At 61.2% G+C, this 55,409-nt stretch carries 51 protein-coding genes (1 of these 51 only partly in view); 23 read left to right on the forward strand and 28 right to left on the reverse strand.

Annotation, left to right across the window (positions count from 1 at the left end; translation table 11 throughout):
• Positions 1–42 precede the first annotated feature (42 nt).
• Positions 43–345, forward strand: coding sequence for a hypothetical protein (locus PspCFBP13508_RS25435; RefSeq protein ID WP_137216109.1), 303 nt, complete (start codon positions 43–45; stop codon positions 343–345).
• A 105-nt stretch (positions 346–450) separates the two neighbouring features.
• Here PspCFBP13508_RS25435 and PspCFBP13508_RS25440 read toward each other — a convergent pair whose 3' ends face one another.
• From PspCFBP13508_RS25440 to PspCFBP13508_RS25475, 8 genes are all read right to left on the reverse strand, one after another.
• On the reverse strand, positions 451–1,320 hold the full coding sequence (locus PspCFBP13508_RS25440; protein WP_024012471.1) for an oxaloacetate decarboxylase: 870 nt from the start codon (positions 1,318–1,320) through the stop codon (positions 451–453).
• Between the two features lie 154 nt (positions 1,321–1,474).
• Positions 1,475–2,509, reverse strand: coding sequence for an arginine N-succinyltransferase (gene astA / locus PspCFBP13508_RS25445; RefSeq protein ID WP_137216110.1), 1,035 nt, complete (start codon positions 2,507–2,509; stop codon positions 1,475–1,477).
• Positions 2,510–2,558: 49 nt separating this feature from the next.
• Entirely contained in the window at positions 2,559–3,575 is a 1,017-nt protein-coding gene (locus PspCFBP13508_RS25450) for an arginine N-succinyltransferase (protein ID WP_137216111.1), read from the reverse strand.
• 118 nt (positions 3,576–3,693) lie between these two features.
• The gene (locus tag PspCFBP13508_RS25455; protein WP_137216112.1) at positions 3,694–5,043 is read right to left on the reverse strand and encodes an APC family permease; all 1,350 of its coding nucleotides are present in this window, start codon (positions 5,041–5,043) and stop codon (positions 3,694–3,696) included.
• A 54-nt stretch (positions 5,044–5,097) separates the two neighbouring features.
• The gene (locus PspCFBP13508_RS25460) at positions 5,098–5,850 is read right to left on the reverse strand and encodes an N-formylglutamate amidohydrolase (RefSeq protein WP_130911638.1); all 753 of its coding nucleotides are present in this window, start codon (positions 5,848–5,850) and stop codon (positions 5,098–5,100) included.
• On the reverse strand, positions 5,834–7,165 hold the full coding sequence (locus tag PspCFBP13508_RS25465; RefSeq protein WP_137216113.1) for a glutamine synthetase: 1,332 nt from the start codon (positions 7,163–7,165) through the stop codon (positions 5,834–5,836). Before PspCFBP13508_RS25465 ends, PspCFBP13508_RS25460 begins: the two co-directional genes overlap by 17 nt.
• On the reverse strand, positions 7,162–7,806 hold the full coding sequence (locus tag PspCFBP13508_RS25470) for an isochorismatase family cysteine hydrolase (protein WP_137216114.1): 645 nt from the start codon (positions 7,804–7,806) through the stop codon (positions 7,162–7,164). The genes PspCFBP13508_RS25465 and PspCFBP13508_RS25470 overlap by 4 nt, the downstream gene beginning before the upstream one ends.
• 2 nt (positions 7,807–7,808) lie before the next feature.
• Complete coding sequence (locus PspCFBP13508_RS25475; RefSeq protein ID WP_130911635.1) at positions 7,809–8,663, reverse strand: MurR/RpiR family transcriptional regulator; 855 nt, start codon at positions 8,661–8,663, stop codon at positions 7,809–7,811.
• Positions 8,664–8,980: 317 nt separating this feature from the next.
• Here PspCFBP13508_RS25475 and PspCFBP13508_RS25480 point away from each other — a divergent pair, with 317 nt between their 5' ends.
• Together PspCFBP13508_RS25480 and cobF are read left to right on the forward strand one after the other, a co-directional pair.
• Complete coding sequence (locus PspCFBP13508_RS25480) at positions 8,981–9,550, forward strand: histidine phosphatase family protein (RefSeq protein WP_137216115.1); 570 nt, start codon at positions 8,981–8,983, stop codon at positions 9,548–9,550.
• Positions 9,550–10,305, forward strand: coding sequence for a precorrin-6A synthase (deacetylating) (gene cobF, locus PspCFBP13508_RS25485; RefSeq protein WP_137216116.1), 756 nt, complete (start codon positions 9,550–9,552; stop codon positions 10,303–10,305). The genes PspCFBP13508_RS25480 and cobF overlap by 1 nt, the downstream gene beginning before the upstream one ends.
• Positions 10,306–10,671: 366 nt before the next feature.
• On the opposite strand, the gene PspCFBP13508_RS25490 is transcribed toward cobF, so the two are convergent.
• The 3 genes from PspCFBP13508_RS25490 to PspCFBP13508_RS25500 are packed head-to-tail and all read right to left on the reverse strand — an operon-like array spanning position 10,672 to position 13,253.
• Positions 10,672–11,853 (reverse strand): acetyl-CoA C-acetyltransferase, encoded by a 1,182-nt coding sequence (locus PspCFBP13508_RS25490; protein WP_137216117.1) that lies wholly within the window; start codon positions 11,851–11,853, stop codon positions 10,672–10,674.
• Positions 11,854–11,864: 11 nt separating this feature from the next.
• Positions 11,865–12,530 carry a CoA transferase subunit B gene (locus PspCFBP13508_RS25495; protein WP_016774134.1) on the reverse strand — a complete coding sequence of 222 codons (666 nt, stop codon included), beginning with the start codon at positions 12,528–12,530 and terminating at the stop codon, positions 11,865–11,867.
• 24 nt (positions 12,531–12,554) lie between these two features.
• On the reverse strand, positions 12,555–13,253 hold the full coding sequence (locus tag PspCFBP13508_RS25500; protein ID WP_016774135.1) for a CoA transferase subunit A: 699 nt from the start codon (positions 13,251–13,253) through the stop codon (positions 12,555–12,557).
• Positions 13,254–13,531: 278 nt separating this feature from the next.
• Between PspCFBP13508_RS25500 and PspCFBP13508_RS25510 the strand changes: the two genes are divergently transcribed.
• Positions 13,532–14,482, forward strand: a complete 951-nt coding sequence (locus tag PspCFBP13508_RS25510) for a LysR family transcriptional regulator (protein ID WP_137216118.1) — start codon at positions 13,532–13,534, stop codon at positions 14,480–14,482.
• Between the two features lie 76 nt (positions 14,483–14,558).
• On the opposite strand, the gene PspCFBP13508_RS25515 is transcribed toward PspCFBP13508_RS25510, so the two are convergent.
• On the reverse strand, positions 14,559–15,176 hold the full coding sequence (locus PspCFBP13508_RS25515; RefSeq protein WP_137216119.1) for a DNA-3-methyladenine glycosylase: 618 nt from the start codon (positions 15,174–15,176) through the stop codon (positions 14,559–14,561).
• A gap of 58 nt (positions 15,177–15,234) precedes the next feature.
• Positions 15,235–16,317 (reverse strand): trifunctional transcriptional activator/DNA repair protein Ada/methylated-DNA--[protein]-cysteine S-methyltransferase, encoded by a 1,083-nt coding sequence (locus PspCFBP13508_RS25520; RefSeq protein ID WP_137216120.1) that lies wholly within the window; start codon positions 16,315–16,317, stop codon positions 15,235–15,237.
• 109 nt (positions 16,318–16,426) lie between these two features.
• Here PspCFBP13508_RS25520 and PspCFBP13508_RS25525 point away from each other — a divergent pair, with 109 nt between their 5' ends.
• Positions 16,427–16,858, forward strand: coding sequence for a VOC family protein (locus PspCFBP13508_RS25525; RefSeq protein WP_016774139.1), 432 nt, complete (start codon positions 16,427–16,429; stop codon positions 16,856–16,858).
• Here PspCFBP13508_RS25525 and PspCFBP13508_RS25530 read toward each other — a convergent pair.
• Positions 16,840–17,958, reverse strand: coding sequence for a carboxylate-amine ligase (locus PspCFBP13508_RS25530; RefSeq protein ID WP_137216140.1), 1,119 nt, complete (start codon positions 17,956–17,958; stop codon positions 16,840–16,842). The genes PspCFBP13508_RS25525 and PspCFBP13508_RS25530 overlap by 19 nt on opposite strands.
• Positions 17,959–18,116: 158 nt before the next feature.
• Here PspCFBP13508_RS25530 and PspCFBP13508_RS25535 point away from each other — a divergent pair, with 158 nt between their 5' ends.
• From PspCFBP13508_RS25535 to PspCFBP13508_RS25555, 5 genes are all read left to right on the forward strand, one after another.
• Positions 18,117–18,392 carry a hypothetical protein gene (locus tag PspCFBP13508_RS25535; RefSeq protein WP_130911145.1) on the forward strand — a complete coding sequence of 92 codons (276 nt, stop codon included), beginning with the start codon at positions 18,117–18,119 and terminating at the stop codon, positions 18,390–18,392.
• Positions 18,393–18,428: 36 nt separating this feature from the next.
• Positions 18,429–20,078, forward strand: coding sequence for a malate dehydrogenase (quinone) (gene mqo / locus PspCFBP13508_RS25540; RefSeq protein ID WP_137216121.1), 1,650 nt, complete (start codon positions 18,429–18,431; stop codon positions 20,076–20,078).
• A gap of 183 nt (positions 20,079–20,261) precedes the next feature.
• Positions 20,262–20,867 carry a biliverdin-producing heme oxygenase gene (locus PspCFBP13508_RS25545; protein ID WP_039763256.1) on the forward strand — a complete coding sequence of 202 codons (606 nt, stop codon included), beginning with the start codon at positions 20,262–20,264 and terminating at the stop codon, positions 20,865–20,867.
• Entirely contained in the window at positions 20,864–23,101 is a 2,238-nt protein-coding gene (locus PspCFBP13508_RS25550) for an ATP-binding protein (protein ID WP_137216122.1), read from the forward strand. Before PspCFBP13508_RS25545 ends, PspCFBP13508_RS25550 begins: the two co-directional genes overlap by 4 nt.
• Before the next feature lie 318 nt (positions 23,102–23,419).
• A complete protein-coding gene (locus PspCFBP13508_RS25555; protein ID WP_137216123.1) occupies positions 23,420–24,007 on the forward strand; it encodes a LysE family translocator in 588 nt (195 codons plus the stop codon).
• Between the two features lie 150 nt (positions 24,008–24,157).
• On the opposite strand, the gene PspCFBP13508_RS25560 is transcribed toward PspCFBP13508_RS25555, so the two are convergent.
• Positions 24,158–24,991: an AraC family transcriptional regulator gene (locus PspCFBP13508_RS25560; protein WP_137216124.1), complete on the reverse strand. Its 834-nt coding sequence runs from the start codon at positions 24,989–24,991 to the stop codon at positions 24,158–24,160.
• Positions 24,992–25,159: 168 nt separating this feature from the next.
• On the opposite strand from PspCFBP13508_RS25560, the gene PspCFBP13508_RS25565 reads away from it, so the two are divergent.
• The gene (locus PspCFBP13508_RS25565; RefSeq protein WP_130909518.1) at positions 25,160–25,552 is read left to right on the forward strand and encodes a GFA family protein; all 393 of its coding nucleotides are present in this window, start codon (positions 25,160–25,162) and stop codon (positions 25,550–25,552) included.
• A 741-nt stretch (positions 25,553–26,293) separates the two neighbouring features.
• Here PspCFBP13508_RS25565 and PspCFBP13508_RS25570 read toward each other — a convergent pair.
• Positions 26,294–27,124 carry an alpha/beta hydrolase gene (locus PspCFBP13508_RS25570; RefSeq protein WP_130909519.1) on the reverse strand — a complete coding sequence of 277 codons (831 nt, stop codon included), beginning with the start codon at positions 27,122–27,124 and terminating at the stop codon, positions 26,294–26,296.
• Positions 27,125–27,374: 250 nt separating this feature from the next.
• Here PspCFBP13508_RS25570 and PspCFBP13508_RS25575 point away from each other — a divergent pair, with 250 nt between their 5' ends.
• Genes PspCFBP13508_RS25575 through PspCFBP13508_RS25590 form a run of 4 tightly spaced genes read left to right on the forward strand, consistent with a single transcriptional unit; the run spans position 27,375 to position 31,612 of the window.
• Positions 27,375–27,830, forward strand: coding sequence for a (2Fe-2S)-binding protein (locus PspCFBP13508_RS25575; protein ID WP_137216125.1), 456 nt, complete (start codon positions 27,375–27,377; stop codon positions 27,828–27,830).
• Positions 27,831–27,852: 22 nt separating this feature from the next.
• A complete protein-coding gene (locus tag PspCFBP13508_RS25580; protein WP_137216126.1) occupies positions 27,853–30,015 on the forward strand; it encodes a xanthine dehydrogenase family protein molybdopterin-binding subunit in 2,163 nt (720 codons plus the stop codon).
• A 1-nt stretch (position 30,016) separates the two neighbouring features.
• Positions 30,017–30,595 (forward strand): hypothetical protein, encoded by a 579-nt coding sequence (locus PspCFBP13508_RS25585; RefSeq protein ID WP_137216127.1) that lies wholly within the window; start codon positions 30,017–30,019, stop codon positions 30,593–30,595.
• A 54-nt stretch (positions 30,596–30,649) separates the two neighbouring features.
• A complete protein-coding gene (locus tag PspCFBP13508_RS25590) occupies positions 30,650–31,612 on the forward strand; it encodes a sensor domain-containing diguanylate cyclase (protein ID WP_137216128.1) in 963 nt (320 codons plus the stop codon).
• 142 nt (positions 31,613–31,754) lie between these two features.
• Here PspCFBP13508_RS25590 and PspCFBP13508_RS25595 read toward each other — a convergent pair whose 3' ends face one another.
• The 9 genes from PspCFBP13508_RS25595 to gloB all read right to left on the reverse strand — a co-directional run bounded on the left by PspCFBP13508_RS25595 (position 31,755) and on the right by gloB (position 45,859).
• Positions 31,755–34,877 carry a hypothetical protein gene (locus PspCFBP13508_RS25595; protein WP_137216129.1) on the reverse strand — a complete coding sequence of 1,041 codons (3,123 nt, stop codon included), beginning with the start codon at positions 34,875–34,877 and terminating at the stop codon, positions 31,755–31,757.
• A 149-nt stretch (positions 34,878–35,026) separates the two neighbouring features.
• A complete protein-coding gene (gene fabI, locus PspCFBP13508_RS25600; RefSeq protein WP_003202751.1) occupies positions 35,027–35,821 on the reverse strand; it encodes an enoyl-ACP reductase FabI in 795 nt (264 codons plus the stop codon).
• Between the two features lie 19 nt (positions 35,822–35,840).
• Positions 35,841–37,451 carry an ABC transporter ATP-binding protein gene (locus tag PspCFBP13508_RS25605; RefSeq protein WP_137216130.1) on the reverse strand — a complete coding sequence of 537 codons (1,611 nt, stop codon included), beginning with the start codon at positions 37,449–37,451 and terminating at the stop codon, positions 35,841–35,843.
• A 1-nt stretch (position 37,452) separates the two neighbouring features.
• Positions 37,453–38,472: an ABC transporter permease gene (locus PspCFBP13508_RS25610; RefSeq protein ID WP_016774153.1), complete on the reverse strand. Its 1,020-nt coding sequence runs from the start codon at positions 38,470–38,472 to the stop codon at positions 37,453–37,455.
• A gap of 1 nt (position 38,473) precedes the next feature.
• Entirely contained in the window at positions 38,474–39,547 is a 1,074-nt protein-coding gene (locus tag PspCFBP13508_RS25615; RefSeq protein WP_016774154.1) for a microcin C ABC transporter permease YejB, read from the reverse strand.
• Between the two features lie 4 nt (positions 39,548–39,551).
• Positions 39,552–41,393 (reverse strand): extracellular solute-binding protein, encoded by a 1,842-nt coding sequence (locus PspCFBP13508_RS25620; RefSeq protein ID WP_137216131.1) that lies wholly within the window; start codon positions 41,391–41,393, stop codon positions 39,552–39,554.
• A complete protein-coding gene (locus PspCFBP13508_RS25625) occupies positions 41,390–43,222 on the reverse strand; it encodes an extracellular solute-binding protein (protein WP_137216132.1) in 1,833 nt (610 codons plus the stop codon). Before PspCFBP13508_RS25625 ends, PspCFBP13508_RS25620 begins: the two co-directional genes overlap by 4 nt.
• Positions 43,223–43,528: 306 nt before the next feature.
• On the reverse strand, positions 43,529–44,992 hold the full coding sequence (locus tag PspCFBP13508_RS25630) for a transglycosylase SLT domain-containing protein (RefSeq protein ID WP_130909528.1): 1,464 nt from the start codon (positions 44,990–44,992) through the stop codon (positions 43,529–43,531).
• A gap of 99 nt (positions 44,993–45,091) precedes the next feature.
• Entirely contained in the window at positions 45,092–45,859 is a 768-nt protein-coding gene (gloB, locus tag PspCFBP13508_RS25635) for a hydroxyacylglutathione hydrolase (RefSeq protein ID WP_137216133.1), read from the reverse strand.
• Positions 45,860–45,925: 66 nt separating this feature from the next.
• Between gloB and PspCFBP13508_RS25640 the strand changes: the two genes are divergently transcribed.
• The 4 genes from PspCFBP13508_RS25640 (at position 45,926) to PspCFBP13508_RS25655 (ending at position 49,112) form a co-directional block, all read left to right on the forward strand.
• Positions 45,926–46,684 (forward strand): methyltransferase domain-containing protein, encoded by a 759-nt coding sequence (locus PspCFBP13508_RS25640; protein ID WP_041480625.1) that lies wholly within the window; start codon positions 45,926–45,928, stop codon positions 46,682–46,684.
• Positions 46,685–46,774: 90 nt separating this feature from the next.
• Positions 46,775–47,245: a ribonuclease HI gene (gene rnhA, locus PspCFBP13508_RS25645; RefSeq protein ID WP_007910572.1), complete on the forward strand. Its 471-nt coding sequence runs from the start codon at positions 46,775–46,777 to the stop codon at positions 47,243–47,245.
• A 201-nt stretch (positions 47,246–47,446) separates the two neighbouring features.
• Positions 47,447–48,205 (forward strand): DNA polymerase III subunit epsilon, encoded by a 759-nt coding sequence (dnaQ, locus tag PspCFBP13508_RS25650; protein ID WP_024012494.1) that lies wholly within the window; start codon positions 47,447–47,449, stop codon positions 48,203–48,205.
• Between the two features lie 292 nt (positions 48,206–48,497).
• Positions 48,498–49,112 carry a GNAT family N-acetyltransferase gene (locus PspCFBP13508_RS25655; RefSeq protein WP_016774208.1) on the forward strand — a complete coding sequence of 205 codons (615 nt, stop codon included), beginning with the start codon at positions 48,498–48,500 and terminating at the stop codon, positions 49,110–49,112.
• On the opposite strand, the gene PspCFBP13508_RS25660 is transcribed toward PspCFBP13508_RS25655, so the two are convergent.
• Positions 49,078–49,971, reverse strand: a complete 894-nt coding sequence (locus PspCFBP13508_RS25660; protein ID WP_137216134.1) for a LysR family transcriptional regulator — start codon at positions 49,969–49,971, stop codon at positions 49,078–49,080. The genes PspCFBP13508_RS25655 and PspCFBP13508_RS25660 overlap by 35 nt on opposite strands.
• Before the next feature lie 85 nt (positions 49,972–50,056).
• Positions 50,057–50,287 (reverse strand): hypothetical protein, encoded by a 231-nt coding sequence (locus PspCFBP13508_RS25665; RefSeq protein WP_016774209.1) that lies wholly within the window; start codon positions 50,285–50,287, stop codon positions 50,057–50,059.
• Between the two features lie 183 nt (positions 50,288–50,470).
• Between PspCFBP13508_RS25665 and PspCFBP13508_RS25670 the strand changes: the two genes are divergently transcribed.
• Complete coding sequence (locus PspCFBP13508_RS25670) at positions 50,471–51,028, forward strand: NADPH-dependent FMN reductase (protein ID WP_039763234.1); 558 nt, start codon at positions 50,471–50,473, stop codon at positions 51,026–51,028.
• Positions 51,029–51,177: 149 nt separating this feature from the next.
• Positions 51,178–52,461 (forward strand): arsenic transporter, encoded by a 1,284-nt coding sequence (locus PspCFBP13508_RS25675; RefSeq protein ID WP_076567551.1) that lies wholly within the window; start codon positions 51,178–51,180, stop codon positions 52,459–52,461.
• 116 nt (positions 52,462–52,577) lie between these two features.
• On the opposite strand, the gene PspCFBP13508_RS25680 is transcribed toward PspCFBP13508_RS25675, so the two are convergent.
• Positions 52,578–53,528, reverse strand: coding sequence for a DUF1853 family protein (locus tag PspCFBP13508_RS25680; protein ID WP_137216135.1), 951 nt, complete (start codon positions 53,526–53,528; stop codon positions 52,578–52,580).
• A 114-nt stretch (positions 53,529–53,642) separates the two neighbouring features.
• Between PspCFBP13508_RS25680 and PspCFBP13508_RS25685 the strand changes: the two genes are divergently transcribed.
• A complete protein-coding gene (locus PspCFBP13508_RS25685; RefSeq protein ID WP_016774212.1) occupies positions 53,643–54,533 on the forward strand; it encodes an NAD(+) kinase in 891 nt (296 codons plus the stop codon).
• On the forward strand, positions 54,533–55,409 hold the 5' portion of the coding sequence (locus tag PspCFBP13508_RS25690; protein ID WP_024012499.1) for a metallophosphoesterase. It continues 95 nt past the right edge of the window; the window shows 877 of its 972 coding nt (coding positions 1–877); its start codon is at positions 54,533–54,535; the stop codon falls past the right edge of the window. The genes PspCFBP13508_RS25685 and PspCFBP13508_RS25690 overlap by 1 nt, the downstream gene beginning before the upstream one ends.

Genomic DNA, 55,409 nt, shown 5'->3' on the forward strand with positions numbered 1-55,409 from the left:
GGCCGGTCGAATTCAGAACCTGACCTTTCTGGAGTGAACTCTATGACCGACCAAGTAATGTCGCACTACCTCCCCATCGACACCTACGACGCCGAATCGCCGGTGCTCTTCATCAATACTCACACTGAACTCAGCGACATGGCCGCCTGTGCGATGAACCGGTTTGTGGTCGTGCGTGATCTGGCCGACACCTTTGCCAGCCTTAACCTCAAGGGCATTTCCGATTGTGATCTGACGCAGGTGACCAGCGCGGTTCATCTGCTGATGCGCGAGGGCTGTGCGATTCTGAATGTGATTCAGGCGCGGGCGGCGCAGCGGGAAGAGGCTTACAAGACGCCGGTTTAGCGGTGTCGCGGCTGTCGCTTTCGCGAGCAGGCTCGCTCCCACAGGGGAGCGCATTTCAACTGTGGGAGCGAGCCTGCTCGCGAAGGGGCCGGTACAGCGTATGCATCACTCCTTGACGCTCATGTATTCCTTGGCCCAGAGAATGTATTCCTCCGGCTGGGTGTAGGTGTGGGTCAATTCGGTCGCGCTCAAATCGGCGGCCTGGGTGAAGATCTGCCGCTGTTCACGCAGGCTGTCGTAGGTGGCCTTGATCGCGGCGAAGTAGGCGCCGTGGCCGTCGATGGTCACACGCACGCCCAGTTCGGCGAGGCGTTTGTCGTCGCGCAGGGCCGGGTTGCCGTAGGTGACCAGCATCAGCGGCACGGTCAGGTGCTCGGCGATCTGTTCCAGTTGATCGAAGTCCTGCACGCCGACCATGCAGATACCGTCAGCGCCCGCCGCTTGATATTGGCGGGTGCGGCTGATGATTTCCTGGTTCGGCAGAATGCCGGCATTGGTGCGGGCGATGATGGCCATTTCCGTGTCGACCCGGGCTTCCAGCGCCGCGCGGATCTTGCCGACGCCTTCGGCCACGGTGATCAGGTCGGTGGATTTGCGCCCGAATTGCGCGGGCAGCAGGGTATCTTCGATGGTCAGTGCAGCGACGCCGGCGCGTTCCAGTTCGACGATGGTGCGCATCACGTTGAGGGCATTGCCGTAGCCGTGGTCGGCGTCTGCGATCACTGGCAATTGGGCGACGCGACCGATGCGCGTGGCCTGTTCGGCGAATTCGCTGAGGGTGATCAGGGCGAAGTCCGGTGCGCCGAGCACCTGCAGCGAGGCCACGGAACCGCCGAGGATACCTACTTCAAAACCCAGGTCAGCGGCGATGCGGGCGGACATCGGGTCGAACACCGAAGCCGTGTGGTAGCAGGTGTCGGAGGCCAGCAACTGACGGAAATTGCGGCGCAAATCTTGATGGGAAAGCCTGGTCATACGAGTTCCACCAATACATAAGGAATGGAAAGGCTTGAGCAAAGGTGTCAACGCCGAAGAATGAAAAGGCTATCACGCGAATGGGTCAAGAATCATGACGAATTTGCGCGGCAGGACTGGCGGCTGAAAGGTTTAATCTCCCGTGCCGGAAATATCAGGCCGCCACGGCATGTTGCTGTTGATGGGGCAGGAGCACCGCGCGCACCGAATTGCCCGGCTGCAATTGCAGGCGTTTGGCGGTGAGTCGGTCGACCACCAGGCTGTTGCCCACCAGTCGACCGCGGGCCACGGTGATGCGGCAGTTTTCCAGGCGGCGGTTGTGAATCAGCCACAGCGGTGCCTGCTCATCCGGGGTGCCGAGGCTCAGGGTCAGTTCGAGGCTGTCGCGTACCGTGCGGATGCTGCGGATCGGCGCTTCGATGACCGGGCCACCGTCGAAAATGTCGATATAGCCTTTGTGCGTGAAACCCTCGGCTTGAAGAATCTTCAACGCCGGCTGGGTGTTCGGGTGAGTCTGGCCGATCGCCGCCTGCGCCTGTTCGGTGAGCAGGCAGGTGTACAGCGGCTGGCGCGGCATCAGCTCGGCGATAAAGGCTTTGTTGCCCAGGCCGGACAAGTGATCGGCGTGGGTGAAATCCATCTGGAAAAAGTGCCGGCCGAGGCTGTCCCAGAACGGCGAGCAACCGTTTTCATCGGCACTGCCGCGCAGTTCGGCGATCATCTTCTCGCCAAACAGATGCGGGAATTCGGCGACGAACAACAGACGACCCAGCGACAACAGGCGGCCATTGCTGCCGCTGCGCTGGTCATGGCGCAGGAACAGCGAGCACAGCTCCGATTGGCCGGTCAGTTCGTTGTTGAGGAACAACGTCGGAATCTGTCGTTGAATGCCCAGGTCCGGTGCCGAACTGACAGTCACCCCGAGCCGGTAGTTGTACCAGGGCTCGCGCAAGCCAACGGCGCCGGCCATCGCGCTGACACCGACCACGCGCTGCTCATCATCCTCGAGTACGAACAGGTAATCGGCATCGGCGCGTTCCACCTGTTCGGCGAATGCGCGCTGTGCCCAACGCACTCGATGTGCGAGGCGGTCCTCGTTGGCAGGAAGGGTGGTGAAACCTGGCCCTGCCTGTTCGACGAGGGTCATCAACGCAGGCAGATCACTGACTTTTACCGGACGGACAATCATGCTCCAACTCCTTTGGCGTACCGATTCAGGCGCGGATGGCTAACGCGGCTCACAGAGCGACCAGCCGTATCGAACTGCCATCGCTGACCTTAAGCGCCGCACAGATGGCGGGTGTCAGGGGCAGCGGCTGACCGGGGTGATAGTCGAGTTCGGTGACCATCGCGCGGTAGTCATGCAGGGCGTCGTTGCTCAGCAGGTAACGGCCACGGGCGTCGGTCGATGCTTGTTGGCGTACGCTGGCGGTCTGGCTGTCAGCGATCGAGCGAATGTTCGCGGTACGCGCATACAGCGTCGGTCCGGCGTCGAACAGGTCGATGTAGCTGTTGGTTTCGAAGCCTTCCCGCTCAAGGATGTCGAACGCTTCCTGGCCGTCCGGGTGCACGCGCCCGATACAATCCTGGGCCGCTTGCGGCAGCATCGGCACGTAGATCGGGTATTGCGGCATCAGTTCGGCAAGGAACGTGCGGCTCTGTAACCCGCACAGACGCTCGGCTTCCGCGTAGGGGAGGTCGAAGAAGTGCTTGCCCAGCGCATCCCAGAACGGCGAGTGACCCTGCTCGTCGCTGTAGCCGACGATCTCGGTAATCACCGCCTCGGAGAACCGCTGTGCATGCGCAGCAATAAACAGCAGGCGCGCTCGCGACAGTAGTTCGGAAAACGGCGTGCGCACCAGCGCGGAGTCAATGTGGAATCCGCGCAGCAAGGTATGCCCGCTAAGGTCATGGCACAACGACAACGCCGGCACGCCGTGCTCGATGTTCAACTCCCGCGAAGCGCTGGTGAAATGGCGGTTGCGCAGGCTGTAGAACGGCTCCTTGAAGCCGGCGGTGGCAAGGATTTCCGAGCAGCCGACCAATTGCCGGCGTTCGAGATCTTCGAGCACGAAGAAATAGTTCTCCGGCCCCTGCGCTGCGGCGGCGCTATCGAAGGACGCGCACGACGCGGCGATTTTTTCGCGCAGGTGCTCGCTGTCATCCGGCAGCGAGGTCACGCCGATCAGGCTCTCGCGAGCCAGGCGCTGTAGCTGGGGCAGATCATTCTGCTCGACTGGGCGTAAGACCAGCATGGATGTACTCCTGTATCAAAAGGTTCGGCCCGTTCGCCGAACCTGACTATCACTGTCGGTTTCCACGCGTTGAATCGGCGGTCGCCTGATTTGTTGTCAGACGCCGCTCTTTTTCTTGTCAGCCTTTGCTCGGGTCTGGCAGCGCTGTGCTGGCGCCGAGCTTGTTGAGGAAGAACAGGTACACCAGGCCCAGGGCAATCCAGATCAGGCCGAGTTTCTGTGCATCGACGCCCATGTTGTACATGATGGCGGCGACGATGATGAAGCCGATCACCGGGCAGAGCAGATGGCGCACAACCTGTCCCGACTTCTGCCGACGCCAGTAGTGGTTGATCACCGTCAGGTGCAGCAGCATGAAACCGCTGAGGGCGCCGAAGTTGATAAGCGAAGTGAGAATGTCGACCGCGTCGATGAACAGGTAGCAGATCAGCAGTGACAATACCGCTACCAGATAAATGCTCAGGTACGGCGTGTTGTGTTTCGGGTGGACCCTGGCCAGCACCTTCGGCAGCTTGCCGTCGCGGGCCATGCCGAACAGCAGACGCGAGACGGCGGCCTGCGAGGTGATCGCCACCGCGACGCCCCAGGCCAGCGCCGTGGCGACGGCGGTCAGGGTCGCCAGCCAGCTGCCGGCGGCGATTTCAGCGATTTCATAGAACGCGGTGTCGGCGGACTTGAAGCCCATGCCCGCTGCCAGATCGGTGGCAATCCACGTTTGTACGACGAAAATCGTGCCCATCACCGCTAGAGTGATCAGCGCTGCCTTGCCGACACTGCGGCCCGGATCTTCCTTGATTTCTTCGGCGAGGGTGGAGATCGCGTCGAAGCCGAGGAACGACAGCACGGCGATCGACACGGCTTGCATCAGCAGGGCGAAGTTGAAGGTTTCCGGGTGATACAGCGGCGCCAGCGTCAGCTCACCGTTACCGCCACCGTTGTGCAGGGCGTTCCAGGCGTAGAACAGGAAGATGCCCAGCACCACCAGTTGTGCCAGCAGGAACAGCATGTTCATCCGCGCGGTGAAGGTGATGCCGCGCAGGTTGACGAACGTCGCGCTGACCAGAAACGCCAGGATGAAGCCGACCTTGGGAATGTCCGGGTACAAATGATTGAGCGCCATCGCCGAATACAGGTACAGCAGCGGCGGAATCAGCAGATAGTCGAGCAGCATCAGCCAGCCAGCGATGAAACCGACATGTTGATTGAGGCCGCGCTGGGCGTAGGAATATACGGAGCCGGCAACCGGAAAGGCCTTGGCCATGCTGCCGTAACTCAGCGCGGTGAACAGCATCGCCACCATGCCGATGATGTACGCCAGCGGCACCATCCCCGGTGCTTCGGCGTTGACGTAGCCATACACCCCGAACGGGGCGATGGGGATCATGAAGATCATCCCGTACACCACCAGATCGGTGAGCGTCAGGCTACGTTTCAACTCTTGCTTGTAGCCGAATTCTTCAATTTCCATGAAGCGCAACTCCTTGTCAGCCATCGGTCGGTTTATGTTTTATCGGTCCATCGTTTACAGCAAAGGTGCGAGGTAACCTGCCCAGCGCGAAACCGCTTCGGGGCTGCGCAGCAGATCATTGCGCACCTCGATCAGCACCGCCTCAAGGCCCCTGGCATCACCGTGCACGGGCACGGTCATATCGCCCAGCGGGTCAATTTTGTACGGCTGGTTGCCCGCGACTTTCAGTGGATGCGCTTGGAGGCCGTCAAGCAGGCGCTCGGCATAGTCTCTGGCCTGGCCGAACAGCACGCCGACTTCAAGCGGTCGCGGCTGGCCGTAATACACCGGGGTAAAACTGTGAATGCCGACCACACGCACCGCTTGGCCTCGGGCGATGCGCTCGTCGATCAAAGTCTGCAAGCGCGCATGAAACGGTTTGAACAGGGTCTGGCGGCGATACTCGCGGGCCGCTTCGTCGAGCTCGCGATTGCCGGGGATCTGGTAGATCTCGCTTTGCAGTGGAATGCTGTCCGGGGCATGTCGCGGGCGGTTGAGGTCGATCAGCAGCCGTGAGTAATTGGCGCTGAGCAACGTGGCGCCGAGCTGTTCCGATAACTGTTCGGCCAGTTGCAGCGCGCCGATGTCCCAAGCGATATGTTCGCGTGCGGCCGCCTCGTCCAGGCCCAGATTGTTCAGGGCTTCGGGAATGTAGCGACTGGCGTGTTCGCACACGAGGATCAACGGGTTCGTCGAGTCCTCGCGGCTCAGGTTGTAGACCGGGCGGGTGTACAACCCAAGCTCGGCGGATTCAGTACAGGCGTGCATAGTGCTCACACAGGTCAGCGGGCGAGAGCTGTTCCGTCAGCGCCAGTTCCTCGGTTTTCAGGGCGTAATAAGTGTCGAGCAACGGCTTGGGCAGCCATTCGTTGAAGGCTGCACTGTCGCGCAGGCAATCCAGCGCCTGCGCCAGCGAGGCGGGCAGGGCGACGATGCCCCGGGCCTTGCGTTGCTCGTCGTTGAGTGAATCGGGAATTTCATCGGTAACCGCGTTCAGCGCCAGACGCTGTTCGATGCCCAGCCGCCCGGCAATCAGTAGCGCAGCCATGGCAAGATGCGGCGAGGCGGTAGCGTCCATGGCGCGGAATTCCAGGTTGAACTGCTGCGCGGCGGACTTGCCGCCCAAGGTCACGGTCGGGCAGATGCGCAGCGCCGCTTCACGGTTCTGCTGCCCCAGACACGCATACGACGCGCTCCAGTGGTGCGGCTGCAAACGCTGGTACGACAGCGGCGTCGGCGCGGTGAACGCGCACAGCGCCGGTAGAAAATGCAGGACTCCGGCAGCCCAGTGCTGACCGATGCTCGATAGGCCGTTGCTGGTGCCGGCGTCGTAGAGCATCGGCTGACCGGCCACATCGAGCAGGCTGACGTGCAGATGGACACCGTTGCACACCGCTTCGGCGGCAGTCTTCGGCGCAAAACTCAGATCCAGGCCCATCTGCCGGGCGATTTCCCGAGTGATTTCCCGCACGTTGACCGCGCGATCCGCCGCCGCCACGCCAAGGGTCGGGCGGCAGGTGATTTCGTATTGGTGCTTGCCGTATTCCGGCAGGAACATTTCCGGCTCGACCCCGCCAGCGCGCAGGGCGCTGAGCAGCCAGCCGCCGAATTCGGCGCCTTGGCGCTGCGCTTCGAGAGAGAACGCCGCGTGTTCGGCAATGCCTGCGTGCAGGTTGAATTCATGTTCGAAGGCGGCGTTGACCTGTAACCCCAGCTCATCGTGATAGCGCTCGATTTCATCGCGCAGCAATGTGCGTGGGCAGGCGCCCCATGCCTGGCCGTCGGTCTCACGAATGTCGGCGTGAATGAAATCCAGCACCGGTGCATTGGCGTCCGGGCCGCTGCCGACAGTGACGCGGCTGCTCAGATCGGGAATCAGCCGCAGGTCGCCGTACGCGCCCCACGGATTGCTCGAGGCGATGATGTCCTGCGGCGTCAACGCGCTGTTGGCCGGTACCCAACCGCAACCCGCCGCCTGGTAATGCTCCAGCTCATCGCTGGGAAACGAGCGGCCACGGGTGATGCCGATCAGGTCGGTTGTCACCAGCGTGGTCATCGGTAAAGGCGTCAGGCGCGGGCTCATGGCTGCATCTCCTGCAAACGGCCGAGCACGGTTTCAGTGTCGGTGATCCAGCAATAACCCTTGATCGCGTTGAGACAGGCGTGGTGGCGTTCAGCTGTGTAAGTGGCGCAGGCGTCCTCCACCAGCGTGACCAGATAGCCACGGTCGGCGGCATCGCGCACGGCCATGTCCACGCATTGGTCGGTGACAATGCCGGCGATGATCAGATGGCGGGTTTGCAGATTGCGCAGCACGTAATCAATGTTGGTTGAATTGAACACCCCGGAGGAGGTCTTCGGCAGCACGATTTCGTTCTCGGCCGGGGTCAGCTCAGCGATGACCTGAGCCTGAGCGCTGCCCTTGGGCAGATGCATGTCCGACAGCTTGTGATCCAGCGAGCGGTCGCGACCGTCGGCGGTCAGGCTTTCGATAATCGTGTGCAGCACGTTCTGCTGCGCCTGGCGAAAGGCGCCAAGCAGACGTTGTTGATTGGGCACCACCTGCTTGCGCGTGCGCTGGAGAAAATACTCGGCATCCGGCTCGCTCAGGTGCGGGTCGAATTGCGGTTCGAGCCAGGCGCGCTGCATGTCCACCAGCAGCAAAGCGGTGTGGTCGGTCGCAAACGGCAGGTCCCGAGGCGAGCGGTGGGGAAGGCTGAACATCCTTATTTGTCCTCCAGCAGGTGAGTCGCAAAGTCGTTGCGCAGGGCATCGATGCCTTCCAGGCGATCGGCCGGGTCTGGCACGCGCAAGGTCAGGCAGGCGATCAACGCCTCGACCTGCGCCAGCGCCGGTACCATGGTGTCGAACGGCGATGCCGATTCGACCGGCGCGCTGATGATCAGGTCGGCCAGTTCGCGCAGCGGCGAGGCGTAGACATCGGTGAACAACACCACTCGCGCGTTGTTGTTTTTCGCCGCCTGCGCAACGCGCAAAGCTTGGGTCTGATAGCGCCGGTAGTCGAACACCAGCACCACGTCCTGACGTTGCAGATCGTATAAACGGTCGGGCAACAGGGCGTTGTCTTCCAGGGCGAAGCAGCCGGGGCGCAGCAGACGCAGGTGGTTGAGCAGGTAATTGGCCAGCAGAATGCTGAAGCGGCCACCGAAACAGTAGACCTGATGGCGGCTGTCGAGCAGCCATTCCACGAGGATGCGCACGTCCTCAGGCTGGGTCAGGGCTTGGGTGTCGACCAGCAAACGCTGGCTGTCCGCCAGGTAATGCGCCCAGGCATCGTCCTTGTTCTGCTGCGAGCGCGGCTGCAACAAGGTGCGCGGTGAACGCAGGCGATGATCCATGTCGCTGAGCAGGGCTTCCTGGAATTCGGCATAACCGCCGAAACCGAGCTTTTTCACCAAGCGCACGATAGTCGGATCGCTGACACCGGCATGTTCGGCCAGCCGCGCCATAGGCCCGAGACCATTGCGCGGGTACTGGTCGAGCAGGGCGCGAACGACTTTGCGCTCTGACGGCGTCAAGTCCAGGCCGGGCTCGGTGATCAGGTCTCTGAGAGGGGGCATCCGGGCTCCTGCTGGATGGGGTGTCGAATTCGTTTCACAATCCGTTAAACGAGTATTTATGTAATGGGTGTTACATGTCTAGCGAATTTTTGTACAGGTTTTTCGAGCACCAAAAGTGTGCAGGATGCCCGTGTAGCAAGGCTTACGTGGAAGTTGCAACGCTCTGTAGTCCTTTGCCCTCGCTGGTGTCAGACATTGCCCAATGAGCGCGTTCAGCCAGCGGCCGGGCTACGCTGAGGACCACGGTTTTACGGCACAATGCGCCGCAGCCCGGCTAGTGGCCGTTGCTTTCATATAATTCGAGCGAGTACCTGCTTGTGCCAAGTAGCCGTTTGACACTGATTTGCCATGCGCGAACCGTCGCACAGAAACTGGCGCGTTTTCCTACGGACGAGCCTGTTGAAAATCTGGCTGTTCGGTCCGACGCGTTCAGGGCCCGATTGGCGGTAACACGGCGGCTGATTTGCGCCCCGGAATTGAGAACTCAGCAAACGGCGGCATGGTTTGGTGCCGATGCAGAGATTGATCAAGCCCTGCGCGATTGCGACTGGGGACGCTGGCACGGCCAGTCGATCAAAGAATTGCAAGCCAGGGAACCCGACGCGTTGCAGGCCTGGCTGGCCGATCCTGAAGCGGCACCCCATGGCGGCGAATCAGTCAGGCAACTGACGCAGCGGGTGGCAAAGTGGCTGGACACAATCGCTGCAACGCCTGGGCATGTCGTGGCGGTGACTCATCCTTTCGTCATGCGCGCAGCGCTGATGCAGGTGCTGCAAGGCGCGGCGTTCCACGCAATCGACATCGAACCGCTGGCGATGATCGACTTGCGCTTCAATGGCCTCTGGCGGCTACGCTTGCCGGGCATGGCCCTTGAAGAGGAATTCTGATGAAACAGCTGCTGGTCATCGGCATTGGCGCCGGCAATCCGGACTACATCACCATGCAAGCGGTGAAAGCGCTGAATCGGGTCGATGTGTTCTTTCTGCTGGATAAAGGCCAGAGCAAGCAGACACTGATCGACCTGCGCCGGGAGATCTGCGAGCGCTACATCACCGACCACGCTTATCGCTTTGTCGAAGCCAGCAGTCCGGAGCGCGAGCGCGGCAACGTGGATTACGCGGCAAGTGTCGATGCGCTGAACCGCGCCAGGCAACAGACTTTCGAACGCCTGATCAATGAAGAATTGTCCGACGGCGAGTGCGGCGGTTTTCTGGTCTGGGGCGATCCGGCGTTGTACGACAGCACACTGCGCATCCTCCAGGCGATTCAGGCGGGTGGTCGCTGTGAGTTCGAATACGAAGTGATCCCGGGGATTACCAGCGTGCAGGCCCTGGCGGCGCAGCACAAAATACCGTTGAACACGATTGGCCGTTCGGTGGAAATCACCACGGGTCGGCGATTGGCGGCGGGGCAGGTGAGTGAATCGGACAGTCTGGTGGTGATGCTCGATGCCGAGGATTCGTACCAGCGGGTGGCGGATCGGCAGACCGAGATTTTCTGGGGCGCTTACCTGGGCACGCCGGACGAGATACTGCTCAGCGGCCGGCTGGCGGATGTCGCCGATGAGATCGAACGGGTGCGCAAAGCGGCGCGGGCGGAGCATGGGTGGATTATGGATACCTATCTATTGCGCAAGCCTTGAGTGGTTGGCGCCTGAACAAGCGCTTTCGCGAGCAGGCTCGCTCCCACAGGGAAATGCGTTGCAGAATGTGGGAGCGAGCCTGCTCGCGAAAGGGCCAGAACATTCACCGCCGATTTGGGACAGGCAAAAAGAAACCCGATGCAACGCAGTCACCAGTTCCCCTCACCCCAGCCCTCTCCCGGGGGGAGAGGGAGCCGACCGAGGTGTCTTGCGTCAGACATCGACCTGGATGACCGAGTCGATTATGGATTCAACTCTGCTCGTTCAAGCCGACATCACTCCTGCGCATTCCCCGATCAGTTCCCTCTCCCTCTGGGAGAGGGCTAGGGTGAGGGGCTTTTGAGCAGGCTAACGCGGATGTCGTGGTTAAACGCGTTCCAGCGCCAGCGCGACACCCTGACCGCCACCGATGCATAAGGTCGCCAGACCTTTTTTCGCATCGCGTTTGAGCATTTCATGCAGCAGCGTCACCAGCACGCGGCAGCCCGATGCGCCGATCGGATGACCGAGGGCGATGGCGCCGCCGTTGACGTTGACCTTGTTCAAGTCCCATTGCAGGTCCTTGGCCAGGGCCAGCGATTGCGCGGCGAACGCTTCATTGGCTTCGATCAAATCGAGCTGGTCGATATTCCAGCCGGCCTTGTCGAGGCAACGGCGGGTGGCCGATACCGGGCCGATGCCCATGATCGCCGGGTCGACGCCAGCGTTGGCGTACGCAGCGATTCTGGCCAGCACCGGCAGGCCCAGCGCTTTGGCTTTTTCGGCACTCATCAGAATCACAGCGGCGGCACCGTCGTTCAGCGACGAGGCGTTGCCAGCGGTGACGCTGCCGTCCTTTTTGAACGCCGGACGCAATTTCGCCAGAGATTCTGCGGTGGTATCGCCGCGTGGCTGCTCGTCGACCTTGAACGCGACAGGATCGCCTTTGCGCTGGGGAATCAGGATCGGCGTGATTTCATCAACGAAGCGACCGGCCTCGATCGCGGCGGCGGCTTTCTGCTGAGACGCGGCAGCAAAGGCGTCCTGCTGTTCGCGGCTGATCTCGTACTTGTCGACCAGATTCTCGGCAGTGATGCCCATGTGGTAATCGTTGAACGCATCCCACAGGCCATCGCTGATCATGGTGTCGACGATTTGTGCGTGGCCCATGCGCAGACCGGTGCGCGCGCCCGGCATGATGTAGTTGGACAGGCTCATGTTCTCCTGACCGCCGGCGATGATCACCTCGGCGTCGCCGCAGCGGATCGCTTGCGCGCCCAGGTGCAGGGCCTTGAGACCCGAACCGCAAACCTTGTTCAGGGTCATGGCCGGTACGGCATGGGGCAGGCCAGCCTTGATCGCGGCCTGACGTGCCGGGTTCTGCCCGGCGCCAGCGGTCAGCACCTGACCCATGATCACTTCATCGACCTGCGCCCCGTCGAGACCGGTCTGCTCGAGCAACTGGCGGATCACCGCCGCGCCCAGATCTACTGCGGACACATTGGCCAGGGAGCCCTGAAAACTGCCGATCGCGGTACGCGTGGCGGCAACAATGACGACGTCTTGCATGTGCGAATTCCTCACTGGGCAGCGAACTGCATTTCCGGTACATGATCCGGGACGATCAGTTTACCAGCGGTTTTGGCGACGATTTCCTCAACGCTGACGCCAGGTGCGCGTTCCTTGAGGACAAAAGCGCCATTTTCGATTTCCAGATAGGCGAGGTCGGTCAGCACGCGCTTGATGCAGCCGGCACCGGTCAGCGGCAGGCTGCATTTGGCCAGCAGCTTGGACTCACCGTCCTTGGACGCGTGGGTCATGATGACAATGATGTTGTCGGCGCCGGCCACCAGATCCATCGCGCCGCCCATGCCCTTGACCAGTTTGCCGGGGATCATCCACGAAGCGATGTTGCCTTCAACATCCACTTCAAAGGCGCCAAGGACGGTCAGGTCGACATGGCCGCCACGGATCATCGCGAAGGATTCGGCGGAGTTGAAAATCGACGCGCCGATCCGCGCCGTCACCGTTTGTTTGCCGGCGTTGATCATGTCGGCATCAATGGTTTCTTCGGTCGGGAACGGGCCCATGCCGAGCAGGCCGTTTTCCGATTGCAGCATGACTTCCATGCCTTCGGGGATGTAGTTGGCGACCAGGGTCGGAATGCCGATGCCGAGGTTGACGTAGTAGCCGTCCTGCATTTCGCGGGCGACGCGTTGAGCCATTTGTTCGCGGGTAAGTGCCATGTTGTTGTTCTCCGTAGGCCTGAATTATTTGCGGATGGTGCGCTGTTCGATGCGTTTTTCGAACGTGCCGCAAATGACCCGGTCGACGTAGATGCCCGGGGTGTGGATCTGCGTCGGGTCGAGTTCGCCGGGTTCGACGATTTCTTCGACTTCGACCACGGTGATCTTGCCGGCGGTGGCCGCCAGCGGGTTGAAGTTCTGCGCGGTGTGGCGGTAAACGACGTTACCGAAATGGTCGGCCTTCCAGCCTTTGACGATGGCGAAGTCGCCGGTGATGGATTCTTCCATCAGGTACTTGCGACCCTTGAATTCCCGCACTTCCTTGCCTTCGGCGACCGGGGTGCCAACGCCAGTGGCGGTGAAGAACGCTGGAATGCCGGCGCCACCTGCGCGCATCTTCTCGGCCAAGGTGCCTTGCGGGGTGAGGATGACTTCGATCTCGCCCTTAAGCAGTTGTTCTTCGAACAGCTTGTTTTCGCCGACGTAAGAGGCGATGACCTTGCTGATCTGGCGGTCGGTGAGCAGCACGCCAAGGCCGAACCCATCGACGCCGCAGTTGTTGGAAACCACGGTGAGGTCACGGGTGCCCTTGCGCTTGATCTCGGCGATCAGGTTTTCTGGGATGCCGCACAGGCCAAAGCCGCCGGCGATGACGGTCATGCCGTCTTCCAGCCCGGCCATCGCTTCCTCGTAGGAATACACACGCTTGTCGAAACCTGCCATAGGCACCTCTTTTATTATTTGCGGGCGGCTGGCTAGCCGAATGACTGGAGTGTCTCTCTGCGGGATATATTTGTTAAGTTGATTTTTGCGGTTGATTGATTGATAAACATCAATAATCAATGTTTCGGCAACCTGATGTAGGAGCTGCCGAAGGCTGCGATCTTTTGCCGTTGATTTTCAAGATCAAAAGATCGCAGCCTTCGGCAGCTCCTACATGGAGTCGTCGCATCACGGCTTGCAGCTTGAAGCTTGCCGCTCGCAACTGGAGCAAAGCGACCATGACCATCAAACAGATCCGTGCCTTTCTCGCCGTGGCCCATAGCCTGAGCTTCGCCGTGGCCTGCGAGCGTCTGCATTTGTCGCAATCGGCGCTGAGCCTGACCATCAAAGCGCTGGAAGAGGGCTTGGGCGGGCGCCTGTTCAGCCGCAACACGCGTAATGTCGCGCTGACCCCGGAAGGCGAGTCCCTGCTGCCGCTGGCGCGCCGCTTGATCGCCGATTGGGACAACGCCGAAGACGAGATGCGCCAGCGTTTCAGCCTCCAGCGCGGACGCGTGACGCTGGCGGCGATGCCGTCGTTTGCCGGCAATCTGCTGCCGCCGATTCTCAAGAGCTTTCGCGCGCGCTATCCGAACGTCAACGTCACGGTCAATGACGTGATCAACGAACAAGTGCTGGAAATGGTCCGCGATCGTCAGGTTGAACTCGGTGTGGCGTTCGAGCCGATGCAGAGCACGTCGATGACATTCACACCGCTGTATGTCGATCGCTTTGTCGCCGTGGTGCCGGCCGATTCAGCGCTGGCCGGTCGCGCCGATATCGATTGGCAGACCTTGCTGCAGGAACCGTTCATCACCCTGCAGCGGCCATCGACCGTGCGGGTGATGCTGGAAGAGCATTTGCAGGCGCGCGGAATGAAGTTGCCGGTGGAGTTCGAAAGTCATCAATTGGCGACGGTCGGGCGAATGGTTGCCAGCGGGCTTGGGGTCAGCGCGGTGCCGGCATTGTGCGCGGGGCAGATGCGCGAACTGGGCGCGCATTGCCTGACCTTGAATGACTCTGTCGAACGCGCGATTGGTGTATTGACCGAGCCGGGCAATGAACTGTCGGCGGCGGCGCAGGCGCTGTTCGAGATTCTCAGGGCGGAAAATTTGCAGCGGCAGTTCGATTTCCCCCTCACCCCAGCCCTCTCCCCAAGGAGAGGGGGAAAGGGAGCCGACCGCGTTTAGTTTCAACTCCCGGGTTCTACCTGCCGCCTCCAATTGATGTGGGAGCAAGCCTGCTCGCGAAAAACGATAACTCGGTCTAAGCCTTGGCCACGCGCCACAGATACCAGGCCGCCACCGTCCGATAAGGCCTCCACGCCTGGCCAATCTCGATCATCTGTTTGCGCGTCGGCTGCACCTCCAGTCTCTTCAAGCGCCGATATCCCTCACGCACGCCGAAGTCATCGGCCGGCAGAATGTCCATGCGTTCGAGGCTGTAGATCAGCAGCATCTCCACGGTCCAGCGGCCGACACCGCGCAGGCTGGTCAGGCGTTCGATCAGGGTTTCATCGCCCATCGCCCGTGCAGTCGGGTAATCCGGCACCACGCCGTCCAGCGTCGCCTGGGCAATCCCTTGGATCGTCGCGATCTTGCTGGCGGAAAATCCGCAAGCGCGCAGTTGCTCGACCTCGGTAGCCAGAATCTGCTGCGGACGCGGAAACGCCTGCCCCGGAAACAACTCCACCAAACGCCCAAGGATCGCATCGCCGGCCTTGGCGTGCAGTTGCTGATAGGCAATCGCCCGGACCAGCGATTCATAGGGATCGCGCGCCGGATGTGGCTGATGCAGGCACGGGCCGACGGCGCTGACATGGCGCTGCCAGTCAGTGTCTATCGCGGCCAGAAAAGCGCTGGCCATCTCATACATGTCAGCCATGTTGCGGTGATTCGGACATACCCATCGAAATCCTTACTTGCGTGTTGGATTGCATGGCTCAAAAAGCCAATTGTTGAGTCATTTGCAGTGCGGCGTTTTCCAGCCTGAGCAAGAACGCCTTGCGCGGTTGTCCGCCGCCATAGCCGGTCAGCGATCCGTCGGCGCCGATCACTCGGTGGCATGGCACCACGATCGACAGCCGATTGTGCCCGTTCGCCAAGCCGACGGCACGGCTGGCGCCGGGTTTGCCCAGGCCTGCCGCGATGGCGCCGTACGTGCTGGTGTGGCCATAGGGAATTTGCAACAGCGCCGCCCACACCTCACGGGCGAACGCGCTGCCGGGCAGGTGCAGCGGCACGTTGAACCGAGTGAGTTTGCCGGCGAAATAATCCGCCAGTTGCACCTCGATCTGCTGCAAGTGGGCGTTATGCCCCGGTGCAATCGCGTAGCCGTAACGGTTTTGCAGGGCTTCGACTTCACGGGTCAGCGCCGGGCGGTCGAGAAATTCCAGCAGCACCAGCCCACGGCGCTCGGCCATGGCGATCATCGGCCCCAGCGGCGTGGTCAGGCGAGTGAACAGCAACGGTTCACTATTGGCCGCGCGGCCCGGGGTGATGTGGAAGGACTTCTGAAATGCGTCGCGAAAACCACTGAGCGATTCATAGCCGGAGTCGAAAGCGGCGTGATCGATCGAAGTGCCTTGCCTGATTCCGCCCAGGGCCATGCCGAGGCGTCGTGTGCGCAGCCAGGCGTGGAAGGTCATGCCGAAGTGCTGCTTGAACCAGCGCCGCAATTTCAGCGGTTCGATGCCTTCGGCGAGCAACTGCGCATCGCTCCAGCGCCGTTCGGGATCGGCGTCCACCGCATTCAGCAGGCGCTGCACCCAGTCCGGGGCGATGGCTGCTGCGTCCAGCGGTTTGCAGCGCAGGCAGGCGCGGTAACCGGCGCACAGGCACTCGTCGGCGTGGGCGAAGAATTCGACGTTTTCCGGTTTCGGCTTGCGCGCCGTGCAACTGGGGCGGCAAAAAATCCCGGTGGTTTTCACGGCGGTGAAGAACACGCCTTCATAGGCAGTGTCGCGCTCGAGCATGGCGCGAACCATTTCGGCGTGGGGCGGCAGGACAGCGGCTGGTATGTTCATGGCGTGAGAGTAAATCCGCTTTGTCGATGGCTCCACCGAAAAATCGACAGTGAATTTTTTCCCTTGTGCAGCACAATGGGCGGGTCGCCGCTTTCGAGGAAGCCAGCCCATGCATCCATTTTCCATTCAGCACATCGATCATATCGTCCTGCGCGTCGCCGACCTGCAACGCAGCATCGATTTCTACGCCAGGGTGTTCGGCGCCGAAGTGGTCAGGCATAACCAGCCGCTGGGGCTGGTGCATTTGCGCGCTGGCACGTCGATGATCGATCTGGTCGACTTGCACGGCGAACTCGGGCGCAAGGGCGGTGGCGCGGCGCAGGCGCAGCGACGCAATGTCGACCACTTCTGCCTGCGCATCGAACCGTTCGACGAAGCCGCGCTCATCGCTCACCTGCAATCGTTCGGGCTGACCGTTGAACAAGCCGCCAGGCGTTTTGGCGCCGAGGGTTACGGCTTGTCGCTTTACTGTTTCGACCCGGATGGCAATCAGGTCGAACTCAAAGGCCCGTCCGAGAGCGATCAGCCAGCGGTTTCCTGAAGCAGCAACTCGGTCACTTGCGCCAGAGCCGAGCGGCCGTTTTGCGGTTGTTCAGACGCCAGATTCAACAGCGCCAGTTGCCGGTCGGCGCTGGTGCCGCTGGCGATGATCGCCCGCGCACGCTCGAACAACTGCGCCGCGCCCAATGCCTGCGCCGTATCGGCGAAACGCTGCTCGGCCAGCTCCAGCCATTGCCCGATCGAACAGTCGCCGTCGATACCTTCGACCAGAAAGCGCGCATTAAGCCCCAGGCGCTTGGCGCGCCAGCGGTTTTCTTCCAGCATCGAACGCGCGGTCTGGTCGTACAGCAATCCGGGCCGCCGCTGTGCACTGGCATGAGCCACCAATACCCGGAAAAACGCCGCCAGGGTCAGCGCATCGTCGACCCGAGGGCAGGCGTCGGTCATGCGCAGTTCGAGAGTCGGGAAACGCGCGGCCGGGCGCACGCCCCACCAGCATTCGCCTGGCTGAGTGATGGCGCCGATGCGCGTGAGAAACGCCAAGTGTTCGTCGTAATGGCGCTGATCGGCAAACAGCGGCGCAATGCCCATGCGTGGCCACTCGTCACACGCGGTCTGCCGGTAGCTCATGAAGCCGCTGGCGGCGCCATCCCAGATCGGCGAGGAGCAGCTCAGCGCCAATAGCAGAGGCGTCCACGGCAGCACTTCGTTCATCACCTCAACGCGATCCAGCGGCTCTGCCACCTCGACGTGCACATGCAAGCCCGACAGCACGCTGCGGCGGGCGACATGGCCGTAGCGTTCGAACAGATACCGGAAATGGTCCTCGTCGGTCGGAATCTGTTCGCGCCAGTCGGCCAGCGGATGACTGCCGGCGCTGAGCACGCCCAGGCCAAACGGCTCAAGGGCTGCGCGCAGGGCCTGACGGCTGCCACGCAAGAAATCGCCGGCATGCACGAAATCTCCGAACACCGGCGAAGCCACTTCGATCTGGCCCTGGAACATCTCCGTGGCAAACCACGCGCCCATGGCCGCCCGGCATGCCTCGATGGCCTGCGGCGGCGGGCTGCCGACCATGCGCAGGGTTTGCAGGTCAGTGATGAAATATTCTTCCTCGATGCCAAATCGCGGGCTGGTCATGGCGCTGCTCACGCAACTGTTTCTCATGGGAACCGCGCGTGGCAGCGGTGGTTCACGCCAGGCGACCAGCGCCGCGAATGCACCGTTGGTCTTTTCCATTGCACTTGGAGGGCCTGCGGTTTTCCAAACAGTCCGATCAACGTGTTCTGGAGGCAGACATGAACAACCCATCCAGCAACGACAAGGCGCTCAACGAAACCATCAATCCCAACGACGACGGTTTCGTCATTGGCACGGCCGGGCGTGATGAAGACCCCAACGCCACCACCGACTGGGACGTCAGCCGCGACAACGAAGATGTCATGACGCCCGAGGATACTCGCGGTCTGCCCGGTTATCCCGGCGCGGAAAAGAACAACCCTTCGAAACCGGTTCCCGACAGCAGCGTGCCCGCCAATGGTGATCCAGCCGTGCAGAACGACGGCGCCGACTAAACTGGCGCTATCGCCGACAGAGCCCAAGGAGGCCCCATGAACAACCCGATGCGCACCTGCGCACTGGTCGCCTTGACCCTCTCGGTCGGCATTGGCCAGGCGTATGCCGAACAAACCAAACGAGTCGACGTCATGCTGGTCGGCGGCGGCATCATGAGTTCGACGCTGGCGGTCTGGCTCAGTGAGCTGGAGCCGGGTTGGTCGATGGAAATGGTCGAGCGTCTGGACAAGGTCGCCGAGGAAAGCTCCAACGGCTGGAACAACGCCGGCACCGGCCACTCGGCGCTTGCTGAACTGAACTACACGCCGGAAAAGGACGGCAAGATCGACATCACCAAGGCTGTCGAGATCAACGAGGCGTTCCAGATCACCCGGCAGTTCCTCGCCTGGCAGGTGAAAACCGGCGTGCTGAAGAATCCGCGCTCGTTCATCAACTCCACGCCGCACATGAGTTTTGTCTGGGGCGACGACAACATTCGTTTCCTGAAGAAACGCTACGAGGCGTTGCAGGCCAGCCCGCTGTTCCGCCCGATGCAGTATTCCGAAGACCCGGAGCAGATCAAACAATGGGTACCGTTGATGATGGAAGGGCGCGACCCGACACAGAAGATCGCCGCCACCTGGACGCCGATCGGCACCGACGTCAATTTCGGCGAGATCACCCGTCAGTTCGTCAGCCATCTGCAAAGCCGCGATAACTTCAACCTCAAACTGTCCACGGAAGTGCGCGACATCAGCCGCAACGACGATGGCTCGTGGCACGTCGAATACAAGAACCTCAAGGACGGCACCACGGCCGCCACCGACGCCAAATTCCTCTTTATCGGCGCTGGCGGGGCGGCGTTGCCGCTGTTGCAGAAGTCCGGCATCGAGGAAGCGAAAGACTACGCCGGGTTCCCGGTGGGCGGCTCGTTTCTGGTGACCGACAACCCCGAAGTCGCGCAGCGGCACATGGCCAAGGCTTACGGCATCGCCTCCACCGGCGCGCCGCCGATGTCGGTGCCGCACCTCGACACGCGAGTGCTGGATGGCAAACGGGTGATTCTGTTTGGCCCGTTCGCGACGTTCTCCACCAAGTTCTTGAAAGAGGGTTCGTATTTTGATCTGCCGGCCAGTACGACCCTGCACAATCTCTGGCCGATGGTTCGGGTCGGCGTGCGCGAGTTCGATCTTGTGCAATACCTCGCCGGCCAGTTGATGCAGTCCGATGATGACCGTTTCGAGGCACTGCGCACCTACTTCCCCCACGCGAAGAAGGAAGAGTGGCGGCTGTGGCAGGCCGGCCAGCGCGTGCAGATCATCAAGAAGGATGAGCAGCAGGGCGGGGTGCTCAAACTCGGCACCGAAGTTGTCGCCTCGAAGGATGGCAGCATCGCCGGGCTGCTCGGCGCATCCCCTGGCGCCTCGACTGCCGCGCCGATCATGCTCGATCTGATGGGCAAGGTGTTCAAGGACAAACTGGCCTCGGCGCCGTGGCAGGACAAGCTGCGGCAGATCGTGCCCAGCTATGGCACGCGCCTGAACGAACACCCGGACAAGGTCATGGAGGAGTGGCGCTACACCAGCGAAGTGCTGCAACTCACGCCGCCTCCGGGCATCGATCAGGCCCCGGCGCAAAACCCGCCGGGCAATATCGACGCCGTGCAGCAGAAGAATCTGGACAGCGATCCCGATCTCAAGCCCTGAGACTGGCAGATGTGGCGCGGGTCGAACTTTTTTGATCCGGCGCCACTCTGAACGTGTCATAGGGTCGCGGTTCGACAGAAAAAACGCTCCGGCAGTCAGAAAAAGCTGCGTGGCGTGATAAATTCCCCGCACGTCGAGCCCACCCAGAATGGCCCCTGCCGGGTCCCACCAAGAGCGATCTACATGCAAGCAAAGGCCCGTGAGGTTTATGTGCCACCGGTGCTGCAGGATCTGCGGGCCGGCACAGCCGAACTGCACATCGCACTGGAAAAACGCCTTCCCTTTTTCTCCGACACCCTCGATACCGCCGCTTTCGAGCGCCTGATGGCGGCCTATTACGGTTTTTATCAGCCGCTGGAACGGGCGTTACTCGCCAGTGGCGCGGTCCCGGACGATTTCAATCTGACGCCTCGTCTGAAAGCCGAGACCTTGCACGCCGACCTGCGCGCGCTGGGCGCGACGGCCAATGATTTGCCGCTGTGCGAGGACCTGCCAGTCATCGACTCCAGCGCTGCCAGCCTTGGCGTTCTGTACGTGCTCGAAGGCGCGACCCTCGGCGGGCAGATCCTGCGCCGGGAGATCGCCGCGCGGCTGAATCTGGACGCCGACAACGGCGCCGCGTTTCTCGATGTCTACGGCGCGGCCACCGGGCGGCGCTGGCGTGAGTTCATCGAATACCTGAGCAACCGGCCCATGGCGGCCAGCGAACGCGCGGCCGTGGTCAGCGCAGCACAAACCACATTCAGCTGTTTCGAGCAATGGCTCGAGCGCCAGGAGGTACTGGCATGAACCCGCAAGACCCACAAGCCTTTGAAGAACTGCTGGCCAACTGTGCCGACGAGCCGATCCGCTTTCCTGGCGCGATCCAGCCCCATGGTCTGCTGCTGACCCTGACCGAGCCTGCGCTGCAGATCATTCAGGTCAGCGCCAACGTCGAAACCCTGCTGGCCCGCGCGCCCGAATCCTTGATCGGCCAGCCGCTGCACAGCCTGATCGGCGCCGAACACACCGCGCAAGTGCTGCAAGCGTTGCAACAGGCGACGTTCTCCGAGGCGGCGCCGCTGCGCTTCGAGCTCAATGGCACTGAGTTCGAAGGTTTGCTGCACCGCCATCAGGGTGTGCTGATTCTCGAGCTGGAAATTCATGTGAAGAACTTCCAGCCGCGCAACGTCGCCGGGGTCAACACCCACTTGGGCCGCATGCTCCAGCGCCTGCAAGCGGCGACCACGCTGCAGGCCCTGTACGACATCAGCGTCAAGGAAATCCAGGCGATGACCGGTTACGACCGGGTGCTGATCTATCGCTTTGAGGAGGAGGGCCACGGTCAGGTCATCGCCGAAGCGTCCGATCCGTCGATGGAAGTGTTCAACGGCCTGTTCTTCCCGGCTTCGGACATTCCCGAGCAGGCGCGCGAGCTGTATCGCACCAATTGGCTGCGGATCATCCCCAACGCCGATTATCAGCCAGTGCCGCTGGTGCCGAAGCTGCGCCCGGACACGCAGACGCCGCTGGACCTCAGTTTTGCCACGCTGCGCAGCGTCTCGCCGATTCACTGCCAGTACATGAAGAACATGGGCGTGCTGTCGTCGATGAGCATTTCCCTGCTCAAGGGCGACAAGCTCTGGGGCCTGATCAGCTGCGGCAACCGCCAGCCGCTGCACGTGCCGCATGAATTGCGCATGGCCTGCCAGACCATCGGCCAGGTCCTGTCGTTGCAGATCAGTGCCATGGAAACCCTTGAGCTGACCCGTCAGCGTGAAGAGAAGGTCGAGGCGTTGGCGCGGCTCAATCAGGCGATGATCGATTCGCCGCAGAACGTCTTCGACGGCCTCGCCCAGCAGCCTGCAACGCTGATGGCGCTGGTCAATGCCGGCGGTATCGCGATCATCGAAGACAAACAGTTGCACCGTTACGGCAACTGCCCGGCGCCGGAAGAAATTCGCGCGCTGCACAAATGGTTGCAGGCGCGCGGCGAGCCGGTGTTTGCCAGCCATCACCTGTCCAGCGTTTACCCGCCGGCGGCGCAGTTTCAGTCGGTGGCAAGTGGTGTGCTCGCCATGAGCCTGCCCAAACCGGTGGACAACGGCGTGCTGTGGTTCCGTCCGGAAGTTAAGGAAAACATCAACTGGAGCGGCGACCCGCGCAAGCCGCTGGATCTGGAAAACTCCGACGCCGGGATGCGCCTGCGTCCGCGTACCTCGTTCGAGATCTGGAAAATCGAGATGGCCGGGATCTCCGCCAAGTGGAGCCACGGTGATCGGTTCGCCGCCAACGATCTGCGCCGCTCGGCACTGGAAAACGATCTGGCCCGCCAGGTGCGTCGCGAGCAGGCGGCCGTGCAGGCGCGCGACGATCTGGTGGCGGTGGTTTCCCACGACCTGCGCAACCCGATGACGGTGATCTCCATGCTCTGCGGCATGATGCAGAAAGCCTTCAGCTCGGAAGGCGCGCACACCTCGCGGCGCATCTCCACGGCGATCGACACCATGCAACAGGCCACGGCGCGGATGAACACGCTGCTGGAAGACCTGCTCGATACCTCGAAAATCGACGCCGGGCGCTACTCCATCACCCCGCAAGCGCTGGAGGTCGGGCTTATCTTTGAGGAGGCGCAGGCATTACTGTCGCCGCTGGCTCAGGTCAAGGACATCAGCATTTCCTTCCAGGCCGATCCTGATTTGCGCATCCACGCTGACCCCGAGCGGCTGTTCCAGGTGCTGTCGAACCTGGTCGGCAACGCCATCAAGTTCACTCCGCGCATGGGCACCGTCGGCGTCCACGCCAAGTCGGTGGGCGATGAGATTGTCTTTATCGTGCGCGACAGTGGTGAAGGCATTCCCAAGGAGCATCTGCCGCATGTGTTCGATCGTTACTGGACGGTGAAGGAAGGCAACCCGACCGGTACGGGCCTGGGTTTGTACATCACCCAGGGCATCGTCGAAGCCCACGGCGGGCAGATCGTCGCCGAGAGCGAGCCGGGGCAGGGCAGCGAGTTCCGCTTCACCGTGCCGCGCCTGGCCTGACTGCCCCTGTAGGAGTGAGCCTGCTCGCGATGCATTGTTACGTACATATTGGTTGAACGTACCGACGTCATCGCTAGCAAGCCAGCTCCCACAGGTTTTGTGGGGGGGGCGAGATTTGAGTCTCACGCAAAACCTTGTGGGAGCGAGCCTGCTCGCGAAGACGTCAGCCCAGCCAACACTGGGCTGACTGACCCACCGCTTTCGCGAGCAGGCTCGCTCCCACAGGTGATTCGCATCCTCAGGGTCATTTTCTTCAATACCTGAAATAAGCCCCTAGCTACCGTAGCCACCTCGTTCTTCGTTTGAAGCAGGTGTGCAATGAGTCTGATTCTTTCCATGGCGGCGTTTGCCCTGGCCGCATCCATCACCCCCGGGCCGGTCAATATCGTCGCCTTGAGTTCCGGCGCGCAGTATGGCTTTCGTGCCAGTCAGCGACACGTCGCCGGGGCGACGTTGGGGTTTGTGCTGTTGCTGGTGCTGATGGGCCTGGGCCTGCATGAGGTGCTGCAACTTTGGCCGTTCATGGCCCGCGTGGTGCAATGGGCCGGGGTGGCGTTTCTGTTATTCATGGCCTGGAAACTGGCCAGCGATGACGGCCAGTTGCACACCAGCGAGTCCGGCCGCGCGCCTTCGATGCTCTATGGCGCGGTGATGCAATGGCTCAACCCCAAGGCTTGGTTGGCATGCGTAGCCGGCATGGGCGCGTTTGTCGCTGATGGCGAGGCGCGGCTGGTCTGGCAGTTTGCAGCGGTGTATCTGGTGATCTGTTATTTGTCGGTAGGCTGCTGGGCGTATGCCGGGACGTTCTTGCGCGGGTATCTGAGCAATACCGCCGGGATGCGCTGGTTCAACCGGTTGATGGCGTTGTTACTGGCGGTGAGTGCGCTTTATCTGTTGTTCACTTGATTTCCTGACCGCATTCCCTCTGTAGGAGCTGACGAGTGCAACGAGGCTGCGATCTTTTGATCTTGCTTTTAAAGATCAGGATCAAAAGATCGCAGCCTCGTTGCACTCGTCAGCTCCTACAGGGGGATCTGTATTTGCTGCAGATCGGGATCAGCCGCGATACTGCCCCGGCGTTGCCGCCAGATGCTGTTTGAACGCCCGCTGAAAATGCGCCTGATCGGCAAATCCGGCCTCTAGCGCCACATCGGCAATCAACCGCCCACTGCGCAAGCGCTCGCGGGCGAACTGGATGCGCTGGTTGACCAGGAAGGCATGCGGCGTCATCCCGTAGCGCTGTTTGAACGCGCGAATCAGGTATGACGGCGATAGTTGCGCCGCCGCGCAAATTGCCTCGAGGCTCAGCACTTCGGTGCAATGTCCACGGATGAAATCAGCGGCGCTTTCCAGCTTGGAATGTGGCTCAGCAACGGGCTCGTCCGCCGGATTCAGGCGCCCCTGCAAATCACTGAAAAACTCAACCGCCGCGCTGTGTTTCGCCAGCGCCTCCATTTGGTCGTCGAGCAAAACTTCATATAACCCGATCAACTTGCCAAACAGTTCGGCATCAGTCAGATGCGTGTCGGAAAACCGGCGAAATTCCAGCTCCCCGGCAAACCCCAACTGATGCTGCAAATCCGTCAGCCACGGCGTTTCGACATACAACATTACGTACGACCAAGGCTGATCATCGATCGGATTGCAGGCGTGCACATCGCCGGGATTCATCAGCACCACCGTGCCCGCCGCCACTTCAAATTGCGCTTGCTCATGCACATAGGTGCTGCGCCCGGCGGTAATTGCACCGATGGAAAAGTGCGCGTGGGAATGCCGCGCATAACAGACCTCGCGACCATCCGCGATGGCCCGCGCCTCGATGAAGGGAAGGGCGTCGTCGCGCCAGAAGCGCGGGGCTTTCTCGGGGTTTTTCGCAGCGGCGTGTTTCATCGTGATCGTCCCGGCAGGTTAGCGTCTGAGTGTATTAGCTCTGGCCAGCGAATGCCCGTTGCAGTGCGGCAACATTGAGTTCTTTCATCTGAACTATCGCCAGCATTGCAGCGCCGACTGTTATAGGCTCTGGGGGGCGCGACACCACGGGCGCAAAGGAGCTAAACCATGACTGCATTTACCGGCGGATGCCTGTGCGGCGACGTGCGTTTTCAAGCCATTGGCGAGCCTTACCGGGTCGGGCTGTGCCATTGCCTGGACTGTCGCAAGGTGCACGGCGCGTTGTTTCATGCCTCGGCGATTTTTCCTGAGGGCGCTGTGACCATCAGTGGTGAAACCCATGAGTATCAAGGACGACATTTCTGCCCGCGTTGTGGCTCGTCGGTGTTCAACCGCAGTGGTGATGAGGTCGAGGTGAACCTCGGCGCGCTGGATGCGCCGGATCAGTTGAAGCCGACTTATGAGAGCTGGATTGTGCGGCGTGAATCGTGGTTGCCGGATTTTCCGCTGGCCAGGCATTACCGTGGTGATCGTGAAGGCAAAGGGCGGGCAGAGGGGTAGGGGATTGATTCAGCCTTCAGCACGCCTGCGATTTCTGTGGGGGCGAGCCTGCTCGCGAAGGCTTGTTGTCAGGCGGTGGTTTTTTTTGAGTGAGTACATATCCATTGCTGCGGTAACGGCTGGCTAAGGTTTCGCCCTTACGGCGACTCACTTTTTTTACAAACGCCTAAAAAAAGTAAGCAAAAAAACGCTTGCTCCTACGTTCGGCCCTCGCAGGCTCGGGTTCCTTCGCTGCGGGATCGATCCGGGCGCAGCGGCTACGGTTTGCTTCGCTGCACCTCCTTCCGCTGTGTCTGGCTGCGCCAGACGGTCGCTGCGCTCCCACGCCCGGATCGATCCCTCCGCTCAGCCTTCCGACGTCGCCGGTGGATCAAGATCAAAAGCCGCAGGCGAGCTGACACTCGGCCTAGAGGTGAACGTGGGACTGTAGGAGCTGCCGAAGGCTGCGATCTTTTGATCTTGATCTGGTAGGAGTGAGCCTGCTCGCGATAGCTATCTCAAAGATACGAATGAATAGCGGAGCTACCTTGACCTCTGTGGGAGCTGGCTTGCCAGCGATGGCGGCCTTCCAGCCGACCAGTCTCTGGCGGATATACCCAATTCCAACTGTGGGAGCGAGCCTGCTCGCGAAGGCGTTGGGTCAGTCAACATGCAGGTGGCTGAACGAACGCTTTCGCGAGCAGGCTCGCTCCCACAATTTGTTTTATGGTGTCCGCTGCTATGGGTACATCCTCAGCTCTGTCAGCCGCGAATAAACGCCAACAAATCCGCATTGATGGTTTCCGCTTGCGTGGTCGGCATGCCATGCGGGAAGCCCGGATACGACTTCAGTGTGCCGTTGGGCAGCAGTTTCGCTGACAACGGTCCGGAGTTGGCGTAGGGCACGATCTGGTCATCCTCGCCGTGCATCACCAAAACCGGTACGGTGACTTTTTTCAGGTCTTCGGTGAAGTCAGTCTGCGAGAACGCGACGATGCCGTCGTAATGCGCCTTGGCGCCGCCGATCATGCCCTGGCGCCACCAGTTGGCGATGATCCCTTCCGCCGGCTCGGCGCCCGGGCGGTTGTAGCCGTAGAAAGGTCCGCTCGGCACATCGCGATAGAACTGCGCGCGATTCGCCGCCAACTGCGCTTGAAAGCCATCGAACACCGATTTCGGCAAGCCGCCGGGGTTGCTTTCGGTCTGCACCATCAATGGCGGCACGGCGCTGATCAATACCGCTTTGCTGACCTTGTCCTGGCCATGCCGGGCGATGTAATGGATCACTTCGCCGCCGCCGGTGGAATGGCCGACGTGCACCACGTTGCTCGTACCCAGATGATTGACCACGGCCAGCACATCGTCGGCGTAGTGATCCATGTCGTGGCCGTCCCAGACCTGGCTTGAGCGCCCGTGCCCGCGTCGATCATGAGCAACCACCCGAAAGCCCTGTGCCAGGAAAAACAGCATCTGCGCGTCCCAGTCATCCGAACTGAGCGGCCAGCCGTGGTGGAAGTGGATCACCGGCGCGTCGCGCGGGCCCCAGTCCTTGTAGAAAATGTCGACGCCGTCTCGAGTGGTGACAAAGCCCATAGGTGCTGCTCCTGACTCAAAGGATGGTCAACCGCGATGCATCGCGGACCGCTTGTGCAGAGGTACGACGACTCATTCGAGCCGTTATCAACTGTAGGAGCAATGCCGGGGTCTGCATGACCGCTGGTCACAACGGCTGGCTTCAGGCGCAAATTAGGCTTTGCTGAAAGGGATAAGCGCGGGCATCCGTAGGTTTTCACGACCACAGCGATGCCCCTTTGCAACACCGTGAGTCTGAGGAAATCACCCGATGTTGACCCTGAATATCAATGGCAAGGACCACGAGCTCGATGTCCCCGCCGACATGCCGCTGCTCTGGGTTCTGCGCGATGTCGCGCACCTGACCGGGACCAAGTTCGGTTGCGGCATGGCCCAGTGCGGCGCCTGCACCGTGCACGTCGACGGCGCGCCATTGCGCTCCTGTATCACCCCGGCGACCGCCGTTGCCCACGGCCAGAAAATCCTCACCATCGAAGGCTTGTCCACCGATGGCTCGCACCCGGTGCAGCAGGCCTGGGCCGAACTCGACGTGGTGCAGTGCGGTTACTGCCAGTCCGGGCAGATCATGTCCGCCGCCGCGTTGCTGGCGAAAATTCCCAAGCCCACCGACAGCGATATCGATCAGGCGCTCTCCGGCAATATCTGCCGCTGCGGCACCTATCCGCGCATTCGCGCAGCGGTCAAACGCGCCGCCGACATCGGCTGATTCATTCTCTGGGAGAGGGACGATGAACAATCCGCTATCACGTCGCGGTTTTCTCAAAGGCAGCGCTGTGTTGGGCGGCGGCTTGATGGTGGCGTTCGTGGTGCCGGGGGCCAATCGCTTCGCTCACGCGGCGGAGGATCAGAACAAGACGTTCGCGCCCAATGCGTTTCTGCGCATTGCGGCGGACAACAGCGTCACCGTGCTGCTCGGCCATTCGGAAATGGGCCAGGGCATCTGGACCGGCCTGACCATGCTGATCGCCGAAGAACTGGACGCCGACTGGTCGAAAATCAGCGTGCAACACTCGCCAGCCTCGGCGGCCGATTACGGTTTGCCGGCGTTCGGCGGCATGCAGATTACCGGCGGCTCGACTTCGACCTGGATGGAGTTCGACCGTTATCGACTCGCCGGGGCGACCGCACGGCAGATGCTGGTGGAAGCCGCAGCGAAACGCTTCGACGTCGCGCCGTCGACGATTCGCACGGAGTCCGGCGTGGTCATCGCCGGGGACCAACGCGCGACCTACGGCGAACTGGCCGATGCCGCCGGGCAACTGCCGGTGCCGGACCCGCAAACCATTACCTTCAAGGAAGCCAAGGACTGGAAAGTCATTGGCAAACCAACCAAGCGCCTCGACACCCCGGAAAAGATCACTGGCCGCGCCAAGTTCGGCATGGACGTGCAGTTCGAGGGCCTGATGACCGCGATGGTCGCCCGCGCCCCGGTGTTCGGTGCCACGGTGAAATCCTTCGAAGGCGCCGCAGCGCTGGCGATTCCCGGCGTGCACAAAGTGCTGCAGGTGCCCAGCGGAGTAGCGGTGGTGGCCGAGCATTTCTGGGCAGCGAAACTGGGGCGTGATGCTCTGAAGGTCGATTGGGATCTCGGGCCGCTGGCCGACATGAGCAGTGAAAAACTGCTGGAGAGTTTCCGCAAACTGGCGGCGACGCCGGGCACCTCTGCCACTCAGGCTGGAGACGCCAAGGCCAATTTCGGCAAAGCCGCGAAGAAGATCGAGGTCGAGTACAGCGTGCCGTATCTGGCCCACGCGCCGATGGAACCGCTCAACTGCACGGTGAAAATCAGCGCCGGCAAATGTGAAATCTGGACCGGCACGCAATTTCAGACGCTGGACCAAATGGTCGCCAGCAAGATCACCGGGCTCAAGCCCGAGCAGGTCGAAATTCACACCGAATTCCTCGGCGGTGGTTTTGGTCGCCGCGCCAATCCCACCTCGGATTTCGTCGCCGAAGCCGTGCAAGTGGCGAAAGCGGCGGGCCTGCCGGTGAAAACCGTGTGGGCGCGCGAAGATGACATTCGCGGCGGCTACTACCGCTCGATGTATCTGCACAAGGCGCAGGTCGGGCTGGGCGCTGATGGCTTGCCGATGAGCTGGCAGCATGTGCTGGTCGGTCAGTCGATCATGGCCGGGACGATGCTCGAGGCAGCGATGGTCAAGAACGGCATCGATGCGACGTCGGTCGAGGGCGTGGCTGACAGTCCGTACATCAAGGATCTGCCTCACCATCAGGTCGACCTGCATTCGCCGCAGACCGGCATCAATGTGTTGTGGCTGCGTTCGGTCGGCCATACCCACACGGGTTTTGTCATGGAATCGCTGATCGATGAACTGGCGACGGCGGCGGGCAAGGATCCGGTGGAGTACCGGCGAACGCTGCTCAAGGCGCACCCGCGCCACCTCGGCGTGCTCAATCTGGCGGTGGAGAAGGCCAACTGGGGCGCACCGTTGCCGGACGGGCATGCTCTGGGCGTGGCGGTACACGAGTCGTTCGGCAGCTACGTGGCGCAGGTCGCCGAGGTGTCGCAGGACAACCTGGCGATCCGTGTGCATCGGGTGGTCTGCGCGGTGGACTGCGGCATTGCGGTGAATCCGCAGAGCATCGCCGCGCAGATGGAATCGTGCATCACCTTCGGTCTTGGCATGGCGTTGCACAGCAAGCTCACCGTCAAGGACGGCGGCGTCGTGCAGTCCAACTATCACGATTATCAGGTGTTGCGGCTCAACGAAATGCCGGTGGTGGAAGTGCACATCGTCCCCAGCAGCGAAAAACCCGGCGGCATCGGTGAGCCCGGCGTGCCACCGACCGCGCCGGCCGTGGCCAACGCCGTGTTCGCCTTGACCGGGCAACGCCTGCGCGAACTGCCACTGCAACTGTCGGGGGTGTGAAATGAAACGACATCTTGTGTTGGGCACCGTCGTTTTGCTTGGTCTCGGTGGCTACGCTTCGGACCTGTTTGCCGAAGATCAGGAAGCTCTGAAAGCCTTCGCCACGGTGCAGAAAGTCTTCCAGAGCCCACGCTGCCAGAACTGCCACATTCCCGGCGATTCGCCGTTGCAGTTCGACGCCGGCATCCCCCACGCGATGAATGTGGTGCGCGGCATGGACGGCAAGGGCGCCGCCGGTTTGCCCTGCGCCACGTGCCACGCCGAAAGCAACCCGCCGGCCAGTTACGGCCCTCACGCGCCGCCGGGTGCGCCGCACTGTTGCCTGCCACCGGCGGCGCACAAAATGGCCTGGATCGGTCTGCCCTCGGACAAGCTCTGCGCGATGATCAAGGACCGCGCAAGCAACGGCGATCGGGATTTCGCTGCGCTGTTAAAACACGTCAGCGAAGACAAACTGGTGCTCTGGGGCTGGAATCCCGGGGCAGGGCGCGCACCGGTACCGGTGCCGCACGATATTTTCGTCGCGCAATTCAAACTCTGGGCTGATGCCGGCGGGCCGTGTCCGGTGGCGCAGATGTGAAGCCTCGGCGATTTAACGCTACGCTCAACGCATGACTGTCTACGGAGTGTGCGCATGCTGGTGCCCGGAAAACCTGCCAACGAAGCTGCCCGAATTGACGCGCTGCATGGCTTGAAGCTCGACTCGGCTCCCGAAGAGCGTTTCGATCGCCTGACGCGTCTGGCCAAGCGCTTGTTCAACGTGCCGATCGCCTTGGTCACGCTGGTCGACAAGGATCGCCAGTGGTTCAAATCCTGTGTGGGTCTGGATGTCAGCGAGACATCGCGCGACGTCTCTTTCTGCGGCCATGCGATTTTGCAGAACGAGCTGATGCTGGTCCCCGATGCGCTGGAAGATCTGCGCTTCCACGACAACCCGTTGGTCACCGGCGCGCCGAATATTCGCTTTTATGCCGGCTATCCACTGACGGTGCCGGACGGCAACAAAATGGGCACCTTGTGCCTGATCGATACCAAACCCCGCCATCTCGACGACGAAGAGCGCTCGCTGCTGCGTGATCTTGCGCAGATGGCCGAGCAAGAGCTGATGGCGGTGCAGATGGCAAGCATGGACGAACTGACGCTGCTGTCCAATCGCCGCGGGTTCAAGCAACTGGCCCAGCATGCGCTGGATGCCTGCGCGCGCTTGAGCCGGCCGGCGACGTTGCTGTTTTTCGACCTCAACGACTTCAAGCAGATCAACGATCTGTACGGGCATGCCGAAGGCGACAGTGCGCTGAAGACCTTTGCCGACGTATTGCGCATTGCCTTTCGTGAAAGCGACGTGGTCGGGCGCTTGGGCGGCGATGAGTTTGTCGCGTTGCTGACCGGCTCCAGCCACGTTGAAACCACGCGAATCATGGCGCGGCTCAAGGAAATCCTCGAAGAGCGCAACGCCACACTGCACCGCGGGTACGCGATTCGCTTCAGCGTCGGCCAGATCGAATACGACCCCAAACGCCACGACACCGTGGATCGCCTGCTGGCAGATGCGGATGGTGCGATGTATGCGCACAAGCAAGCTCTGAAAGGCTGCTAGTCCTGGCGTAAATCCTGTGTAGGAGCGAGCCTGCTCGCGATAGCGGTGTGTCAGGCAGTGTCGTAGTCACAGACAGCTATCGCGAGCAGGCTCACTCCTACAGGGTTGGGTGGTGCTCAGTTTGCGCAATGCCCGCCAGGATTCAGCTTTTTGGCGGGCTCAGCTTCTGGTAAAACGCCAGCCATTTCTCATGGCAGGCTGCAGCATCCTCGAGCTCGGGCACGAGCAGCGCTTCTCGCAAGGCTTGCGCTTCATGGGCTGCAAACAGATGCCTGACAGCAGTGCTGGCAATGGCGTTGACTCTCTCCGATGCAAAAGTGTCGGGTACGGCGAGCGGCACCTTATACAAAAGAGGGGCTCCATCAGTGTCGAGAGGAGTGACGAAGGCATGGCAGGTGGCGTTTGCCGCGGGCGGGGTTCCGTGTTGGTAAGCCTGGGCGTCGACCGGCAGCACTCGCGCTGCTTCGTTCTCGGCAAAAGGCAGCAGCAGGCTGAGGTCCAGATCGCGCCGCAGAACCACTTTCGATCTGCAGGGGAAAATCTCGAACACCGTGGCTGGCGTCCCGAGCAACCGCGCAATGATGCCAAAAGGCGCAGTGTGGGCGGCGGCAAGCTTGTCCGTGGCAGCGGATACCGGTCGCAGGGCAAACAAATCAAACGTGCGGGTTTCGACGTCGAACCGTTGCGTAATTGGCAAGCGACAGAACGCTTCCTTGATTAATGTGATATGCGCCTCCTTCATCTGCTTGAGACGGGCGGCCAGTGCCACATGGAAGAACGTTGCCACATTGTGCAGTCTGGGCAACGAGGCAATCATCGGCGCCAGTTGCAACTGCGCATTGCTCGATTGCCATCCCTGCATGTTGCCCGCCAGTTTGCCGGCGATATGCAGTTCGCTCAGAGAGTAATGCGCGGGCGGCGTCTCAGTGTCCGAGACTGGAACAAACAGCGCCTTTTCCGTCAGGTACAGGTTATCGGCGAAAACCTTGCGCAGATCCATCAGCGCAACGGTGGTGGGGGTGGGCGGTGCAGTGAGGAAGCCCCGGCGATACAGGTCGTTTACCAGGCGATTGTGATTGCGAAACAGGACATCGGCCTTCTTCAGCGTGGCGGCGTCGTACACCGTCACCGGGAATTCGGCGTCGCGCTGGATCAGTCCTCTTGCAACCGCCCAGTCGACTACCAGCGAGGCACATGAATCTTCGCGCAGGAACTTGTAGAAATGCAGGGGGGCGGGGCCTTTTGTCAGTTGGTTGAGCTGCTCGTAGCTCATCATGCGTGCAACGCCCGGCATTTGGCTTTCGATATACAGCACGACCTGCTTCAACCTTACCCAGCGCAGAGAACTCATGTAGGAGAGTGATGCGGGAATATCCCGGGTCAGAAACTCCGGTGCCATACCGGACAATAACAAATGCGTTGCCAACGCCCTGTTCCTGGTTCGTCCAAGATGCGGCTGTGTATCGATGAGTCGACGTACTTCGTCGTAACTCTCGCCCCACAGGTCGCTGCCCTCCAGCCGATGGGTGACGATTCGGTTCAGATCTTCGCCGGCGCTTGGCTCCAGACTGAGAATCAATGCGGCGAGCAACAGGCGCTCGCGGTTGGTCGCCAAAAGGCGTTTCTTCTGCGCCGGAGCCCCCAGGTTCTTCACCAGCAGATTGCCCAGTGTTTGCGCCCGTGGCGTGATCAGGATACGGCTGATAAGGAAGTCGGCTTTTGCCTTGAGCGTTTTGGGTGGCAGATCGGTATCGACGCCTTCACTGAGATAGTCGAGCAATGACGTCGTGCCTTCGGGCAAGAACGTCTGTGTGGTGTCGATGATGCGCTGGCGCTGTTGCTCCGTGAACCGATCGCTTTGGGTCCAGGGCTGACCTAACAGATACCAGTGGTTCATGTGGGCGGGGTGGGTGTGCAGATTGATCCTGTACCACTTGACCAGCGCGAGAGCTTGCTCGACAGACGTCGGGGTGGGCAGCTTGTAGAAGCGCAGCATCTGCCCAAGGGTGACTTTACCGCTCGAGCGCATGGCTCCGCCGGCTTTGCTTGCCTTGGCTTTGAGCTGGTCGCGGAAGAGTTTCAGATCAGCATATCTTTCCACCTGCGCCGTCAGGGTTACCCAGCCTTTGGCGCTTGGGGTACCGACATGGCCGGATTCGGTAATCAGCAACTGACTGTCGGCGGGCAGTCCCTGCTGCTTCAAAATGGCTTGAAAATCCACATCGGCGCTGAGTTTGCGCAAATGACGCTGACCATACTTCATCCAATGCGCAAGCGTGGAATCCGGATGAGTCTCGCTGAGTTCCTTGTAATCGATTTTGGCCTTCGGCTCCATGTTCCAGCACAGCGCTTCAAGGCGTCGCACGATGTGCCGGACATCTTCCAGATCGCCAAACTCTTCGCGATAACTGCGGATGGGGGCGCTGGTTTGCACGTAATCGCTGACGTAGGGCAGCTCAGGCCAGCGCTGCTGGCGCAGGCGTTGCACAAGTTCTTTGGCTTCGCCAGCATCTTGCGGCAACGCAAATTCATAGCGACTCAGAAGCTCGCCCATTTTCAGCCGCGGCCCTCTGACTGGTGCGGTAACAGAAGCCGAAGTGAGCGTGACCGCAGTGTCGGCAAAGCCTCGCTGCTCGAACGGGTTGCTGGTCAGCAGTACCTCATCGATTCGATCGGCGATGGCCCGGAAGTCCTCCAGTTGCGCGTTGCGCTCCTTCACCACAGCCGACGTGGTGTGGCCGTTTTCATCGATGGCAGCCAGACCGCGGGCCTTCCACTCGGCGACGATGACCCGGGCCTGAATCTGGTTTTGCGGTTCCGGATAACCGTAGAACGCCAGCACGACTTGCCGCGGAAACCGGTAGAGCGGGTTGGCGGATGTACCACCGATGTAAGGCAGGCCCAGCCCGGCAGGATCGATACGCTGGGAAATCGACAGCAGCAGCGGCGCCATCTGCCACCAGCCTGAGTCATCCTCCAGCGTGAAGAGGCGCAGCCCGGCGGAGCCGTTCGAGGGGATCTGTGCTTGCAGGGTGTCACCCTTGATCTGCAACGTATCCAGATCAATATGGAAGCGACTGGCCCAGTCGAGAAATTCGGGGCGTTCGAGGGCGTTCCAGTAGAGCTCCATCCATTCGCGCAGCAGGCATGGCCGGGGAACGTCCAGCGTACGCGCCGGATCAGCGGCAGTGATTACCGGTTTGGCAGTCAATTCGGCAATGAGGTTCTGGATCAGCGTCTGTTCAGGTACCGGTGTGTCGCTCATGTGTGCCTCCCTGGCGGTTGATAAGCATTGAATGCCGAGTATCGCGGGGAGGGCTGGCTGGCGGGCGGTAGATATTTACTGCGCGACGTTTTCCAGGGGCATAAAAAAACCCGCCATATTCGGCAGGTTTTTTGTTGGCTACACGAAGATCACTCTTCGATGTTGCCCATGGCGGTGGTGTTGAAACCGCCGTCAACGTACATGATCTCACCGCTGATGCCCGACGCCAGGTCGGAGCACAGGAAGGCGCCGGCGTTGCCGACTTCTTCGATGGTGACGTTGCGGCGCAGCGGAGTCTGCGCTTCGTTGGCGGCCAGCATCTTGCGGAAGTTCTTGATGCCGGAAGCGGCGAGAGTGCGGATCGGACCGGCCGAAACGCAGTTGACGCGGGTGCCGTCCGGACCGAGGGAACCGGCCAGGTAACGGACGCCGGCTTCCAGCGAAGCCTTGGCCATGCCCATCACGTTGTAGTTCGGCATGGTGCGCTCGGCGCCCAGGTACGACAGGGTCAGCAGGCTGCCGTTGCGGCCTTTCATCATTTCGCGACCGGCCTTGGCCAGCGCCACGAAGCTGTAGGCGCTGATGTCGTGAGCGATGCGGAAACCTTCACGGGTGGTGGCTTCGGTGAAGTCGCCGTCCAGTTGGTCGCCCGGGGCGAAGCCGACGGAGTGCACGATGCAGTCCAGGCCGTCCCACTTCTTGCTCAGTTCTTCGAAGACCTTGGCGATTTCTTCATCGCTGGCCACGTCGCACGGGAAGCACAGCTCAGGGCTCGAACCCCAGCCTTGTGCGAACTCTTCGACGCGACCCTTGAGTTTGTCGTTCTGATAAGTGAAGGCAAGCTCAGCGCCCTCGCGATGCATGGCGGCAGCGATGCCGGATGCGATGGACAGCTTGCTGGCGACACCGACGATCAGTACGCGCTTACCGGCGAGAAAACCCATGTGTTGCTCCTCTTTCAGGTTATTGCGCAGTGGCTGGTGCCAGAAAAGCGGCTTCCAGCAACTGCTGTGTATACGGATGTTGGGGGGCGGCAAAAATACTTTGCGCGTCTCCCTGTTCGACCACTTGGCCATGCTTGACCACCATCAGTTGGTGGCTCAGCGCTTTGACGACAGCCAGGTCATGGCTGATGAACAAATACGTCAGGTTGTACTTGGCTTGCAGTGAACGCAACAGCTCCACTACTTGCCGCTGCACCGTGCGGTCGAGCGCCGAAGTCGGCTCGTCCAGCAGGATCAGCGCCGGTTTCAGCACCAAGGCCCGGGCAATGGCGATTCGCTGCCGTTGCCCTCCGGAAAATTCGTGGGGGTAGCGGTGCCGGGTTTCCGGATCCAGACCTACCTCCTTCAATGCCGCAATGATCGCCGCTTCCTGCTCGGTCGCGGTGCCCATCTTGTGTATCCGCAGGCCTTCGCCAACGATGTCATTGACGCACATGCGCGGGCTCAGGCTGCCAAACGGGTCCTGAAACACCACCTGCATCTCCCGCCGCAGCGGACGAACCTCGCTCTGCGTCAGGCAGTCTAGCTGCTTGCCTTCAAAGCGGATCGCGCCTTTGCTGCCGATCAGCCGCAAAATCGCCAGACCGAGGGTGGATTTGCCGGAACCGCTTTCGCCGACGATCCCCAGGGTCTGACCCTGCGGCAGGCTGAAATTGATGCCGTCCACTGCCTTGACGTAATCCACCGTGCGCTTGAGCAGGCCTTTCTTGATCGGGAACCAGACTTTGAGGTCCTCGACTTCGAGCAGCGGCGCGCCGATTTCATTGCTCGCCGGGCCGCCGCTGGGCTCCGCGCCGAGCAATTCCCGAGTGTACGGATGCTGCGGCGAACGGAACAGGTCTGCGCACGATGCCTGTTCGACGATGCAACCGCGCTGCATGACACATACGCGATGCGCAATTCTTCGCACCAGGTTCAAATCGTGACTGATCAGTAACAGTGACATGCCCAATCGAGCCTGAAGATCCTTGAGCAAATCGAGGATTTTCAGCTGAACGGTCACGTCCAGCGCGGTGGTCGGTTCGTCGGCAATCAGCAATTCCGGCTCGTTGGCCAGGGCCATGGCAATCATCACCCGCTGGCGCTGGCCGCCGGACAATTCATGGGGCAGGGCCTTGAGGCGCTTGTGCGGCTCGGGAATGCCGACCATCTCCAGCAGCTCCAGCGTGCGCTTGGTCGCGACTTTGCCGCTCAGGCCCTTGTGGATGCCGAGCACTTCATTGATCTGCTTCTCGATCGAGTGCAGCGGATTGAGCGAGGTCATCGGCTCCTGAAAGATCATCGCGATGCGGTTGCCACGAATATGGCGGATGGTCTTCTCGCTCAAATCCAGCAGGTTCTGCCCGGCGTAATTGATGCTGCCGGCCGGATGCCGCGCCATGGGGTAGGGCAGCAGGCGCAGGATTGAATGCGCCGTGACCGATTTGCCCGAGCCCGATTCACCGACCAGCGCCAGGGTTTCGCCGCGCTTGATGTCGAAGCTCACGCCCTCGACCACGCGGTGGACGCGCTCGCCGAAACCGAACTCGACGGCGAGGTCGCGCACTTCGATCAGATTGTCCTGATTCATTTCACTTCCTCGGGTCGAAGGCATCGCGAGCGGACTCGCCGATAAACACCAGCAGGCTCAACATCAGCGCCAGCACGGCAAACGCACTCATGCCCAGCCACGGCGCCTGCAAATTGGATTTGCCTTGGGCGACCAGTTCGCCCAGCGACGGACTGCCGGCCGGCAGGCCGAAGCCGAGGAAGTCCAGCGCAGTCAGGGTGCCGATGGCGCCGGTGAGGATGAACGGCATGAAGGTCATGGTCGAAACCATGGCGTTGGGCAGGATGTGGCGGAACATGATCGCGCCGTTCTGCATGCCCAGCGCCCGCGCGGCGCGCACGTATTCCAGATTGCGCCCGCGCAGGAACTCGGCGCGCACCACATCGACCAGGCTCATCCACGAGAACAGCAGCATGATGCCCAGCAGCCACCAGAAATTCGGCTGGACGAAACTGGCGAGGATGATCAGCAGATACAGCACCGGCAGCCCCGACCAGATCTCGAGAAAACGTTGCCCGGCGAGATCGACCCAGCCGCCGTAGAACCCCTGTAGCGCCCCGGCAATCACGCCGATGATCGAACTCAGCACGGTCAGCGTCAGCGCAAACAGCACGGAAATGCGGAAACCGTAGATCACCCGCGCCAACACGTCGCGGCCCTGATCGTCGGTGCCCAGCAGGTTGTCCGCCGAGGGTGGCGCCGGCGCCGGGACTTTCAGGTCGTAGTTGATGCTCTGGTAGCTGTAGGGAATCGGTGCCCACAGGATCCACGCGTCCTTGGCCTTGAGCAGTTCCCGGATGTACGGACTCTTGTAGTTGGCTTCCAGCGGGAATTCGCCGCCGAACGCGGTTTCCGGGTAGCGCTTGATCGCCGGGAAATACCAGTTGTTGTCGTAATGCACGACCAGCGGCTTATCGTTGGCAATCAGCTCGGCGCCCAGACTGAGGCCGAACAGAATCAGAAACAGCCACAGCGACCACCAGCCACGCTTGTTGGCCTTGAACAGTTCGAAGCGCCGGCGGTTGAGAGGGGACAGGTTCATCTCAATGCTCCCGGCTTGCAAAGTCGATGCGCGGATCGACAAAAGTGTAGGTCAGGTCGCCGATCAGTTTCACCACCAGCCCGAGCAGGGTGAAGATGAACAAGGTGCCGAATACCACCGGGTAATCGCGGTTGATCGCCGCTTCGAAACTCATCAGGCCGAGGCCGTCGAGGGAGAAAATCACTTCCACCAGCAACGAGCCGGTGAAGAAAATGCCGATGAACGCCGAAGGAAAACCGGCAATCACCAGCAGCATGGCGTTGCGGAACACGTGGCCGTAAAGGACGCGATGGCGGGTCAGGCCCTTGGCTTTGGCGGTGACCACGTACTGTTTGTTGATCTCGTCGAGAAAGCTGTTTTTTGTCAGCAGAGTCATGGTCGCGAAGTTGCCGATCACCAGCGCCGTGACTGGCAATGCCAGGTGCCAGAAATAATCGAGGATCTTGCCGCCCAGGCTCAGCTCATCGAAGTTGTTCGAAGTCAGCCCGCGCAGGGGGAACCAGTCCAGATAACTGCCGCCGGCAAACACCACGATCAGCAGGATCGCAAACAGAAACGCCGGGATCGCATAGCCGACGATGATCGCCGAACTGGTCCAGACGTCGAAGTGGCTGCCGTGTCGCGTGGCCTTGGCGATGCCCAGCGGGATCGACACCAGATACATGATCAGCGTGCTCCACAGCCCCAGCGAGATCGACACCGGCATCTTTTCCTTGATCAGGTCGATGACCTTGGCGTCGCGGAAGAAACTGTCGCCGAAATCCAGCTGCGCATAGTTCTTGACCATGATCCACAGGCGTTCCGGGGCCGATTTGTCGAACCCGTACATGTGCTCGATTTCCTTGATCAGCGCCGGGTCCAGCCCCTGCGCGCCACGGTACGACGAGCCGGCCACCGCGACCTCGGCACCGCCGCCGGCAATCCGGCTGGTAGCGCCTTCGAAACCTTCGAGCTTAGCGATCATCTGCTCGACCGGCCCGCCTGGCGCGGCCTGGATGATAACGAAGTTGATCAGCAGAATGCCGAACAGGGTCGGGATGATCAGCAGCAGTCGCCGAAAGATATACGCCAGCATCTGATTACTCCGTGCCCGCAGGGTCGGCTTGCAGTTGGGTTTCGACTTCTGCGGCAGGTTTGGCGTCAGGCTTGACCCACCAGGTGTTGATGCCGATGTCGTATTTGGGCGAGGTTTTCGGGTGGCCGATGTGGTTCCAGTAGGCCACGCGCCAGCTCTTGATGTGCCAGTTCGGCACCACGTAGTAGCCCCATTGCAGAACACGATCCAGCGCGCGGGCGTGGGCTACCAGACTCTTGCGCGAGTCGGCGTTGATCAGGCTTTCCACCAGTTGGTCAACGGTCGGGTCTTTGAGGCCCATGCTGTTGCGGCTGCTCGGTTTGTCGGCGGCGGCGCTCATCCAGTACTCGCGCTGCTCGTTACCCGGCGAATTGGACTGCGGAAAGCTGCCGACCATCATGTCGAAGTCCCGCGAGCGCACGCGGTTGATGTACTGCGAGACGTCGACGCGGCGGATCACCAGATCGATGCCGAGGTCGCTGAGGTTGCGCTTGAACGGCAGCAGCACCCGTTCGAATTCGGTCTGGGCGAGGAGAAATTCGATCACCACCGGTTTGCCGGTGGCGTCGACCATTTTGTCGTCGACGATCTTCCAGCCGGCCTCTTGCAGCAGTTGATACGCCTCGCGCTGCTGGGTGCGGATCATGCCGCTGGCGTCGGTCCTGGGATTTTCGAAGGCTTCGCTGAATACTTGAGCCGGCAGTTGGCTGCGGAACGGTTCGAGGATCGTCCGTTGCTCGGCGTCCGGCAGGCCGGTGGCGGCCATTTCAGAGTTTTCGAAGTAGCTGCGAGTGCGCACGTAGGCGCCGTTGAACAATTGCTTGTTGGTCCATTCGAAGTCGAACAGCAGCCCGAGAGCCTGACGCACGCGCACATCCTGGAACACCGGGCGGCGCAGGTTGAAGACGAAGCCCTGCATGCCGGTCGGGTTGCTGTTGGGGATCAGTTCCTTGATCAAACGGCCCTCGGTGACCGCCGGAACGTTATAGGCGCTGGCCCAGTTCTTCGCGGTCATCTCCAGCCAATAATCGAACTGCCCGGCCTTCAGCGCTTCGAGGGCGACGGTGTTGTCGCGGTAATAGTCGGTGGTCATCGTGTCGAAGTTGTAGAAGCCACGGTTGACCGGCAAGTCCTTGCCCCAGTAATCCTTGACCCGCTCGTAACGTACCGAACGGCCGGCCTTCACTTGGGTGACCTTGTACGGGCCGCTGCCCAGCGGGATTTCCAGATTGCCCTTGTTGAAGTCGCGACTGGCCCACCAGTGTTTAGGGAGGACCGGCAACTGGCCGAGGATCAGCGGCAGCTCGCGGTTGTTGCTGTGCTTGAACTTGAACAGCACTTTCAGCGGGTCTTCGGCGATGGCTTCGGCGACGTCGTTGTAGTAGCCGCGAAACATCGGCGAGCCTTCCTTGGTCAACGTTTCGAAGCTGAACACCACGTCTTCGGCGCGCACCGGGTGGCCGTCATGGAAGCGCGCTTCCGGGCGCAGGTAGAAGCGCACCCAACTGTTGTCGTCGGCTTTCTCGATCTTGCTGGCAATCAGGCCGTATTCGGTGAACGGCTCGTCGAGGCTGTGCTTGGTCAAGGTGTCGTAGATCTGGCCGATGTCATCGGCCGGCACGCCTTTGTTGATGAACGGGTTGAGGCTATCGAAGCCGCCGAACCCGGCCTGGCGGAACACGCCACCCTTGGGCGCGTCAGGGTTCACGTAGTCGAAGTGCTTGAAATCGGCCGGGTATTTCGGTGGCTCGTTGTACAGGGTCACGGCGTGTTGCGGGGCGGCCCAGGCCAGCCCGGCGAACAGCAAGCCGCCGGCCTGCACGAGCAGGGTGCGAACAGGGTTCATCGATCTTTCTCCGAAGACTTCAGCCACCACGCGCTCAGGCCCAGGGTGTAGGGCGGCGTGGTGACAAAGGCCAACCGGTTGCGGTAGGCCAGACGGTGATAATTGAGGTACCAGTTGGGAATGCTGTAGTGCTGCCAGAGCAGCACGCGGTCGAGCGCCTTGCCGGCGGCGACCTGCTCGTCGCGGGTGCGCGCGGCGAGCAATTGTTCAAGCAGGTGATCAACTACCGGATTGGCGATGCCCGCGTAATTCTTGCTGCCCTTGACCCCGACCTGACTGGAGTGGAAGTACTGCCACTGCTCAAGGCCCGGGCTCAGGGTCTGGCCGAGGGTCATCGAGATCATGTCGAAATCGAATTGATCGAGGCGTTGTTTGTATTGCGCGCGATCGACTGTGCGCAGGCGCGCGTCGATGCCGATGCTGTTGAGATTCTCGATGTACGGCTGATAAAGCCGCTCCAGGCTCGGATTGACCAGCAGCAGTTCGAAGCGCAGCGGTTGGCCGTCAGCATTTTGCAAGCGCTGGCCGTGGAGCTTCCAGCCGGCCTCGGCGAGCAGGGCGAGGGCTTTGCGCATGGTCTCGCGCGGGATGCCACGGCCGTCGGTTTTCGGCAGGGTGAACGGCTCGGTGAACAGCCGGGCTGGCAACTGCTCCTTGTAAGGCTTGAGCATCAGCCATTCATGCCCGACCGGCAAACCAGACGCGGTGAATTCGCTGTTGGGGTAGTAGCTGGTGGTGCGTTTATAGGCATCGCTGAACAGCGCGCGGTTGGTCCATTCGAAGTCGAACATCAGACCCAACGCTTCGCGCGTCCTGACATCGGCGAAGGTCGCGCGGCGGCTGTTCATGAACAGGCCCTGAGTCTGGGTCGGGATCTGATGCGGGATCTGCACCTTGATCACTTCGCCACGACGTACCGCAGGGAAGTTGTAACCGTTGACCCAGTTCTTCGCCTGATGCTCGATGTAGATGTCGAACTCACCGGCCTTGAACGCTTCGAAGGCGACATCGCTGTCGCGGTAGAACTCGACTTCCATGCGATCGAAGTTGTACTTGCCGCGATTGACCGGTAAGTCCTTGCCCCAGTAATCCTTGACCCGCTCGAAAATCAGCTGCCGACCCGGCGTGACCGACGTGATGCGGTACGGCCCGCTACCCAGCGGCGGCTCGAAGGTGGTGGCTTTGAAGTCGCGGTCTTTCCAGTAATGCTGCGGCAGTACCGGCAATTCGCCCAGGCGCAGGATCAGCAGCGGATTGCCCGAGCGCTTGAACACGAAACGAATGCGCTGCTTGTTGAGAATGTCGACTCGCAGCACTTCCTGCAGGGCCGTGCGATACAGCGGATGACCGTCCTTGAGCAGCGTTCGATAGGAGAACGCCACGTCGTAGGCGGTGATCGGCGCGCCGTCGTGAAAGCGCGCTTCGGGGCGCAAATTGAAGACGACCCAGCTGCGATCTTCGCTGTACTCCACCGATTGTGCGATCAACCCGTAACTCGACGCGGGTTCGTCGCCGGACGGCGAATACTGGCCGGTGCCAACCATCAGCGGCTCGTTGAGCTCGTTGATGCCGTACTGGAGAAAATTGGCGGTGGTGACCGGGCTGGTGCCCTTGAAAGTGTACGGATTGACCGTATCGAAGGTGCCGAACGCCATCACCCGCAACGTACCGCCCTTGGGCGCTTGCGGGTTGACCCAGTCGAAGTGGGTAAATCTGGCCGGGTACTTGAGCGTGCCGAACTGCGCATAACCGTGACTTTCGGTAATCGTCGCGCTTGCGGATGAGCTCAAGGCCAGGCTGATCAGGAGCAGGGATAGGGCACGCTTCAAGTCAGATCCGATCCAGCGGCTTGGGCTTTGTGGGCCGTACAGTAACAGCTTGTCTGGACAGGAAAAAGATGCGGGTTAAAGAGCCCCTCACCCTAACCCTCTCCCGGAGGGAGAGGGGACTGATGGTGGTGTCTGGGCGAATTGCACCGAGGTGCGATACCGAGTCGAACTCGGTTTCTGAAAAGCCCCCGATCGGCTCCCTTTCCCCTCTCCCCCCTGGGGGAGAGGGCTGGGGTGAGGGGGATGGATCTAAAGCACACCAAAAACTTCATCCAAAAAAAGCCCCTGAATTCAGGGGCTCTTCTGTCAGTGCGGCTGATAAACCGTGAGCATTTGCCCCGGCTTCAACGCCTTGCCCGCACCCGGATTCCAGCGCTTGAGATGTTGCATCTCGACATTGAAGCGCTTGGCCACTACATACAGGGTGTCGCCGCGCTTGACCTTGTACTGGGTCTGCTGCTTGCTCTCGTCCTTGCCTTTGCTCTTGCTGTTGGCCGCAACCACGGTGTTGACCCGGCCGGACTTGCGCGCCGGGGCACGCTTGGTGTTGTCCTGCATGACCAGGGTCTGGCCGACCTTGAGGTTCTTGCCGGTCAGCTTGTTCCAGCGCTGCAGATCCTTGACTTCGACCTTGTTGGCCTTGGCGATGGAACCGAGGTTGTCGCCACGCTTGACCCGATAAGCGCGCTTGAGCTGCGCGACTTCCGACGGATCGGCGCCTTCGAACACCGGTTTCAGCGAGCGCGGGCTGATCAGTTCGTCCGGGCGCATGGTCTGCAGACTGGCGGTCAGCAGTTGCGCCTTGGATGTCGGCACCAGCAGATGCTGCGGGCCGTCGATGGTGGTGCGCTGTTTGAACGCGGGGTTGAGCTGGAACAGTTCGTCTTCGTCGATGTTGGCCACTGCAGCGACCTTGGACAGGTCCATGCGCTGGTTGATTTCGACGACCTGGAAGTACGGCTCGTTGGCGATCGGGTTGAGGTTGACGCCGTAGGCTTCCGGCGCCAGCACCACTTGCGACAGCGCCAGCAACTTCGGCACATAGGCCTGGGTTTCCGCCGGCAGCGGCAGGTTCCAGTAGTCGGTGGGCAGGCCAAGCTTTTCGTTGCGTTCGATCGCGCGGCTGACGGTGCCTTCACCGGCGTTGTAGGCCGCCAGAGCCAGCAGCCAGTCGCCGTTGAACATGTCGTGCAGGCGAGTCAGGTAATCCATCGCCGCCGTAGTCGAAGCGGTGATGTCGCGGCGACCATCGTAGAAACGCGTCTGGCGCAGGTTGAAGTAGCGCCCGGTGGACGGAATGAATTGCCACAGGCCCACCGCATCGGCGCGGGAATAGGCCATCGGGTTGTAAGCGCTCTCGATCACCGGCAGCAGGGCCAGTTCCAGCGGCATGTTGCGCTCTTCGAGGCGTTCGACAATGTAATGAATGTAGAGGCTGCCGCGTTCGCCGGCATTCTCGAGAAAAGAGGGATTACTGGCGAACCACAGGCGCTGTTGCTCGATGCGCGGATTGACGCCAAGGCCTTCCTGCAACTGGAAGCCCTGGCGCATGCGTTCCCAAATGTCCTGGGGCGCCACGGGAGTGGGCTTCTCGGTCAGCCAGATCGGCTTCTGCTTGGCTCGCGCAGCAATGTTCGGCGTGTGCGTCGCTTCAGTCTGCGGAGCGTGGCTGGAGCAACCCGCCAGCGTGGCGGACACAGCCACCGCGATGGCTTGCGCCAGGCGGGTCAAAGCATCTGAATTGACGGACTTACGTATGGATGACGACATTGGCTGGAAGTAAGTTCCGGGCAAAAATGTCGGGCGATTCTAGAAAGCGCACCCCCTGCGGTCAACCATTGAGAATTTTTGTCCCGGCCGGCGCGCTTGTCAGAACTTGTCTTTCCATGCTCGCAGAGCCGCAAATACCTCGCTCGGCTCCCGGTTTTGAGCGCCTTCCCGTTCGTCCACTTTTTGTGTAACCAATGTTTCAGAAGTGCGTAAAAACGGATTGGTAAGCTTTTCCAGGGCCAAAGTCGACGGCAATGTCATCACACCGTTCTGCCGTTGCTGCGTGACCTTTTCCAGACGGGCGGCGACTTCCGGATTGCCCGGCTCGACGGCGGCGGCAAATTTCAGATTGCTCAAGGTGTATTCATGGGTGCAGTAAACCAGCGTATCTTCCGGCAGGGCCGCGAGACGGCTGAGCGAGTGGTACATCTGCTCGGGTGTGCCTTCGAACAGCCGGCCGCAACCGGCGGCGAACAGGGTGTCGCCGCAGAACAGCAGGCCATGGTGGTAATAGGCGATGTGCCCCAGGGTATGACCGGGCACCGCATAAACGTCGAAGTCCCAGCCGAGCACGCTGACGCTGTCGTTGTCCTTGAGGGCTATGTCACGCGCCGGAATGCTTTCGCTGGCCGGACCGTAGACTTTAGCGCCGGTCGCCGCTTTCAGGCGCTCAACGCCGCCGACGTGGTCATGGTGATGGTGAGTGATCAGAATATCGCTGAGCACCCAGCCCGGATGCGCATCGAGCCACGTCTGCACCGGGGCGGCGTCGCCCGGATCGACCACCGCACAGCGCTGGGTTTGGTGATCCTGTAACAACCAGATGTAGTTGTCGGTGAACGCGGGCAGGGCACTGATCTGTATCATCGTTGGAATTCGCCAAGCGGAAAACATTGGCGCATCTTAGTAGTTCCTGGCGCGTTGGAGAATGACATGACCGATAAAGCGTTCGCTCAGGCCGATCCCGACTGGCTGGCATTGATCAGCGCCGCCCGCGAATGGCTGTCGGGGCCGCTCGGGCAATTTCTGCTGGATGAAGAGCGGCGCATGCTCGACGACGAGCTCGGTCGCTTCTTCGGCGGTTATCTGGTGCATTACGGCCCGTCCGCCGAAACCCCGCCGGCCGCGCCGCAAGTGCAGCGCAATGTGCGTCTCGGCGCGCCGTTGCCCGGGGTCGAGATCGTTTGCGAAGAGCAGGCCTGGCCGTTGAGCGAGCACGCCGCCGACGTCGTGGTGATGCAGCATGGCCTGGATTTCTGCCTGTCGCCCCACGGTTTACTGCGTGAAGCGGCGAGCAGCGTGCGTCCCGGCGGGCATCTGCTGATCATCGGCATCAATCCCTGGAGCACTTGGGGCCTGCGGCATTTCTTCGCCAATGACGCCCTGCGCAAGGCGCGCTGCATCTCCCCGTCGCGGGTCGCCGACTGGCTCAATCTGCTCGGCTTCGCGCTGGAGAAACGCCGCTTCGGGTGCTATCGTCCGCCGCTCGCGTCGCCCAAGTGGCAGAACCGTCTGGCCGGCTGGGAACGCAAGGCCGGTGACTGGCAGCTGTCCGGCGGTGGCTTCTATCTGCTGGTGGCGCGCAAGATCGTGGTGGGGCTCAGGCCGTTGCGCCAGGAACGCCGCGAGCCGATGGGCAAGCTGATTCCGCTGCCGATGGCCAAGGTCAACCGCCGCCGCATCGAACCGTAAATCTTCTTTTATTTGTGGCCGGGCTTGTCCCGGCCGCGGTCATTGTCGATCCGTGATTGGCAGGACAGGCATTTTTCTGGAAAGACCGGCATGAGCGAAAGCGTGGAAAGCGTCGACACCGTAGAACTGTTCACCGACGGTGCCTGCAAGGGCAACCCCGGCCCCGGCGGCTGGGGCGCGCTGCTGGTGTGCAAGGGCGTCGAAAAGGAACTGTGGGGCGGCGAGGCCAACACCACCAACAACCGCATGGAGCTGCTCGGCGCGATTCGTGGCCTCGAAGCGCTCAAGCGCCCCTGCGAAGTGCTGCTGGTCACCGACTCGCAATACGTGATGAAAGGCATCAACGAGTGGATGGCCAACTGGAAGAAGCGCGGCTGGAAAACCGCTGCGAAAGAACCGGTAAAAAACGCCGATCTGTGGAAAGAGCTGGACGAGCAGGTCAATCGCCACAAAGTCACCTGGAAATGGGTGCGCGGGCACATTGGCCATCATGGTAACGAGCGGGCGGACCAACTGGCCAATCGCGGCGTTGACGAAGTGCGTGGTTACAAGCAGAGCTGATTTCGCTTCTAACCGTGGCGTCGCCGTTCGCGAGCAGGCTCGCTCCCACAGGGAAATGTATTCCAGGCCTTGAATTGGAATGCACTCAGTGTGGGAGCGAGCCTGCTCGCGAAGGACCCGCCACGGTCTGACTGAAACACCCCGCCGAGCGTGTTAACATCCGCGCCTTTGCCCGATTGACCCGTTGAGAGCTGAGCACTGATGGCCACCAGATCCGTTGTACTCGATACCGAAACCACCGGCATGCCGGTGACCGATGGTCACCGGATCATTGAAATCGGTTGCGTCGAACTGATCGGTCGGCGCCTGACGGGCCGGCATTTCCACGTTTACCTGCAACCGGATCGCGAGAGCGACGAGGGTGCGATCGGTGTGCACGGCATCACCAACGAATTCCTCGTCGGCAAGCCGCGCTTTGCCGAAGTCGCCGACGAGTTCTTCGAGTTCATCCAGGGCGCGCAGCTGATCATCCACAACGCGGCGTTCGACGTTGGCTTCATCAACAACGAATTCGCCTTGATGGGCCAGCACGATCGCGCTGACATCACCCAGCATTGCACCATCCTCGACACCCTGATGATGGCCCGGGAACGTCACCCGGGGCAGCGCAACAGCCTTGATGCGTTGTGCAAGCGTTACGGCGTCGACAACTCCGGCCGTGAACTGCACGGCGCCTTGCTCGACTCGGAAATTCTCGCCGACGTCTATCTGACGATGACCGGCGGCCAGACCAGCCTGTCGCTGGCCGGCAACGCCTCCGATGGCAATGGCACGGGCGAGGGTGCCGACAACTCGGCTACCGAAATCCGCCGCCTGCCGGTCGATCGTCAGCCAGCACGCATCATCCGGGCGACTGAAGAAGAACTGGCGGCGCATCTGGTGCGGCTGGAAATCATCGCCAAATCGGCGGGAGCGCCGGCGTTGTGGACGCAGATTGCCGAGGCTGATGCGCAGGCCTGAAAAAACCGAAGATCAAAAGATCGCAGCCTTCGGCAGCTCTTACCGGGATTGCATTCCATAGTGGGGACCAGGAAGGCAGCGATTTTTTGCGTTTGGCGACATGGAGCCAAGTTGCCACCCTCGCCACATTCGCTGCAACCCTCTACCCTGAGTGCACTGGTCAGGTGCAAATCTGCCGCCTCAGGACACTGAGCCTCATGTACAAAGAGTTGAAATTTGCGCTGGCAATCATCCATCGCGACAGCAAGGTCGACACCGTCGGCTGCGTCAAGGAATGAGGACTTTTCCCAGTATGCAACCGGTCATGAATCCGAAATACCCAGGGTTGTCGGTGCGGGTCGCCGATGAAGGTTTTGCGCCGTATATCTGGGGCAGCGACTTCAGTTTCGAGGTGGCCGCCTATGGCGCTGCCGTGATCGGCAAGCCGGTCGAGCAGTGGCCGGTGACGCCAATCGTGCCGTACCGCAAGTGCTACGGCATCGATCCGGAAGAGTTCAGCGCCTTTCACAACGCGCCCGACAGTGCGATTTTCATGGCGTACCTGGACGACGAGCCGGTCGGTCACCTGGTGATCAGCACCAACTGGAACGGCTTTGCCCACATCGATGAACTGGCGGTGCATGCCCCGGCCCGTCGCCACGGCGTGGCCAAGGCGTTGCTCGATGTCGCGCAGTTCTGGAGTCGCAAGAAGAAGCTGCCGGGCATCATGCTCGAAACCCAGAACAACAACCTCGGCGCCTGTCGGCTGTATGAGCGCTGCGGTTATGTGATCGGCGGCATCGACCAGTTGCGCTATCGCGGCATCGATCCGCATACCGCCGAAGTTGCCTTGTTCTGGTATCGCCTGTTCGACAATCCGCTGGAAAAACCACTCAGCTCGACAACATCGCCTCGGCTTGTTCCGTGACGATAGTCAGCAGTGTCTGAATCGCCGCCGACGGCGTGGCATGCTTGAAGGTCAGGGCATAGAGGCTGATCGGCACTGCCGGTGAGAGCGGGCAGACGTCAAGCCCACCGGCGCGGGCGCCCAACGCGGTGAAGGGATCGACGATCGCCAGACCTTCGCCGGCCTCGACCATGCTGCGCATCATCTGATGGGTCTGCACACGGGTCTGAATGCTTGGCGCCGGGCGCAAGGCCTGCAGTTTGTTTTCCAGTGCCGGGCTCAGCGGATCCTGACCTTCGAGACCGACCATGGCCTGACCGGCCAGATCCGCGAGGGAAATGTATTTCTGTTTCGGTTGCAGCCAGCCGTGCGGAGCGATCAATTGCAGCTTGCCCTGGGCCAGCGGCTGGCAGTGGATATCGTGGTGTTCGGGATCGTGCAGGCTCAGGCCCAGATCGCTTTCGCGCAGTAACAGGCTGCGAACGATGTCGCGAGTCGGCGCGCTGAGCAGGCTGCACGGTGCGTCCGGCAAGCGCCGACGCAGGGTCGCAAGGCTTTGTGGCAGCAATTGCTGGGCCAGCGGCGGGGTGCCGATGATGCGCAAGGGCGGGGCGAGGTACTGCTTGAGGCTGCCGGCCAGACGCTGCACCGGCTCCAGCGCTTCATAGATGTGCGCGATTTCCACCTGCAGGGCGCGCGCTTCAGGGGTCGATTGCAGGCGCCCGCGAACGCTGGCGAACAGCATGAACCCCAGCTGACTTTCGGCTTCGCGCAAACGCTCTTCGACTTCGGTCACCGGCAGTTGCAGCCATTCGGCGGCGGTGCCCATGTGACCGGTCTGCAAGAGCGCCTGAATCACTTCGATGTGGCGTAAACGCATGCGTGAAGTCCATGTTCAGCAGGTGGGGTCAGACGCTGAATCCTACCCCAAGTCCGCTCGCATGACTTCTGCTCATAACGCTGGGTTATTGAGCGACGGTTGGCTCAGGTTCGCGAATCAGGGTAATGCCTGATTGAACCAGGAGAAACTCGCTGTCACTGACCTTGTTGACCCGATCGCCAATGGCCAGTCTGTAAATGGGCTCCGAGCCAGTGGATCCGTCTGCAGACGGGTTCGATTCCTGGAATTCATGCACGGAATAAACGCGGCCTTCCGCATCTCTTGCATGAAACTGACCGACGAGTACTGCTGCCATCTGCTTAGAACCTCTGGAGATAAAACGCTTGATTTGCGGCTTTGTAGACCGTCACCAAGCTCGGTAAGTTTTCCTACAGGAAAAAAATATTCGCCGCGCAGGAAAAACCAATGACCACTGGTGAAAGCGCCACTGGATCATCTATAACTAGCGACTCTTCCCACGGACCATCGAGAGTCTTCCATGAGCAATGTCTACAACGTCGCTGTAGTGGTCGGTAGCCTGCGCAAAGCATCGATCAATCGCAAAGTCGCACTGGCCCTCGCCGAACTGGCACCGGCCAATCTCAAGCTGGAGATTGTCGAGATCGGTGAACTGCCGCTGTACAACGAAGACATTGACGGCGATTCTCCGCCGGCAGCCTACAGCACTTTCCGTCAGAAAGTGGCGTCATCCGACGCGGTGCTGTTTGTTACCCCCGAGTACAACCGCTCGATCCCGGCACCGCTGAAGAACGCGATCGACGTCGGTTCGCGCCCTTATGGCCAGAGCGCGTGGAGTGGCAAACCCGGCGCGGTTATCAGCGTATCGCCAGGCGCCATCGGTGGCTTCGGCGCCAACCAGCACCTGCGCCAGACCTTTGTTTTCCTCGATATCCATTGCCTGCAACAGCCGGAAGCCTACCTGGGCGGCGCCGGTAATGCGTTCGACGAAGCGGGCAAATTGAGCGACTCGGTGAAACCGTTCCTGCAAAAATTCATCGATGCCTACGGCCAGTTCGTCGAGCAACACAAGAAATAAACTTACCGAAACTCACTGTGGGAGCGAGCCTGCTCGCGAAGGCTGTGTGTCAGATGATAATTTCATGTCTGGCACACCGCCTTCGCGAGCAGGCTCGCTCCCACATTTGTTCGATTTCCACCCGTTTCGCTATTTGAAGGCTTCTGCGAATGCTCGCTGCGTCACTGATTTTTCTGCTGACCATTACCCTCGTCATCTGGCAACCCAAAGGTCTCGGCGTCGGCTGGAGTGCAACGCTGGGCGCCGTGCTGGCGTTGATTTTTGGCGTCGTTCACCTCACGGATATCCCGCTGGTCTGGCAGATCATCTGGAACGCCACCGGCACCTTCGTGGCGCTGATCATCATCAGCCTGTTGCTCGACGAGGCTGGCTTTTTCAACTGGGCGGCGCTGCACGTGGCGCGTTGGGGGCGGGGCAGTGGGCGCAAACTGTTTGCCTTCATGGTGCTGCTCGGCGCGCTGGTCTCGGCGCTGTTCGCCAATGACGGTGCGGCGCTGATTCTCACGCCGATCGTGATTTCGATGCTGTTGGCGTTGCGCTTTTCACCGGCGGCGACGCTGGCATTCGTCATGGGCGCCGGGTTCATTGCCGACACGGCAAGCCTGCCGCTGGTGGTATCGAACCTGGTCAACATCGTTTCGGCTGACTTCTTCCACATCGGCTTCAACCGCTATGCCGCGGTGATGGTGCCGGTCAACTTCGTCAGCGTGGCGGCGACGCTGGGCATGTTGCTGTGGTTTTTTCGCCGCGACATCCCGGCGGCGTACGATCCTGCACAACTGGAAAACCCGCACACCGCGATCCACGACAAGGCGACGTTCTACGCCGGTTGGGCGGTGCTGGTGATCCTGTTGATTGGCTGCTTCGCTCTGGAACCGCTGGGCATTCCGATCAGCGCAATTTCGGCGGTGTGCGCCGCGCTGCTGCTGGGTATCGCTGCGCGCGGCCACAAGATCTCCACGCGCAAGGTTATGAAAGAAGCGCCGTGGCAGATCGTCATTTTCTCGCTGGGCATGTACCTGGTGGTGTACGGCCTGCGCAACGCCGGGCTCACTGGTTACCTCGCCGGATGGCTGGACGTGTTCGCCGAGCACGGTGTATGGGGCGCGGCGATGGGCACTGGGGTGCTGACGGCGCTGCTGTCGTCGATCATGAACAACTTGCCGACGGTGTTGATCGGCTTGCTGTCGATCGATGCCAGTCAGGCCAGCGGCGTGATCAAAGAAGCGATGATCTACGCCAACGTGATTGGCAGCGACCTTGGGCCGAAAATCACCCCGATCGGCAGTCTGGCAACGTTATTATGGCTGCATGTGCTGGAACGCAAGGGCATTCACATTGGCTGGGGCTATTACTTCCGCGTCGGGATTGTGCTGACGGTGCCGGTGTTGCTGGTGACGTTGGCGGCGTTGGCCGTGCGGTTATCCCTATAGATCGAGTTGCTCTTTTCGCGAGCAGGCTCGCTCCCACAGGGGATCGCATTCCACATTTGAAATGCATTCTCTGTGGGAGCGAGCCTGCTCGCGAATTGGGTCAGGCACCACCAATCTCAGGTTTGGCCGGGCACATTCGGCCAAAGATCCGCCACCAGAAACAGCCGCTCCGCCTCTTCCCATTCGCCCTGGGCGTTCTCGGTCAGGCGCACCATCAGCTGCGCCGGGGCCAGCGCTGGCAGGTCCTGCAGCCACAAACGCAGATGCTCATTCGTCCAGACCTGATCCGCCGGGTAGTGCGCCGGCGCCAGCCATGCGTGACGGGGCAGGGGTTGCCAGCGGCCCGGCGGGCGTCGCGCGACAAACGCCGGCCAGTCCTTCTGATGCAGCCAGCTGCCACGCAAATGTTGCGGATGCGCGCCGTGCGGTGAGTCCGCCTGCCCGGGCCACGGGTACAACAGATAACCGCCCAGCCACAACTGCGCGCTGAAGGTTTCGATATCCAGCGCCGCGAGCACTTCGCGGCTTTCCGGGCGCGCCGAGATCGGCAATTGATGCTCGGCCAGATGTGCCAGCTTACGATCCAACCGATCATGACAACCCGGCCCCAGCCACTGCGCGGGATCGCGGCCATTGCCATCCTGCGGGCCAAGGTAGAGCTTGATCGCCAGTTCCAGATGATGCACGCCGTCGCGGTCACGCAGCAGCATGTCCAGTTCGCCGAGGGTGTGCCCGGCGCGGCGGATTGGCAGGTTGGCGGCGATCAGTTCGATGCCCGGCGCATGCGAGACGGCGAACTGCCACAGACGCTCGTAATACAGGCCCAGACGCCGCGTGCGCGCCTGGGACAGCCATTGCAGCAGGCCGTAACTGTCGTGGTCGAGCTGGCGCAGCCAGTGTTCGAGACGCTGCGGGTCGTGCACCCAGTCGCTGCCGGCCAGCGGATGGCGCTGCGGCCATGGCGTGGCGGCGAGCATCGGCGGCGCGAGGATCACCCACGCCAGGTCCCGCACTTCGGGATGGCGTAACTGATGGGGCAACTGCAACAAATCGGGAAACAGGATCATCTTGCGAGCATAGCCTTAAACCTGAGCGCACCCTTGAGGCTGAAAGGATTTTGTCTATCTGGCGCTTTCGCCCATAATCGGGTTTTCGCGTTTTCGATTGTCCGCAGAGGTCCCATGGAGCAATTTCGTAATATCGGCATCATCGGTCGCCTGGGCAGTTCCCAGGTGCTGGATACCGTCCGCCGACTGAAACGCTTTCTGCTCGACCGTCACCTGCATGTGATCCTCGAAGACACCATCGCTGAAGTCCTGCCCGGCCACGGCCTGCAAACCTCGTCGCGCAAGATGCTCGGCGAAGTCTGCGACATGGTCATCGTCGTCGGCGGTGACGGCAGCCTGCTCGGCGCTGCGCGGGCGCTGGCCAAACACAATATTCCGGTGCTCGGCATCAACCGTGGCAGCCTCGGCTTCCTCACCGATATTCGCCCGGACGAGCTGGAAATCAAGGTCGCCGAAGTGCTCGACGGCCACTATCTGGTGGAAAACCGCTTCCTGCTGCAAGCCGAAGTGCGTCGCCATGGCGAGGCCATCGGCCAGGGCGATGCGCTCAACGACGTGGTGCTGCACCCGGGCAAATCGACGCGGATGATCGAATTCGAGCTGTACATCGACGGCCAGTTCGTCTGCAGCCAGAAGGCCGACGGCCTGATCGTCGCCACGCCCACCGGCTCCACCGCCTACGCGTTGTCTGCTGGCGGGCCGATCATGCATCCCAAGCTCGACGCTATTGTGATTGTGCCGATGTACCCCCATACCTTGTCAGGACGGCCGATCGTGGTCGATGGCAACAGTGAGCTGAAAATCGTCGTGTCCAAAGATATGCAGATCTACCCGCAGGTGTCCTGCGACGGCCAGAACCATTTCACCTGCGCACCGGGCGACACCATCACCGTGAGCAAGAAAGCGCAGAAGCTGCGCCTGATTCATCCGCTCGATCACAATTACTACGAGGTGTGCCGCACCAAGCTTGGCTGGGGCAGCAAGCTGGGGGGCGGAGGCGACTGATGCTCGATCCCGCGCGCAGTTACGACCTGATCGGTGACGTGCACGGATGCGCCATGACCCTCGAACACTTGCTGGACCGTCTCGGTTATCACAAGCAGGGCGGGGTCTGGCGGCATCCGTCACGCATGGCGGTGTTCGTCGGCGACATCATCGACCGTGGCCCGCGTATTCGCGAGGCATTGCACATCGTCCACGACATGGTCGAGGCGGGGCAGGCGCTGTGCATCATGGGCAACCACGAATTCAACGCGCTCGGCTGGGTCACCCCGGCGCCACCGGGCAGCGGCAAGCAGTTCGTGCGCGAACACACCAAGCGCCATGCGCGGCTGTTGCAGGAAACCCTGACTCAATTTGAAGACCATCCCGGCGACTGGCATGACTTCCAGCAGTGGTTCTACGAGCTGCCGCTGTTCGTCGATGCCGGGCGCTTTCGCGTCGTCCATGCGTGCTGGGACGCCGGTCTGATCGAGCCGTTGCGGGCGTTGTTCCCCAATGGCTGCGTCGATGAGCATTTCCTCCAGGCCTCGGCCGTTCCCGGCAGCTTCGCCTGTACCGTGTTCGACCGCTTGCTGCGCGGCACCGACATGCGCCTGCCGGGCGGCTTGACCATGACCAGCGGCGACGGTCTGGTGCGTTCGTTCTTCCGCACCAAGTTCTGGGAAGACGATCCCAAAACCTACGGCGATATCGTCTTCCAGCCCGATGCATTGCCGGAGCCTGTCGCGCAGACGCCGCTGACTTCAACTGAAAAGAATTCCCTGCTGCGCTATGGCGTCGACGAGCCGTTGCTGTTCGTCGGCCACTACTGGCGCAGCGGAAAACCGGCGCCGATCCGCCCGAACCTCGCGTGCCTGGATTACAGCGCCGTGCTCTACG

The organism is Pseudomonas sp. CFBP13508, assembly GCF_005233515.1.
GTDB classification, from domain to species: domain Bacteria; phylum Pseudomonadota; class Gammaproteobacteria; order Pseudomonadales; family Pseudomonadaceae; genus Aquipseudomonas; species Aquipseudomonas mercuritolerans.

Excerpts from the sequence above, each read along its gene's own strand:
- PspCFBP13508_RS25435 (WP_137216109.1), top strand. The coding sequence starts at position 43 with ATGACCGACCAAGTAATGTCGCACTACCTCCCCATCGACACCTACGAC.
- PspCFBP13508_RS25440 (WP_024012471.1), bottom strand. The coding sequence starts at position 1,320 with ATGACCAGGCTTTCCCATCAAGATTTGCGCCGCAATTTCCGTCAGTTG.
- astA (WP_137216110.1), bottom strand. The coding sequence starts at position 2,509 with ATGATTGTCCGTCCGGTAAAAGTCAGTGATCTGCCTGCGTTGATGACC.
- PspCFBP13508_RS25450 (WP_137216111.1), bottom strand. The coding sequence starts at position 3,575 with ATGCTGGTCTTACGCCCAGTCGAGCAGAATGATCTGCCCCAGCTACAG.
- PspCFBP13508_RS25455 (WP_137216112.1), bottom strand. The coding sequence starts at position 5,043 with ATGGAAATTGAAGAATTCGGCTACAAGCAAGAGTTGAAACGTAGCCTG.
- PspCFBP13508_RS25460 (WP_130911638.1), bottom strand. The coding sequence starts at position 5,850 with ATGCACGCCTGTACTGAATCCGCCGAGCTTGGGTTGTACACCCGCCCG.
- PspCFBP13508_RS25465 (WP_137216113.1), bottom strand. The coding sequence starts at position 7,165 with ATGAGCCCGCGCCTGACGCCTTTACCGATGACCACGCTGGTGACAACC.
- PspCFBP13508_RS25470 (WP_137216114.1), bottom strand. The coding sequence starts at position 7,806 with ATGTTCAGCCTTCCCCACCGCTCGCCTCGGGACCTGCCGTTTGCGACC.
- PspCFBP13508_RS25475 (WP_130911635.1), bottom strand. The coding sequence starts at position 8,663 with ATGCCCCCTCTCAGAGACCTGATCACCGAGCCCGGCCTGGACTTGACG.
- cobF (WP_137216116.1), top strand. The coding sequence starts at position 9,550 with ATGAAACAGCTGCTGGTCATCGGCATTGGCGCCGGCAATCCGGACTAC.
- PspCFBP13508_RS25490 (WP_137216117.1), bottom strand. The coding sequence starts at position 11,853 with ATGCAAGACGTCGTCATTGTTGCCGCCACGCGTACCGCGATCGGCAGT.
- PspCFBP13508_RS25495 (WP_016774134.1), bottom strand. The coding sequence starts at position 12,530 with ATGGCACTTACCCGCGAACAAATGGCTCAACGCGTCGCCCGCGAAATG.
- PspCFBP13508_RS25500 (WP_016774135.1), bottom strand. The coding sequence starts at position 13,253 with ATGGCAGGTTTCGACAAGCGTGTGTATTCCTACGAGGAAGCGATGGCC.
- PspCFBP13508_RS25510 (WP_137216118.1), top strand. The coding sequence starts at position 13,532 with ATGACCATCAAACAGATCCGTGCCTTTCTCGCCGTGGCCCATAGCCTG.
- PspCFBP13508_RS25515 (WP_137216119.1), bottom strand. The coding sequence starts at position 15,176 with ATGGCTGACATGTATGAGATGGCCAGCGCTTTTCTGGCCGCGATAGAC.
- PspCFBP13508_RS25520 (WP_137216120.1), bottom strand. The coding sequence starts at position 16,317 with ATGAACATACCAGCCGCTGTCCTGCCGCCCCACGCCGAAATGGTTCGC.
- PspCFBP13508_RS25525 (WP_016774139.1), top strand. The coding sequence starts at position 16,427 with ATGCATCCATTTTCCATTCAGCACATCGATCATATCGTCCTGCGCGTC.
- PspCFBP13508_RS25530 (WP_137216140.1), bottom strand. The coding sequence starts at position 17,958 with ATGACCAGCCCGCGATTTGGCATCGAGGAAGAATATTTCATCACTGAC.
- PspCFBP13508_RS25535 (WP_130911145.1), top strand. The coding sequence starts at position 18,117 with ATGAACAACCCATCCAGCAACGACAAGGCGCTCAACGAAACCATCAAT.
- mqo (WP_137216121.1), top strand. The coding sequence starts at position 18,429 with ATGAACAACCCGATGCGCACCTGCGCACTGGTCGCCTTGACCCTCTCG.
- PspCFBP13508_RS25545 (WP_039763256.1), top strand. The coding sequence starts at position 20,262 with ATGCAAGCAAAGGCCCGTGAGGTTTATGTGCCACCGGTGCTGCAGGAT.
- PspCFBP13508_RS25550 (WP_137216122.1), top strand. The coding sequence starts at position 20,864 with ATGAACCCGCAAGACCCACAAGCCTTTGAAGAACTGCTGGCCAACTGT.
- PspCFBP13508_RS25555 (WP_137216123.1), top strand. The coding sequence starts at position 23,420 with ATGAGTCTGATTCTTTCCATGGCGGCGTTTGCCCTGGCCGCATCCATC.
- PspCFBP13508_RS25560 (WP_137216124.1), bottom strand. The coding sequence starts at position 24,991 with ATGAAACACGCCGCTGCGAAAAACCCCGAGAAAGCCCCGCGCTTCTGG.
- PspCFBP13508_RS25565 (WP_130909518.1), top strand. The coding sequence starts at position 25,160 with ATGACTGCATTTACCGGCGGATGCCTGTGCGGCGACGTGCGTTTTCAA.
- PspCFBP13508_RS25570 (WP_130909519.1), bottom strand. The coding sequence starts at position 27,124 with ATGGGCTTTGTCACCACTCGAGACGGCGTCGACATTTTCTACAAGGAC.
- PspCFBP13508_RS25575 (WP_137216125.1), top strand. The coding sequence starts at position 27,375 with ATGTTGACCCTGAATATCAATGGCAAGGACCACGAGCTCGATGTCCCC.
- PspCFBP13508_RS25580 (WP_137216126.1), top strand. The coding sequence starts at position 27,853 with ATGAACAATCCGCTATCACGTCGCGGTTTTCTCAAAGGCAGCGCTGTG.
- PspCFBP13508_RS25585 (WP_137216127.1), top strand. The coding sequence starts at position 30,017 with ATGAAACGACATCTTGTGTTGGGCACCGTCGTTTTGCTTGGTCTCGGT.
- PspCFBP13508_RS25590 (WP_137216128.1), top strand. The coding sequence starts at position 30,650 with ATGCTGGTGCCCGGAAAACCTGCCAACGAAGCTGCCCGAATTGACGCG.
- PspCFBP13508_RS25595 (WP_137216129.1), bottom strand. The coding sequence starts at position 34,877 with ATGAGCGACACACCGGTACCTGAACAGACGCTGATCCAGAACCTCATT.
- fabI (WP_003202751.1), bottom strand. The coding sequence starts at position 35,821 with ATGGGTTTTCTCGCCGGTAAGCGCGTACTGATCGTCGGTGTCGCCAGC.
- PspCFBP13508_RS25605 (WP_137216130.1), bottom strand. The coding sequence starts at position 37,451 with ATGAATCAGGACAATCTGATCGAAGTGCGCGACCTCGCCGTCGAGTTC.
- PspCFBP13508_RS25610 (WP_016774153.1), bottom strand. The coding sequence starts at position 38,472 with ATGAACCTGTCCCCTCTCAACCGCCGGCGCTTCGAACTGTTCAAGGCC.
- PspCFBP13508_RS25615 (WP_016774154.1), bottom strand. The coding sequence starts at position 39,547 with ATGCTGGCGTATATCTTTCGGCGACTGCTGCTGATCATCCCGACCCTG.
- PspCFBP13508_RS25620 (WP_137216131.1), bottom strand. The coding sequence starts at position 41,393 with ATGAACCCTGTTCGCACCCTGCTCGTGCAGGCCGGCGGCTTGCTGTTC.
- PspCFBP13508_RS25630 (WP_130909528.1), bottom strand. The coding sequence starts at position 44,992 with ATGTCGTCATCCATACGTAAGTCCGTCAATTCAGATGCTTTGACCCGC.
- gloB (WP_137216133.1), bottom strand. The coding sequence starts at position 45,859 with ATGATACAGATCAGTGCCCTGCCCGCGTTCACCGACAACTACATCTGG.
- PspCFBP13508_RS25640 (WP_041480625.1), top strand. The coding sequence starts at position 45,926 with ATGACCGATAAAGCGTTCGCTCAGGCCGATCCCGACTGGCTGGCATTG.
- rnhA (WP_007910572.1), top strand. The coding sequence starts at position 46,775 with ATGAGCGAAAGCGTGGAAAGCGTCGACACCGTAGAACTGTTCACCGAC.
- dnaQ (WP_024012494.1), top strand. The coding sequence starts at position 47,447 with ATGGCCACCAGATCCGTTGTACTCGATACCGAAACCACCGGCATGCCG.
- PspCFBP13508_RS25655 (WP_016774208.1), top strand. The coding sequence starts at position 48,498 with ATGCAACCGGTCATGAATCCGAAATACCCAGGGTTGTCGGTGCGGGTC.
- PspCFBP13508_RS25660 (WP_137216134.1), bottom strand. The coding sequence starts at position 49,971 with ATGCGTTTACGCCACATCGAAGTGATTCAGGCGCTCTTGCAGACCGGT.
- PspCFBP13508_RS25665 (WP_016774209.1), bottom strand. The coding sequence starts at position 50,287 with ATGGCAGCAGTACTCGTCGGTCAGTTTCATGCAAGAGATGCGGAAGGC.
- PspCFBP13508_RS25670 (WP_039763234.1), top strand. The coding sequence starts at position 50,471 with ATGAGCAATGTCTACAACGTCGCTGTAGTGGTCGGTAGCCTGCGCAAA.
- PspCFBP13508_RS25675 (WP_076567551.1), top strand. The coding sequence starts at position 51,178 with ATGCTCGCTGCGTCACTGATTTTTCTGCTGACCATTACCCTCGTCATC.
- PspCFBP13508_RS25680 (WP_137216135.1), bottom strand. The coding sequence starts at position 53,528 with ATGATCCTGTTTCCCGATTTGTTGCAGTTGCCCCATCAGTTACGCCAT.
- PspCFBP13508_RS25685 (WP_016774212.1), top strand. The coding sequence starts at position 53,643 with ATGGAGCAATTTCGTAATATCGGCATCATCGGTCGCCTGGGCAGTTCC.